Genomic DNA, 54,041 nt, shown 5'->3' with positions numbered 1-54,041 from the left:
TCGGTAAAAGGCACCATCGCCGAACGGCCGCCGTCGGTTTTCACCTCCAGCATGTCGCCGGCGCCGTAGTTGTGAACCGCAGTCACGCGCCCCAGAACCCGGCCCGACATCATCGCCGTCAGACCAACCAGATCGGCGAAGTAGAACTCGCCTTCACCGGCCTTCGGCAGGGCGGAGCGCTGAATGTAGAGCTCCGTCCCCTTCATCGCCTCGGCACCGTTACGGTCCTCGACGCCCTTGATACGCGCAATCACCACGTCACCTTTCGACAGGCGCAGCACCTTCAGCGGATACACCTTCGTCGCGCCGGCGTCCTGCAGGGGACCGTAGTCTCCCAGCGATTCCGGGTCGGCGGTGAAGGTCTTCACCTTCACCTCGCCGCGGACGCCCTGCGCGCCGATCACGACGCCCAGCAGAAGGGTGCCGCTCATGCCTTAGGAAGCGGCGGCTTCTTCAGCCGGCTTCTCGGCAGCGGCCTTGGCGGCTTCCTCAGCAGCCTTGATGCGCTCCTGGGCCTTCGCCTTCGGCTTGCCCTTCTCCGGGTTGGTGCCGTGTTCCCACTTCACCAGACCAGCCTTCGAGAAGAAGCGGGCCACGCGGTCGGACGGGGTCGCGCCCTGGCTCAGCCAGTACTTGCAACGCTCGACGTCGAGCGTCACGCGCTCACGGTCCTTCGGCAGCATCGGATCATAGGAACCGATCTTCTCGATGAAGCGGCCATCGCGCGGCGAGCGCGAGTCAGCGACAACGATGCGATAGTAGGGGCGCTTCTTGGCGCCGCCACGGGTCATGCGAATCTTAACGGACATGGTTTTCCTTTCAGACTAAACGTTGAAACTCGAATTGCACAAAACTCTCACAGCTTGGGCATGCCGGGCATTCCGCCCATCATCCCGCCCATGCTGCGCATGAAACCCTTCTGCCCCAGCTTCGACATGCGCTTCATCATGTCGGCCATCTGGAGGTGCTGCTTCAGCAGCTTGTTCACATCCTGCACTGAGGTGCCCGAACCTGCCGCAATGCGCTTCTTGCGCGAGGCGTGGATCACCTTCGGATTGAGACGTTCGTCTTTGGTCATCGAGCCGATGATGGCTTCCTGACGCTTCAGCACGGTCTCGTCGACATTGGCGCCGGCCATCTGCTGCTTGATCTTACCCACGCCGGGCAGCAGGTTCATCACGCCCGACATGCCGCCCATCTTGCGCAGCTGCTTGAGCTGGCTGGCCATGTCGTTCAGGTCGAACTGGCCCTTCTGGACGCGGGCGGCGAGGCGCTCGGCGTCTTCCTTCTCGATCGTCTCGGCGGCCTTCTCGACCAGGCTGACGATGTCGCCCATGCCGAGGATGCGCTGCGCGATGCGCTGCGGATGGAACGGCTCGAGGGCATCGACCTTTTCGCCGACGCCAATCAGCTTGATCGGCTTGCCGGTGACGGCGCGCATGGAGAGCGCCGCGCCGCCGCGGCCATCGCCATCGACGCGGGTCAGCACGATGCCGGTGACGCCGACGCGTTCATTGAAGCTTTTCGCGACATTGACGGCGTCCTGGCCGGTCAGGCTGTCGGCGACCAGCAGCGTCTCGTGCGGCTGCACGGCGTCGCGCACGCTGGCGACTTCCAGCATCAGCGTCTCGTCGACATGCAGGCGGCCGGCAGTATCCAGCATCACCACGTCATAGCCGCCGAGCTTGGCGGCCTGCACGGCGCGCTTGGCGATATCGACCGGCATCTGGCCGGCGACGATGGGGAGGGTCGGGATGTTGTTCTGCTCGCCGAGGATCTTGAGCTGTTCCTGCGCGGCCGGGCGATAGACGTCGAGCGACGCCATCAGCACCTTCTTGCGCTCCTTGGTGATCAGGCGCAGCGCGATCTTGGCGGTGCTGGTGGTCTTGCCCGAACCCTGAAGGCCGACCATCAGCACGGGCACCGGCGGCACGGCATTCAGGCTGATGCCGGCATCGGCTTCGCCCGGCTCCTCATTGCCGCCCAGCATCTCGACGAGATGATCGTGGACGATCTTGATGACCATCTGGCCCGGGGTCACCGAGCGCAGCACATCCTGTCCGACGGCCTTCGCCTTCACGCCGTCGATGAAGGTCTTCACGACGGGAAGCGCGACATCGGCTTCCAGCAGGGCGACGCGAACCTCGCGCAGCGCTTCCGAGACATCAGACTCCGACAGCGCGCCGCGCTTGCGCAGCCGCTCGAAGACGTCTCCCAGTTTGCCGCTCAGAGATTCGAACATGTCGACCCTGAAATTCCTCAACAAAGGCCACAAGCAAAACGACGCCCGTGCGCGACACTCGCGGACGGACGGCGGTCCTCGGACCGGATTGCTTCCAAAGCTTCAGAAAGCGGGCGGAATAAAGCCCTTATGGGCCTCTAAGTCAACCCAAAGTCCCTGCCATGGGCCGTCACCCCCGGATTTATTCCGAGGGTCCGCGGCCTTATCGGGGCTGCGGAACTGTCAGATGGACCTTCGGGACAGGCCCGAGAGTGACGGGCGTTCTATAAATTATAGTATTTTCAAATACTTAGTGAACGAAGCGGCGCAGGGCCTCGACCAGGGCGCGCGGATCGATCGGCTTATGCAGCACCTCGTTCATGCCGCTGAGCAGGCATTCCTTGCGCACCTCCTCGCCATCGGCCGCCGTGATGCCGATGATCGGGATGCTCAGGCTGTTGGGCAGGCCGCAGAGCCGGATTTCCTGGGTCGCCTTGATGCCGTTCAGGCCGGGCATCCGCACGTCCATCAGGATGGCAGCCAGGTCGCGGTGTTCGATGAACAGGTTGACCGCATCGCGGCCATCCTTGGCAAAGACCGTCTGAAAGTTCAAGGCATTCAATAACTTGTCAAAAACAGCGCGCCCGGCCGTGGCGTCGTCGGCAATCAGGATCTTGCGGGTCATGGCGGCGGCATCGGCAAGGCGGGGTAAGGCATTACCCTAGTATATGTCGTTTAAGGAGCAGGATCGCGCGGGATTTCGGCCTGGATCACCCCCAGCGGCTTCAGCCATTCACGGCCGTTCAGCCTGGCGGCGCTGATCCAGACCCGGGCCATGCCGAGCCGGCCATTGGCTTCCATCTGCACCGGGATCCAGGCGGCATAGCCCGCCGGCTGCACCATCCAGATGAAGGCCGGCTGCTCGTCCTTCTCGCTCCACTCGGCCAGGTATTTGCGACTGTAGCCGGCCACCGGCTCCAGCTTGGTCTGGCATTTGAAGGCCGGGCCGCTATAGGCGGTGCGGTTATGCGGCTGCACGGTGTCGGGCCCCAGCGGCGTGTAATGCACGTTGTAGCGCCGGCGTCCGTCATAGATCGCGTCCATGCCCTCGCAGTGGGGCGTGACGCCGGGCTTCAGCAGGCGCGCCATGATCGCCGTGGTGGGGTCCAGCGTGTCGCGCTTCAGCAGGTCGGGCACATCCTCGCGGTCATCCTCGTCATTGGGCGGCTGCAGGGTGGCCACGGGCAGGCCATCGGCGCCCCAGCTCATGCTGGTGGCACGCTTGGACCAGCGCCCGTCGCTTTCGGTGACATAGCGGGTGGGGATGTAGCGGTCATCGGCGATGCGCGCCGCGGTGATGCCGGTCATGGTGAAGCGGGTGAGGAAATCCACCATGCCCGATGTGCGCATGGCGGTCTCGACCTGCAGGCTCTCGCTATCGCGGCGCATGGTCATGCCGATCTCCATGCCCTTCGCGCCGAGCGCGTAGAGGCTGAAGGACACCTCGGCCGACTGCAGCGACTCTTCCGGATCGGCGGCCGCGCGCGGCGAGGTCACGGCAATGGTGACGCCGGCCAGCAGGCCGGCGATCACGGCAAAGGGAAGTGCATGTGGCAGTGTCTTGCCCATGATCTGAATCTAGGTCTGAACCACGGCTTTTCCGAGACTGATTTTGTGATTTCTTACAGATTGCCGGCGGTGGTCACGGGAATCTGAAGGCTTCGAATTCGCCCGAAATCTGCTCCGCAGGCTGATTTCAGCCGATACGTCAGGCCGTGCCGGGCAATTCGCGGCTGGCGGCCAGTTTCAGGCCGCGCAGCAGGTCGGCGCCGGCCCGGCCCATGTCGGGGCGGGTCTCGGCGCGGCGCAGCGCATAGAGCGCGTCGATCAGCAGCGCCACCAGATCGAGATGGCGCGGCTCGGACGGCAGTGCCCGGCGCAGCACGTCGCTCAGGAGCGTCACGCCGCCGGCCATCATGGTCCAGCCATTCTCGGCGCAGGCTTCCGACAAGGCATCGCAGTCGCGCTGCGCATCGCCCAGGAACAGCAGCGCCGACACCACATCGCTGCGCGCCTTACCGAAGCGGCCGCGCATCAGGTCGATGCGCGCGGCGACGGCGGCGGGATCGTAGGGCAGATGCTGGCCGCTGGGCAGCGGCGCTGGCGCGGCCTGCGGTTCGACGGCTGTCGCTCTGGCCGTGCGCGACAGATCGGCGCGCGCCTGCTCCAGCCGGCGCATCGGATCCGGGACGGGATCGCCGCGCAGGGCATCAGGCAGGGAAAAAGGCTCGGTCCGATTCGCCATGTCTCCCTAAGGGAATACGAATCCCGGAGACTCCCTGTCAATCACGCAATGGGGGCGACTCCGCGCAAAGGTCGGGCAAAAGCCCGTGATCATGCCGGCGTATGACAGTTGGAGGGAGCGGGGGCCTTCGCTAAGGTCGCAGGCATGTCCGCATCCACCCCCTCGCGCCGGGCCGCCGATCCCGCCGATCTCGCCGAACGCCTGCTCAAGGGCGACCGGCGCGCGCTGGCCCGCGCCATCACGCTGGTGGAGTCGAGCCATGCGGCCGACCAGGCGGCGGCCGAAGCATTGCTTCAGGCCATACTGCCGCGCAGCGGCAGGGCCATACGCGTCGGTATCTCGGGCACGCCCGGCGTGGGCAAATCCAGTTTCATCGAACGCTTCGGGCTGTATCTGACCGGCCAGAATCTCAAGGTCGCCGTGCTGGCGGTCGATCCCTCCTCGGCGCTCTCGGGCGGCTCGATCCTGGGCGACAAGACGCGCATGGAGCAGCTGGCGCGCGACGACAACGCCTTCATCCGGCCCTCGCCGTCGGGCGGTTCGCTCGGCGGCGTGGCGCGCCGCACGCGCGAGGCGATGCTGCTCTGCGAGGCGGCCGGCTTCGATGTGGTGCTGGTGGAAACCGTCGGCGTCGGCCAATCGGAAACCACGGTGGCCGGCATGGTCGACATGTTCGTGCTGCTGCTGGCGCCGGGCGGCGGCGATGACCTGCAGGGCATCAAGCGCGGCATCATGGAGCTGGCCGACCTGATCGTGGTCAACAAGGCCGATGGCGATCTGCTGGCGCCCGCCCGTCTCGCGGCGGCCGATTATCGCATGGCCCTGCACCTGATGCGGCCGCGCCATCCGGAATGGATTCCCGAAGTGATGCTGGTGTCGGCGCTCCTGGGCGAGGGCATCGATGCGGTCTGGGCGCAGATCGGCAAATTCCGCAGCACGCTGGAAAAGAGCGGCGGCCTCGCGGCGCAGCGCCGCCACCAGGCGGAAGGCTGGCTGCTGCGCGAGCTGCAGGATGGCCTGCTCGACTGGCTCAAGACCGATCCAGCGATTGCCAGCGAGATGCCACGCCAGCAGAAGGCGGTGGCGGCGGGCAAGATCACGCCCTCTGCCGCGGCGCGCAAGCTGCTGGCGATGCTGGGGAAGTAAGTCTTCCATAAAAATACTTCAAAAGTACTTGCGTACGGAAGTATATCGGTTATAGTCCGCCGCCATGAGCAACGACGACACATCCTACGCGGCCGTGCTGCGGCTGCTGCGTGCGCAGTCCTTCCTGGAGGCCCGGCTCGGGCCGCCGCTGGGCTCGGTGCACGGGCTTGGCCTGAATGAACTGATGCTGCTGATGCATCTGTACCGCGCCCCGCTGCATCGCCTGCGCCGCGTCGATCTGGCCGCCATGCTGAACAGCAGCCAGTCGACCATTACGCGTATGGCGCTGCCGCTGGAGAAATCCGGCTTCGTCAAGCGCGAGTCCGATCCGCGTGATGCGCGCGTGGCCTATGTCGCGCTGACCAAGGCCGGCCGCACCCGCGTCGAGGAGGCCGAGCAGACCCTGCAGCGTCTGGCCGCCGATCTGTTCCGCGACCGCTGGACCGACAAGGAAATCGCCACGCTCGGCAGCCTGCTGGGCCGTTTCACCGCCGCCTTGCCGGGCGACATTCCCTAAGAGGACAGACTCATGAAATTCGCACCGAAACAGGTGGCCGTCATCACCGGCGGCGCCAGCGGGATCGGCTTGTCTCTCGCCCGGGCGCTCGGCGCACGCGGCCTGTCGCTCGCGCTGATTGATGTGGAGGCGGCTGCGCTCGCTGTGGCACAGGCCGAACTGCGCGGCGCCGGCTGTGCCGTCGAGGCCTATATCTGTGATGTGTCGGATGCCGATGCGATGCAGCAGACGGCGGATATCATCCAGCAGCGCTTCATGACGGTCGACCTGCTGGTCAACAATGCCGGCGTCGGCGGCCTGCTCGGGCCTTTGTGGGACAGCCATCCGCATGACTGGAGCTGGGTGCTCGGCGTCAATGTGCAGGGCGTGGTGAATGGCCTGCGCGCCTTCCTGCCGCGCATGCTGCGGCATGGGCGCGGTCATGTGGTCAACATGGCGTCGCTCGCCGGCCTCACATCGCCGCCCTTCATGTCGGCTTACGGCGCCTCGAAATATGCCGTGGTCGGCCTGTCGGAAAGCCTGGGGCATGAGCTGGCCATTATCCAGTCGGGCCTGCGCGTCTCGGTGGTCTGCCCCGGTGTGGTGGACTCGCGCATCGCGCAGTCGGCGCGCAACCGGCCGGCCGCGCTGCAGGCGGAAAGCCGCACGCCGCCCGAGCAGCTTGCCCGCATCCACGCAGGGTTCGAGCAGATGATGCAGGTGAAGATGACGGGCGAGGATTTCGCCGCGAAGGTGCTGGCTGGCATCGAGGCGGATGCCTTCTACATCCTCACGCATCCCGACAGTCATGCGCAGATCGCGGCGCGATCCGCGATGCTGGATCAGGCGATGAAAGCGCAGGCGGCTTAATCAGCCCTCGCTGAGCCACTTCTTCGCGATCTGGTGCGCCAGGCTGAGCGGCGGCGGCATCCATGGCGGATCGTCGGGCGAGGTCTCGCTGGTGGGCAGGCGGTTTTTGCCGCGCTCCAGCATCTCGGCCATCTCGCTACGGCGGAACCAGCGCGCGTCTTCCAGCTCGTTGATGTCCACCGTGATCTCGGCGCTGGTGGCCTCGGCCACGCAACCGATCATCAGCGACGAGGGGAAAGGCCATGGCTGCGACATCAGGTAGCGCACCGGGCCGGTCTTGATGCCGGCCTCTTCCATGATCTCGCGGCGCACGGCTTCCTCCAGGCTTTCGCCCGGTTCCATGAAGCCGGCGAGCGCCGAGTACATGCCCGGCGCCATGCGCGACTGCCGGCCCATCAGCACCATACCCTCGCCGGTTGTCTCATCGCGACGCACCGCCAGCATGATCACCACGGGATCGGTGCGCGGGAAATGCTGCGCGCCGCAGGTATCACTCGTGCATTTGCGCATATAACCGGCGTCGCCAGCGTCGGTCTTGGCGCCGCATTGCGCGCAGAAGCCGTGGCGCTGATGCCAGTCGATCAGGCTGCGCGCCTGCGCCAGGATCGCGGCCTCTTCCGGCACGAGCTGGGCGGCAATGCTGCGCACGTCGATATACTTGGTGGTCTCGGCATGAAGCGCGGCGGTGTCGTCGGCCCGGTCGCCGTCGACAGCAAAATGCGCGATGCCCTCGGGATCGAGTCCGAGGAACACATGGGGTAGCGACTCGTGGCCCTTCGCCCAGTCGCGGTCGAGCCAGGCGATTCGGGCCGGTTTGCCAGAAGCTTTATCCGGGATGTCGATCAGTGCCTTCAGCTCGCGCAGCACCAGGAAGCGGCTGTCGGGGCGGCAGCGCTGGGCGATCAGCCAGTCCGGATCGCGGCGCGGGTTGCCGGCGCGGTCCAGATGCGAACCGGTGAAACCTACCGGGCGTTCCTGGGGTCGGGGTGTCTTTTGGGATTTCTCGGGGCTAACCATGCTGAAACGCTGACATATTGCCGGCGCTCCGTCCATTGCCGGTCCAGTGAGAATCGGGCCGGAATCGCCATTGGGACGGCTTGAATTGCGCCGGCCGATGCTTGATATAAGGCCCCGGGAGGTTGGCGGTGGACGAGCGTCTCGCCAACCCGGTCAGGTCCGGAAGGAAGCAGCCGTAACGAGTTTCCGTTCGGGTCGTTGTCAGCCTCCCACCTCTTTCATCTTTCAGCATTTTTTCCTGCGGGCCTGCCCTTTAAAAACAGGCCCCGGCGCGGCATGGTACGGCTATGAGTCAACCGGCGCCCTATCGCGTTCTCGCGCGCAAATACCGCCCCAGCAATTTTGCCGAGATGATCGGTCAGGATGCGCTGGTCCGCACCCTCACCAATGCCATCGCCACCGGGCGCATCGCCCAGGCCTTCATCCTCACCGGCGTCCGCGGCGTGGGCAAGACCACCACTGCCCGCATCATCGCGCGTGCGCTGAACTGCACCGGCGCCGACGGCAAGGGCGGCCCGACGATTTCGCCCTGCGGCGTCTGCGATAACTGCAAAGCCATCGCCGAGGACCGGCATCCGGATGTCTTCGAGATGGACGCCGCCTCGCGCACCGGCATCGGCGATATCCGCGAGATCATCGAAGCTGTGCGCTATGCGCCCTCGATGGCGCGCTACAAGATCTACATCATCGACGAAGTGCACATGCTCTCCACGGCCGCCTTCAATGGCCTGCTGAAGACGCTGGAAGAGCCGCCGCCGCATGTGAAGTTCGTTTTCGCCACCACCGAAATCCGCAAAGTCCCGGTCACGGTGCTGTCGCGCTGCCAGCGCTTCGATCTGAAGCGCGTCGAGATCGCCGTGCTGAACGCGCATTTCAAGCGCATCGTGGCTGAGGAAAAGGCCGAGATCGACGAGGACGCGCTGACGCTGATTTCCCGCGCCGCAGAGGGTTCAGTGCGCGACGGCCTCTCCTTGCTCGACCAGGCGATCGCCCATGGCGCCGGTCAGGTGACGGCCGAACTGGTGCGCGACATGCTGGGCCTGGCCGATCGCGGCCAGATCTTCGCGCTGCTCGACCTGCTGCTGCATGGCAAGCTGCCCGAGGCGCTGGAAAGCCTGCAGGCGCAATACAGCCTCGGCGCCGATCCGGCCGTGGTGCTGCAGGACATGCTCGATCTGGTGCATTGGCTGACGCGCGTGAAGGTCATCGGCGGTTCACCCGACGACATCACGCTGCCCGAGAGCCAGCGCAACCGCGGCAAGGAACTGGCGTCCAAGCTTGGCATGCCCGTGTTGGCGCGTAGCTGGCAGATGCTCTTGAAGGGCCTGCAGGAGGTGCGCTCGGCGCCCGTGCCGCTGGCCGCCGCCGAAATGGTGCTGGTGCGCTTTGCCTATGCGGCTGATCTGCCGTCGCCGGGCGATCTGGCCAAGGAATGGCGCGACAAGGGCGGGCCGGGTGTCTCTGCGCCGCCGTCGCGGCCGACCGGTGGCGGGGCAGGCGGAGGCGGTGCCTCTGCAGCGATGGCAACGCAGCCGCGCGCCATGGCATCTGTGCAGCCGCAGCCGGGCGAGACAGTCGCGCTCGCCGCGATGCCCGCGACCTTTGCCGGCGTTGTCGCGCTGTGCAAGGAGATGCGCGAGGGCATGCTGGCCGGCGAGCTGGTCAACGACGTGCATCTGGTCAGTTTCGAGCCCGGCCGCATCGAGCTGCGGCTCGACAGCGGCGCGCATCATGATCTGCCGGGCCGCCTGATCGAAAAACTGAAGGCCTGGACCGGCCAGCGCTGGGTGGTGAGTTTAAGCAAGCTGCCGGGCGAGCCGACGCTGGCCGAGCAGGAGCAGGCCGAGGACTCTAAGCGCCGCGCCCATGTGCAGGCGCACCCGCTGGTGCAGGCCGTGCTGCTGGCTTTCCCCGGTGCGGTGCTGGAAGACGTGCGCGAGGTGGTGCCGCCGCAGGCTGATGTGCCGGCCGAAGAGGCCGCCGAGACCTATGTCACCGACGACATCGATCCGCTCGACGAGCTGGATTAAGGAGTTCCGCCATGAAGAATCTGGGCAACATGCTGAAGCAGGCGCAGCAGATGCAGCAGCGCATGCAGGAGATGCAGGCCGAGCTGGAGTTGCGCGAAGTGCAGGGCGCGGCCGGCGGCGGCATGGTGACGGTGACCTTGAACGGCAAGAGCGAACTCAAGGCGATCAAGATCGATCCCTCCCTGATGAAGGAAGACGAGCGCGAGGTGCTGGAGGACCTGATCAAGGCCGCCCATGCCGATGCCAAGGCACGCGCTGACCGCGAGATGGCCGAGCAGATGCAGAAGGTCACGGCAGGGCTTCCTTTGCCGCCCGGCATGAAACTGCCGTTCTGAGGATCTGAGGCGTGGCCGGTCCGGAGATCGAGCGGCTGATCCAGCTGCTGGCGCGCTTGCCGGGTCTCGGCCCGCGCTCGGCGCGTCGCGCCGTGCTGCATCTCTTGAAGAAAAAAGACGCGCTGATGCTGCCGCTGGCCGCGACCCTGAAAGAGGTCGGCGACAGCGTGCATGCCTGTTCCACCTGCGGCAATCTCGACAGCCGGGACCCTTGCGGCATCTGCACGGACCAGCGCCGCGACGAGGCGCTGCTTTGCGTGGTGGAGAGCGTGGCCGACCTCTGGGCGCTGGAACGCGCCAGCGTGTTCCGCGGTCGTTATCATGTGCTGGGCGGCACGCTCTCGGCGCTCGATGGCGTCGGGCCGTCCGATCTCAATGTCGACGGTCTGGTGGCGCGCGTGCAGAACGGTCGTGTCAAAGAAGTGATCATCGCCACCAATGCCACGGTCGAGGGCCAGACCACGGCTCATTACATCACCGACCGCCTGACGCCGCTGAACGTGCAGGTCAGCCGGCTCGCCCATGGCGTGCCGGTCGGCGGCGAGCTGGACTATCTGGACGACGGTACGCTGGGCGCGGCGCTGAAGGCGCGGCGCCTGCTCTAGGCCCGGCTTTACAAGATCACTGTTGTATGCGCGCCGGCCTTGCTAGGCTGGGCCGCATGACTCGGGCGGCCCTCTCTCCCATTCTCTGCGGTCTGATCCTGCTGGCCTCGCCGGCCCGGGCGGCCGATCTGCGGCTGGTCTATACCGACCAGGAAGTGCGGCCCTATCTGATGGGCAGCAGCATCGAGAAGGCGGTTCGCCCCGGCATGACGGTCGAGCTGGTGCAGCGCTGCGCCAGCCGGCTCGGCGCGACCGTGGTGTTCAGCCGCATCACCGGCCGCCGCCTGGTCGAGGAGATCAAGGCCGGCAACCAGGATGGCGGGCTGGGCCTGCGCCATACCGATGACCGCGAAGCCGATCTGGTCTTCCCCATGCGCAACGGCGCGCCCGACACCACCCGGCAGGTGGCGCGCCTGGCCTATTCGATCTATCGCCGCGCCGGCGATTCCGTGCAGTGGGATGGCCAGAATCTTTTGGGCCTGCGCGGCCCGGTCGGGGCCAGCCTGATGCTGACCGAACGGCTGCGCGAGATGGGCGTCGAAACCATCAGCGTGCTCAGCGCAAGCCAGCTGTTCGCCATGCTCGATTCACGGCGCGTCGGCGCCGCGGTCACGCTCGATCCACTGGGCGACCGCGAAATGATGTTGGCGCCCAGCCGCAAGTTCGAGAAGCTGGCGCCGCCGCTGCAGCAGGTCGATTTCTACATGCCGGTGTCGCGCCGCTTCTATGCGGCCAATCGCGACTTCACCGAACGCCTGTGGCGCCTGATCGGTGAATTGCGCGACGCGACCTACGCCGAGCTGTCGCCGACCTACCTGTTCTAGCCTCTGAAGCTGTCCTTGCGCTTGCGCGTCTCGGCAAAGACCGCGACGTCGTCGGCAGTCGTCATGCCGAGTTCGGTTCGGATGCCGTCGCTCATCGGGCGCAGGAAGGGATTGGTCGCCTTTTCCTCGCCCAGCGTGGACGGCACCGTCGGCTTGCCGGCGGCGCGCAGGCTCTTGATCTGCGCATAGCGCTGCTGCAGCGCCGCGTTGTTCGGCTCGACCGTCACGGCGAAGCGCGCATTCGATTCAGTGTATTCATGGGCGCAGTAGATGCGCGTGGCGTCGGGCAGCTGTCGCAGCTTGCTCAAGGAGGCCCACATCTGCGCCGGTGTGCCCTCGAACAGCCGGCCACAGCCGAGCGCGAACAGCGTGTCGCCGCAGAACAGCGCCTGCGAGTCGGCGAACCAATAGGCGATATGGCCGCGCGTATGGCCGGGCACGTCGAAGACCTTGGCCATCTCGGCGCCCAGGTTGACGCCCTCGTTATCGCCCACCGCGATGTCGATGCCGGGGATGCGGTCGGCATCGGCTTCCGGCCCGATGATGGTGCAGCCGGTGGCATCCTTCAGGGCCATGTTGCCGCCGACATGGTCGGGGTGATGGTGGGTGTTGAGGATATGGGTGAGCGTCCAGCCGCGCTTTTTCAGCTCCGCCTGCACCGGCTCATGCACGGCGGGATCGACCACGCCGACGGCGCCGGACTGCGGCTCGCGCAGCAGGTAGACGTAATTGTCGTTGAGGACGGGGATCTGGACGATCTCGAGGGGCATAACCATCTCTATCAACAGGGGCCGGAACATGGATAATATAGCGCGATGCTGCGTCCTGATGTGATCGATCTGCGCGAATTTTACGGCGGCCCGCTGGGGCGCGCGGTGCGCCGCCTGCTGCGCCAGCGCCTGCGCGATTTCTGGCCCAATGTTCATGGCATGACGGTGCTGGGCCTCGGCTTTGCCACGCCGTATTTGCGCATTTTCGAGGGCGAAGCCGAGCGTGTCATTGCCGCCATGCCCGGTCCCCAGGGCGTGGTGCGCTGGCCGCGCGGCCTGCCCGGCCGCGTCATGCTGGTGGACGAGGACGACCTGCCGCTGCCGGATGCGAGCGTGGACCGCCTCTTGCTCATGCATGCGGTGGAGAATTCGGAAAACATCCGTGCGCTGCTGCGCGAGGTCTGGCGCGTGCTGACGCCGCAGGGCCGGCTGCTCGCCGTGGTGCCCAACCGCCGCGGCCTCTGGGCCCATATCGAGGCGACGCCGTTCGGCCAGGGCCATCCCTATACGCCGCCGCAGCTGACCCGCCTGATGCGCGATGCGCTGTTCTCGCCCACGCAGTCGAAAGCCGCGCTCTGGGTGCCGCCGTCCGACCGCGCCTTCGTGATCAAGGCGGTGAATGCCTGGGAAAAGACCGGCGAGATCCTGTGGAGCCGGTTTTCCGGCGTGCTGCTGGTCGAGGCCGAGAAGCAGGTCTATGCCGGCATGCCGGTGAAGGCGATGAAAAGCAAGAAGCAGTTCCTGCTCAAGCCGAATACGCAGCCGGCCCAGCTTGGCGGCGCGCATCGCCAGGCTGACGACAACGAATGATCCGCCTATCGGCGCCGCAATAAGTACACAGCCTGCGCGCCGAACCAGTTGGCCGGGGCGTTCTGCAGCCGCTTGCCCGTGCCATCCACCGCGATGCGCTGTTCGACGATGATGCCGTCTTTCGCGCAGAGCTCGTCGAAATCGGCGATGGTGCACAGGTGGATGTTCTGTGTCTGGTACCAGGGGTCGTCCAGCGCCGCCGTCATCGGCATGCGGCCACCGAACAGCAGCTGGGCGCGCACACGCCAGTAGGCAAAATTGGGGAAGGACACGATGGCGCGATGGCCGATGCGCAGCATCTCGTGCAGGACTTTTCTCGGATTATGGGTGGCCTGCAAGGTGAGGCTCAGGACCACGTAATCGAAGGCCGCATCGGGGTAGTCGGGGAGATCGTTGTCGGCATCGCCCTGGATCACCGAAAGCCCGCGCGCCACGCAGGCATTCACGCCGGCCTGGCGGATTTCGATGCCGCGGCCATCCACTTGCTTTTCGCCGGCCAGGTATTCCAGCAGCGCGCCGTCGCCGCAGCCGACATCGAGTAGGCGCGTCTTCGGCGCCACCATCTCGGCGATCAGTAGCAGGTCGCGGCGGATGTCGCGGTGGCGGGCGATGGTCAGGTTGCGCTGCTCGGTCATACGCGCGCTCCATTCAGGCCGCGCTGTTCGGCGCAGCCATCGACAAAGCCCTTCAGCGTGCTGAACATCTCCGGCTCGTCCAGCAGGAAGGCGTCATGGCCCTTGTCGGTCTGGACCTCGACGAAGCTGACATTGGCCGCCGCCGCATTCAGCGCGCGCACGATGTCCTTGTTCTCCGCCGTCGGGAACAGCCAGTCGGATGTGAAGGACACGCCGCAGAAGCGTGTCCTGGTGCCCTGGAACACATTGGCCAGGCTGCCGCTGGCCTGCGCTGCCAGGTCGAAATAATCCATGGCGCGGGTGATGTAGAGATAGGAGTTGGCGTCGAAGCGCTCCACGAAGCTCGAACCCTGGTGCAGCAGGTAGCTCTCGACCTGAAACTCGGTCTCGAAACCGTAGGTGATGCGTTCGCGGTTCTGCAGGTTGCGGCCGAACTTGCGGTGCAGGGCTGCTTCCGACAGGTAGGTGATATGGGCGGCCATGCGCGCGACCGCGAGGCCGGCGCGTGGGATCACGTTGGCGTCGTGGTAGTCGCCCTTGCGCCAGTCCGGATCGGCATAGATCGCCTGGCGGCCCACTTCATGGAAGGCGATGTTCTGCGCCGAATGCTTGGCGGCGCAGGCGATCGGGATCGCGGCGAACACGCGCTCAGGGTAGCTGGCGGCCCATTGCAGCACCTGCATGCCGCCCATCGAGCCGCCGATGGCGATGAACAGCTGATGAATGCCGAGATGGTCCAGCAGCATGGCCTGCGCGTTCACCATGTCGCGGATGGTGATGACCGGGAATTTCAGGCCATAGGGCTGCCCGGTGGCGGCATCGATATCGCTGGGGCCCGACGAGCCCATGCAGCCGCCGAGCACGTTCGAGCAGATCACGAAAAAGCGATCCGTATCGATCACCTTGCCGGGGCCGACCATGGTGTTCCACCAGCCGGGCTTGCCGGTCACCGGATTGGTGTTGGCCACATGCTGGTCGCCGGTCAGCGCATGGCAGACCAGCACCGCATTCGACTTGTCGGCATTCAGCCGGCCATAGGTCGTATAGGCGATGCGGAAGGGGCCGAGATCCAGCCCGCAATCCAGCTTCAGCGGCAGGGTTTCGCCCAGTGTGACCCGGTGTCCGGGCCCGATCAGGTCGAGGCTATGGAGAGGAGGGAGTGCGGCACTCATAGGCAGCCGTTAATATCCTACAGGGCTTGGAGCGACGCTGTCGGGTTCAGTCTATATTCTGAACCTGACCCTCGGCCGGGACCCTGTCCGGCGCGGGACCCCGTGCTTACGGACCCCGGCTCCCCCTGTCAATGCCTGTTTTGACGCCAGCCGCCCCCCGGGAACGGGGGTTGGCGGCCTTGCGGCCCGGACCGGCTGACCCTATGACTATGCAGCCTTTTTCAGCCCCCGATACCCTTGATTATGAGCGATCACATTCCGAGCCTTGCCGACCTGCGGCGCGATATCGACGTGCTGGACGACCAGATCCAGGATCTGCTGCGCCGTCGCGCCGAGGCCGTGCAGCGTGTCGCCGGCGCCAAGGCGCGCGAGGGCGAGCCGGGCAGTGTGCTGCGCCCGGGCCGCGAGGCGCAGATCCTGCGCCGGCTGCTGGGCCGCCATCGCGGCGACCTGCCGGCGGCAGCGCTCAGCCGCATCTGGCGCGAGATGATCAGTTCGCTCTATCCGCTGCAGGCACCGGTGAAGGCCGCCGTGCATGCGCCCAACAAGTCGGCGGCGCGCTGGGACCTGGCGCGTGACTATTACGGCTCGACCACCCCGCTGACGCTCTGCGTCACCGCCAGCGCCGTGCTGCGCGCCATGTCGGGCCAGCCCACTATGCTGGGCATCATGGCGATGCCGGAAGAGGGCGAGAAGGAAAGCTGGTGGCCGCTGCTCGCCGGCCGGTCGCCGGAAACCCCGCGTATCATTGCCCGGCTGCCCTTCGTGCCCAATCCGAAGGGCCAGTTCGCCGATCTGGGCGCTTATGTGATCGCCAATATCGCGCCGGAGGAATCCGGCGACGACCGCACGCTGGCCGTGCTGCACATGACCGAGGCCTCGCCCAGTCTGGCCCGGATTTCGACCCTGCTGGGCCGCGCAAGGCTGGAGGGCCGCGTTCTGGCCCAGTATCGTCAGGGCGACTATGGCGCCCGGGTGCTGCTGGAGATCGTCGGCTTCCTGGCCGATGGCGACCCGCGCCTGGCCCCGATGGTCGATGCTGATGCCGGCATCGCCGATATCGTTGTGATCGGCGCCCATGCCGCGCCGGTAGTCGCGTAAGCTTTTTCGATGTGCCTGAGCTTTTTCGACGTTAAGGAGTGCGTGCTGTGACTGCACCGAAACCGCAACCCGGAATTCTCGATATCGCGCCCTACAAGGGCGGCGAGGCTGCCGTGCCGGGCGTCACCAAGGTGCATAAACTCTCCTCCAACGAAACGCCGATGGGCCCCAGCCCCAAGGGCATGGAAGCCTTCCGCCAGATGGCGGGCGAGCTGCATCGCTATCCCGATGGCGGCGTGGAAATCCTGCGCAAGGCGCTGGCCAGCCATTACGGCCTGCCCGCCGAGAATATCGTCTGCTCGAATGGCTCGGACGAGATGATCTCGCTGATCTGCGCCGCCTATGTCGGCCCGGGCGACGAGGTGGTCTATTCGCAATACGGCTTCATGATGTATCCGATCGCCACCATGGCGCGCGGCGCGAAGCCGGTCGTGGCCAAGGAAAAGGACTTCACCTCCGACGTCGACGCGCTGCTCGCCGCTGTCACGCCGAAGACCCGCGTGGTGTTCCTCACCAACCCGAACAATCCGACCGGCACCTACATCACGGCATCGGAACTGCGCCGCCTGCGCGACGGCCTGCCGGCCGGCGTGCTGCTGGTGGTGGATGCGGCCTATGCCGAATATGTCAGCCGCAACGACTATTCCGACGGCATGGAGCTGGTGCGCTCGCGCGACGACACCATGATGCTGCGCACCTTCTCCAAGATTTACGGCCTCGCGGCCCTGCGTCTGGGCTGGGCCTATGCGCCGGCCGAGGTGGTCTCGGTGCTGCATCGCGTGCGTGGGCCGTTCAACGTCAATGCCGCGGCCCAGGCCGCCGGCGCGGCCGCGATCAGCGACACTGCCTGGCTCGACCAGAGCCGCGCGCATAACGATGCCGAACTGGCTCGTGTGACCGCAGCCCTGCAGAAGATCGGCCTCAAGGTGGTGCCGTCTGTGGCCAACTTCCTGCTGATGATCTTCCCCAAGGGTGCCGAACAGGCCAAGGCCGCCGATGCGGCGCTGCGCCAGCGCGGCTTGATCCTGCGCGGCATGACCGGCTACGGCCTGCCCGAGGCGCTGCGTCTGTCCATCGGCACGGTGGAAGAGGACGACATGGTGATCGCCGCGTTGACTGACTTCATGAAGGCCTGAGAATGTTTGACCGTATCGCCATCATCGGCATCGGCTTGATCGGCTCCTCGATCGCCCGTGCCGTGCGCGAACATGGTCTGGCGCGCCATATCGCGATTGCCGATGCATCCGAGCCGCATCGCAAGGACGCAGCCGATCTGAAGCTGGGCGACTCTGTGCATGGTGATGCGGCCGAAGCCGTGAAGGACGCCGATCTGGTGATCTTCTGCGTGCCGCTGGGCGCCAATGCCGCCGTCGCCCGCCATATCGGCCCGGCGCTGAAAAAAGGCGCCATCGTTTCCGATGTCGGCTCGTGCAAGCAGGCGGTGATCCGCGATATCGCCCCGCATCTGCCCGCCGGTGTGCATCTGGTGCCGGGGCATCCGGTTGCCGGTACCGAGCATTCGGGTCCGAAGGCCGGTTTCTCCACGTTGTTCGTCAACCGCTGGTGCATTCTGACGCCGGAGGCCGGCACCGACGCGGAGGCTGTCGAGAAGGTGAAGGCGCTCTGGATGGCCTTCGGCAGCAAGGTCGATCTGATGGAGGCGGGTCACCATGACCGGGTGCTGGCCATCACCAGCCACGTGCCGCATCTGATCGCCTACAACATCGTCGGTACCGCCGATGATCTCGAGGCCGTGACGGAATCGGAAGTGATCAAGTATTCCGCCGGCGGCTTCCGCGATTTCACCCGCATCGCCGCCTCCGATCCCACCATGTGGCGTGACCTCTGCCTCAATAACAAAGATGCCGTGCTGGAAATGCTCGGCCGCTTTACCGAGGACCTGATCGCCCTGCAGCGCGCCATCCGCTGGGGTGAGGGTGAGACGCTGTTCAACCTGTTCACCCGCACCCGCGCCATCCGCCGCGCCATCATTGACGCGGGCCAGGAAACCGCCGCCCAGGATTTCGGCCGCCCTACGGCTGCTGAGCCGCCTGCGGCAGGATCGAAGACAAAGTAAGCAGGGCCACCGGACCAAGGAACAGCTTGCCCTCCTGCGCGCTCAGTTGCGCCGGCAAGAAAGGCTGCCCCTTGTCGTCGCGCTTGGCCAGGCCCAGCACGGCGGCCTTGGCAAAGGCCGCATCCTGCGGCCGCATCTTGCCGGCCGTCGCCAGCGCATCCAGCGCCGCATCGGCGCCGCGCAACTCGCCGCTCATCGCGCCGATCGGGCGGAATTGCTTGTCCAGCGCCACCGTGCCGTTGCCGTCCAGTTTCAGCGCGCCCCACTGGATGTTGATGCTCTGCAGGTCGACCACGCCACCATTGTCGCGCCATGAGCCGAGCAGTTCCTCGGGCGTCTTGCCATAGGCCGCGCCGCGCGCATTGCCGATCAGCTTGAATTGGCCGATCTGGCGCCCGAGCGCGCTGTCGGCATTCGGCGGCAGCATGACATTCTCGGCCTGCAGCGCCACATCGGTGGCCGGCGGCACATTGCCGGTGCGGCGCGCATGCAGCAGCAGCTTGTCGGCGCTGAGTTCGCCTGACGGCAGTAGGCTGCCCGAAAGGCGCGGCTTGGCGAGGTCGGCCGAAACCCGCAGCCAGTTGCCGGCGCCGTCCAGCACCAGGCTGGCGCGGCCGTTGCTGGTGTTGATGGCCATCGCCTGATCCGTGTTGTCGACACGCCAGCCAAGCTTCTGGTTCGGGCCGAGCTCGAAGATGGCGTGGTGCAGGTCCCAGAGCTGCAGATGTGCCGTGACCTCGTCGGCCTCCAGCTTCCAGCCGACCGCGCTCTGCGGATCGTGCCAGCGCGGCTTGGTCAGGGTCATCGAGAGGCGATAGGGGAAGCCCCAGAGCCGGCGGCTCTCATAGCCGGTCTCGCGGCCGAGCTTTTTCTGGCTGTCGATCCAGGCATCGGCCTGGACCGCCACTTGGTCGACCAGATGCGACCAGAGCACGTAGTAACCGAGCAGGGCACCGGCGATCAGGCCGGCCAGGATGAAATAGCGCATGGCACCGATATAGCAGGAGAGCGCCTGTTGTCACAGGGTGCGCTTGCCATAGATGATCAGGCGTAGAATAGTGTCAAAAAACGGCCCCCTGAACAGTCTTCGCCCCATACAGTCTTGGCCATGTCCGCTTCCGTCGCCACCCTATCGTCGCCCCAGCGCTGGGCCATCGCCGCCATGCCCGGCCTGTTCGTGCTGCTGTGGTCGACCGGCTTCATCGGCGCCAAGCTCGGCCTGCCTTATGCCGAGCCGATGACCTTCCTGGTCATGCGCTTCGCCATCGTCACGGTGCTGCTCTGCGTCTTCGCCGCCATCACCGGCGCGCCCTGGCCGACCAGCCTGGCCGAGGCCGGGCATATCGCGGTGGCGGGCCTTCTGCTGCAGGCTATCTATCTCGGCGGCGTGTTCGCCTCGATCTTCCATGGCGTGCCCGCCGGCATCTCGGCGCTGATCGTCGGCATCCAGCCGCTTTTGGTCGCCGCCGCCGCCGGGCCGGTTCTCGGCGAGACGGTGACGCGCCGGCAATGGCTCGGCCTGGTGCTGGGCCTGGGCGGCGTGGTGCTGGTGGTCTGGACCAAGCTCGATCTCGGCATCGGCACGGTCTGGGGTTATGCGCTCTCGGTGATCGCGCTGTTCGGCATCACCATCGGCACGCTCTACCAGAAGAAATTCTGCCCCAATATCGACCTGCGCTCCGGTACCGCGATCCAGTTCGCCGCCACCACCGTGGCGCTGGTGCCGTTCGCGCTGCTGTTCGAGACCCGTCAGGTGCAGTGGACCGGCGAGTTCATCTTCGCGCTCGGCTGGCTCTGCATCGTGCTGTCGCTCGGCGCCATCACGCTGCTGTTCATGCTGATCAAGCGCGGCGCCGCGTCCACCGTCTCCAGCCTGTTCTTCCTGGTGCCGCCCTGCACGGCGCTGGTCGCGTATTTCCTGTTCGGCGAGCAGCTCAGCCCGCTGGCGCTGCTTGGCATGGCCATCACCATGATCGGCGTCGCACTGGTCAACAGGAAATAGCCGTCATGGCAAGCCGCAAGCATATCCCCTTCGACCACGAGGAGCCGCTGCCCGGCGAGACGGCGCCGCCGTTTCCGCAGATCAGACCCGAACGCGGCCAGCCGCTCTGGGTGTTTGGCTATGGCTCGCTGATGTGGGATCCGGGCTTCCCCTTCACGAAGAAGATGACGGCGCGGCTCTGGGGCTATCATCGCGGTTTCTGCGTTTGGTCGCATCGCTATCGCGGCACGCCGGAAAAGCCTGGCCTGGTGCTGGGCCTGATGCCCGGCGGCTCCTGCACCGGCAAGGCCTTCCGGGTGAAGCGCGGCGAGGAAACCGCCGTGATCGACTATCTGTATCGCCGCGAGATGGTGACCGGCGTCTATCGCCCGGGCTTCCATATGGCGGCGATGGAAAACGGCGAGCGCGCGCTGGTGCTGGCCTTCGTCGCCGATCCGCATCACAAGCAGTATGCCGGCTATCTGAGCCAGAAGCAGGTGGTCGATACGATTGCCACCTGCTGCGGCGCGCGCGGGCCGAATGCCGTCTACCTGGCCAACACGGTGCAGCATCTGGATGATCTCGGCATCGCCGACGGGCCTTTGCATGGCCTGCTGAAAGCCGTGAAGAAACGCTGCCCCGACATCTGACGGGGCGGTTGCGCTCTATGCTTGCCAGGGATTGGGCTGCTGCATGCCGGCATCGTACTGCTGCAAGGCCTGCCGCGCGCCTGGGGACAGGGGAATGTTCAGCAGCCTGGGCACATAGCGCCAGCCGCCCGCGCGTTGCTCGACAAGGTTGGCGGCTTCGATCTCGAGCAGATGTAGGATGTCCTGCCGCTCAAGGGTCACCTGAATGTCCAGGTGGCGATCGGTGATGACAAAATCAGAGCGCTCCCAGTGCTCGATCAGGTCGCGCGGGCGATCCGTGACGCAAAACAGATAGGCCAGGGTTTCGGCGTCAGGCCCGATCAGGCTGCGGACCGGCTGCCGGTTTTCGAAGGGCAGCGTCGCATGCTGGAACTGCACGGTGCCGTAGATGCTGTGGAACAGCCCAGCCAGGCAGACGAAGTCCGGGTTTCCCCAGGCCTTCAGCAAATCATGCGTGCCGGCGAGATGCTCATACAGGCTGGACTTGCCATGCGGAATCCGGTCGGCCTGCAGCTCATCGACCAGCAGCGCTTTGTATCTGTCCCCGACCATCAGGCTTTATAGCTGTCCCGCAGCTCGCGCTTCAGCACCTTGCCGATCGCGCTGCGCGGCAGGCTCTCTTCAAATCGCACGGCCGAGATGCGCTGCATCTTGCCCAGCTTGGCATTGGCCCAGGCCAGCAGCGCCTCGGCGCCGATATCCTTGCCCGGCTGCTTCACCACGAAGGCGACGGGCGTCTCGCCCCAGGCCTCAGACGGCACGCCGACGATGGCGACATCGAACACCGCCTCATGCTGCTTCAGGATCGCTTCCAGGTCGCTGGGGTAGATGTTGAAGCCGCCCGAGATGATCATGTCCTTGCGGCGGTCCATCAGCTGCAGGAAGCCGTCCGCGTCGAAGCGGCCCATGTCGCCGGTGCGGATGAAGCGCTTGCCGGTCTCGTCATGCCATTCGGCTTCGGCCGTCTTGGCCGGCTGCTTGTGGTAGTTGGTCATGATCGCGCCGGAATGGCCGACGATCTCGCCGATCTCGCCGGGCGCCACCGGCTTGCCATCCTCGGTGATCAGGCGAATGTCATGGCCTTCGGCTGGCCGGCCGACCGTGTGCAGTTTGTCGGGGAAGTCATGGGCGGCCAGGATGCAGGTGCCGCCGCCCTCGGTCATGCCATAGAATTCCAGCAGCTTGCCGGGCCAGCGCTTCAGGATGTCGGCCTTGAGTTCGGCCGCAAACGGCGCGCTGGTGCAGAACTTGGCGCGGAAGGCCGAGAGGTCGTAGCTGTCGAAATCCGGCTGCGCCATGATGCGGCGGTATTGCACCGGCACCAGCATGGTGTGGGTGACGCGATGCTGCTGCGCCAGCGCCAGGTATTTCACCACGTCGAACTTGGCCATCAGCACCGCGGTGCCGCCGCCGGCCAAGGTCGGGAACAGGCTGACCAGGGTGGTGTTGGAATAGAGCGGTGTCGACAGCAGCGTCACGGCCTCGCGGTCATAACCATAGGCATTGGCGCGCTGCATATGGCCCCAGCGCATGCCGTGCGGCTGCACGATGCCTTTCGGCGTGCCGGTCGTGCCGGAGGAATAAATGATGTTGAAGGGTATCTCCGGCGTGATCGCCACCGGCGCCGGCCGCGCGCTCTCTGGCGCCAGCCATTGTTCGAAAGCTTCGGTATCCAGCCGCAGGCGCTGCTTCGGCAACTGGTCCAGCACGTCTTTCAATGCCGCTTCATTCTCGGCATCGAGGAAAAGGTGCGTGGCATCGGCGTCACGCGCCATGGCGACGATCTGCTCCGGCAGTGACGACGGCGCCAGCGGCGCCACCGCCAGCCCGGCGCGCAGCCCGCCCAGATAGGCGGTCACATAGTCGTTGCGCGAGTAGCTGACGATGCTGATGGCGTTCGTGGCCTTGTCGCGCTGCAGGGCGGCGGCGACGCGGTCGGCGCGGCGGTCGAGCTGCGCGTACGTGAGCATGCCCCCATTGCCGTCATTTGGCGCGTCGATCACGGCCGGATGGTTCGGGCGTTCCTCGGCATGGGCGCGCACCAGATCGGACAGCGTGGCAAAGGCGCTGTTCAGGATGTCATCGGCCTTACTCATTTCGCGAACTCCATACCAATGATGGCGCTCAGGTCGCGCAGCGCCTTGTCGGGGTCTTCCACCTTGATGGTCTGCATGCCCATGGCGGCGGCGGGTTTGAGGTTGATGCCGAGATCGTCGAGGAACACGGCTTCCGTGGGCTTGATGTCCAGCAGCTCGCAGGCGCGCATATAGAAGGCCGGCTCGGGCTTGCGCACGCCGACCTTGCTCGATTCGACAATGACGTCGAACAGCGCCATGACCTCGGCGACGGCTTTCGCCTTTTCCGGCGTCACGCTCATCCCGGCGCCATGGCCGATCGGCATGTTGTTGGTCAGGCAGGCGACCTTGAACTGCGTCTTCACGTGTTTCAGCGCCGCCACCATGCGCGGCCGCACCTCGCCCGACAGCAGCGCCAGGATATCGCGGCCATGCACGGCCTGACCCAGTGCGGTGCTTTCGGTCAGGAACATCTCGCCGAACCGCGCGGCATCGACTTCGCCGCGCTCGAAGCGGGCCCAGGCATTGCTGTGCGGATTGGTGCTGTTGACCCGGCGCAGGAAATCGCGCGGCAGCCCGCGTTCATCCTCGAAGCGGCGGAAGGCCTCGAAGGGCGAGGTGAGAATCACCCCGCCGAAGTCCCATAAAACGGCTTTGATCGACGACGGCATCGGCCCTGCTACGCGGCGAAACGTTTCCCCTGCGGCAGGGTCTTACGCGCGCGTAAAGCCGTGCCTTATCCGCACTTACTATAGCCGCAGGAGGTGCAGGTGTCGCAACCCTCGGACTTGATCAGGCCGGGCTGGCCGCATTTCGGGCACTGGCGCAGGCCTGACAGCGGCTTGGGCGTCTCGGCATTCACCGCCAGCGCCAGCACGGCGCTTTCCTCGCGCTTGCTGTTGGGATCGGCCATGAAGCCGATGGCGATCAGATGCTGCTCGATCACCTCGCCGATGGCGGCCAAGAGCGACGGCACATAGCGGCCGTTCATCCAGTGGCCGCCGCGCGGGTCGAACACCGCCTTCAGCTCGTCCACCACGAAGGAGACGTCGCCGCCGCGGCGGAACACGGCCGAGATCATGCGGGTGAGCGCCACCGTCCAGGCGTAATGCTCGGTGTTCTTCGAGTTCACGAACACCTCGAAGGGCCGCAGGCGGCCATCCTGCAGGATGTCGTTCAGCGTGATGTACATCGCGTGTTCGGAATCCGGCCAGGTGATCTTGTAGGTGCGGCCGGGCAGGGCTTCGGGGCGGTCCAGCGGCTTGGTCATGTAGATCACGCCGCCGGCAGCCAGCGGATCACGCGGCTTGATGGTCTGCACCGGCTTGGCACTGGAAACCAGCGGCAGCTCGGCCTGCTGCTGCGGCGCTTCAGCCTTCTTCTCGTCCTTCTTGATGGTCAGCACCGAACCGGTGATGTCGTTCGGGCGATAGGTGGTGCAGCCCTTGCAGCCCTGGTCATAGGCCATCTGGTAGATGTCCTTGAAGCTCTCGAAATCGATTTCTTCAGGCACGTTGATGGTCTTGGAGATCGAGCTGTCGATGTATTTCTGCACGGCGGCCTGCACGCGCACATGGTCGGCGGGCGCCAGGCTCTGCGCATCGACAAAGGCTTCGGTCAGCGGCGCATTGTCACCCTTCATCTGGCGATACAGGCGATAGGCGTAATCGCTGACGTCCTCCTGCCGGCGGCTGCCGTCCGGCATCAGCACGGTGCGCGTATACGTGAAGCTGAACACCGGCTCCAGGCCCGACGACACATTGTCGGCGAACAGCGAAATCGTGCCGGTCGGCGCGATCGAGGTCAGCAGCGCGTTGCGGATGCCGTGTTCGGCAATCGCGGCGCGCACGTCCGCGTCCAGTTCGGTGATGCTCTCGCCGGCCAGATAGGCCTCGCGGTCGAACAGCGGGAAGGCGCCTTTTTCGCGAGCCAGGTCGACCGACGCCAGATAGGCCGCGCGCTGCAGGCGCTTCATCCAGGTCTCGATCAGCGCGACCGACTTGGCCGAACCATAGCGCGCGCCGACCATGATCAGCGCATCGGCCAGGCCGGTGACGCCGAGCCCGATGCGGCGCTTGTTGCGCGCCTCGGCGGCCTGCTGCTCCAGCGGGAAGTTGGAGACGTCGATGGTGTTGTCCATCATGCGCACGGCGCGCCGGGTCAGGTCGTCCAGCGCCTCGAGATCGAGCGCGGCGTCGGCCTCGAAGGGCTTTTTCACCAGGCGGGCGAGGTTGATCGACCCCAGCAGGCAGGCGCCATAGGGCGGCAGCGGCTGTTCGCCGCAGGGGTTGGTGGCGCTGATGGTCTCGCAGTAATGCAGGTTGTTGCGATTGTTGATGCGGTCGATGAAGATCACGCCGGGTTCGGCATAGGCGTAGGTCGCCCGCATGATCTTGTCCCACAGCTCGCGCGCCTGCACGGTGCGATAGGCCGTGCCCTTGAAGGTCAGCTCCCAGGGCAGGTTCTGCTTCACGGCATTCATGAAGGCATCGGTGACCAGCACCGACAGATTGAACATGCGCAGGCGGTTGGCCTCGCGCTTGGCCTCGATGAAGGCCTCGATATCGGGATGGTCGCAGCGCAGCGTCGCCATCATGGCGCCGCGGCGGCTACCGGCCGACATGATGGTGCGGCACATGGCGTCCCACACATCCATGAAGCTGAGCGGCCCGGAGGCATCGGCGCCCACGCCCTTCACCGGCGCGCCGCGCGGGCGCAGCGTCGAGAAGTCATAGCCGATGCCGCCGCCCTGCTGCATGGTCAGGGCTGCTTCCTTCAGATGCTCGAAGATGCCGCCCATGTCGTCGGGCACGGTGCCCATGACAAAGCAGTTGAACAGCGTGACCTTGCGCGCGGTGCCGGCGCCAGCGACGATGCGGCCCGCCGGTAGGAAGCGGAAATCCTCCAGCGCGCCGTAGAAGCTTTCAGTATGCGCGGCCGGGTCGGTCTCGGCCTGCGCCAGCGCGGTGGCGATACGCTTCCAGGTGTCGGGGATCGACTGGTCGACCGGATTCCCGTCCATGCCCTTCAGGCGGTATTTCATGTCCCAGATCTGCTGGGAAATCGGCGCGATAGGCGACATGGACGCAATCCTGTGAAAGGCGGTCTGCAAAGACGGAAAGCGGCGCAAGTCTGCTTGCGCCGCCGGAAAATTCTCAGGCTGACTCTATCGCCCGAGGGGTGAGAGTCCAGCGTAATGTTCTCAATCTGTTTCTACAGATTGAGTCACAAAGGCCTTGGCCACAATATATTGTTATAGCTTGTAAATTGGGCTTATCCCCGCGATCCGCAAGGAGGTCGGGATAAGTTATCCCGGGATATCCACAGGGACTTTCCTGTCCTTACCATTCCTGTGCAGAGGATCGCCATGGACGCATGGATCGCTAAAGTGAGCCGATGATCAAATGCCCCTGTACTTCCGGTCTCTCATTCGATGTGTGCTGCGGTCCTTTGCTGGCCGGAGCGCCGGCCCCGACGGCCCTGGCGCTGATGCGTGCGCGTTTTACCGCCTATACTCAGGCCAATATCGACTATCTGGGACGGACGCTGTCGGCTGAAGCCCGCGCGGAGTTCGATCCTGTTGAAACCAAGAGTGTTGCATCCTCGGCTGAATGGCTGGGCATGGACATCCTTTCGGTTACAGCGGGCGGCGCCGACGATCAGGACGGTGTTGTCGAGTATGCCGCCAAGTTCCGCCTCAATGGTCAGCAGCGCGTTCACCATGAGCGTGCGACGTTCAAGCGTGAAGGCGGTGCCTGGCTTTGTACCGGTGGCGAAGTCGATCCCAAGTCGCCGCCGCGCCGTGTCGAGAAAATGGGGCGGAACGATCCCTGCAGTTGCGGGTCCGGCAAGAAATTCAAGAAATGCTGCGGCGTGTAGGCCGCGTCCATAATCCGCATTCATGATCGGGCGCCTGCATGCAGCACCACTTCAAATGCACGGCCTGCGGAAAATGCTGCAGTGGTTCGCTGCCCCTGACGCTTGAGGAGGCCCTGTTTCATGCCGGTCGCTTCCCGCTGGCCATGGTCTGGACGGTGGTGCGGCAGGGCAACAAATCCTTCGGCCTGACAACCCGCCTCGGGACAGTGGTGCAGGTTGCGCGCAAGACGCAGGTCGCCGTCCAGGTCGGTGCCATGGCCTATCTGCCGCCCTCGGTGGCTTGCCCGGAACTGACCGGGGACGGCCTGTGCGGCATTCACGCCGAGAAGCCCATTCGCTGCCGCGCCATGCCGTTCTTCGCCTACAAGGAAGAAAGCGATCAGGCCGATATGCTGCTGCCGCGCGCCGGATGGGCCTGCGACATATCAAAGGCCGCACCACTGGTTTATCAGGACGGCCGCATCGTGGATTGCACTGATTTCGACGCGGAGCGTCAGCACCTGGAAGCCCAGGCCCCGATCGTCAAGGCCTATGCCGATCGCATGATCGCGTCCGTTTCCGGAATCGTCGGGAAACTGGAAATGTTGAGCAAGCAGCCCGGCGGCGGGCGCATGGCCCTGCCATTCACGGGCATACTTCCGAGGCTGCCCGAGGCGGACCTGCCTGTCTTTGCCGCAGCGCAGTTACCTGTTCTGCACCGCTATGCCGACCTGACGGCATCCGACAAGGCGATGGCGCAGTTCCACCAGTATTATCGCGACGCCATTCAGCGTCTGGAGTTGGCGGTCTAGCGAAGGTCGGCTTTCACGGAAAAGGGGCCCGCTGTCAGCCGCGCAGGGCCTTTGCTTCTAGTTCCTTGGTCGTCGTCTCGATGCTGCCTTCCAGCCGCGCGGTGAACTCATCGCGCTCCAGGCCGGCCGGAATCACCGGCAGGAAGCGCAGGATCAGGGTGCCCGGCGGACGCAGCAGGCCGACTTTCGGCCAGAAGACGCCGGAGTTTAGCGCAATGGGTAGCACCGGCAGTTTCAGGTCGCGGTAGAGCGCCACCACGCCCGACTGATACTCCGCCACTTCGCCGGGCTTGGTGCGCGTGCCTTGCGGAAAAATCACGATCTTGCGGCCGGCATCGCGCACGGCGCGCGCATCTTTCAGCATTTGCTTGAGCGCCGCGCCGCCGCCGTCGCGATCGACCGCGATCATGCCCTGGATGCGGGTGAGCCAGCCGTAGATCGGAATCTTCAGCAGCTCCTTCTTCATCACCACGGCGGGCGTGCCGAACAGATCGAAGATGATCGCGGTGTCCCACAGCGACTGGTGCTTGGCCGCCACCAAAGCGGGGCCGGCCGGGATATGCTCGCGGCCCTCGATGCGCACCTCGATATTGCAGATCACCCGCAGCAGCACATTCAGGCTGCGCGCCCAGAAGGCGTTCATGGCGAAGATATGCGCGCGGCGGTTCAGCGCCATCGGCACCAGGCTGTAGACCGCCACGATGGTGGTCCAGGCATAGAAGACGCCCTGGAAGACCAGCGAGCGGATCCAGATCACGGCTTGCTCTCGGATGAGGGCGTCGTCGTCTCGGGCTTTGTCTCTTCGGCCGGCGCTGCCGGTGCCACGGGGACAACAACAGGCGGCACGGCTTCCACCGGCTTCTTCTCATCGGCCTTCTTCTCATCGGCCTTCTTCTCATCGGCCTTCTTCTCGTCCACGGTGGCGACGAGCTGGCGGTCGAGATGCACGCGCATCAGCGCGACGACATACTTGCTGTATTCGCCCAGCAGGAACAATGTGGCCTGGCGGCGCTGCCACCAGTCTTCCACCCGCATGGCATCCGAGCGCACCGGATGCGGCACCACGGTAATGCCGGGCATGCGGTAGCCGAACTCCACCAGCGCGCGCGGCATGTGATAGTTCGCCGTCACCAGCCGCACCGACTTGTAGCCACGGGCGGCGGCCCAGCTCGCCGTTTCGGTGGCGTTGCCGGCCGTGTCGCCGGCCTCGAAGCCGAGATCGGTGCAGCATTCGAACAGCAACTGCAGGTCGATGCCCTGCCAGCCGGTGCCGAGCTGCGCCGCATCGGGCATCGCCTTCTGCACGGCTTCCTGCAGGGTCGCCTTGGTGGCGGTCTGGCTGACGCCGGAGACCAGCAGCCGCTCGGCCTTGTTGTCGTTGAGCAGGCGCAGCGCCGTGCTCATGCGCGCCGCGCCACCGGTCAGCACCACGATGGCGTCGGTGCGCTCGTCGCTCGGCGTGATCATCTGCTCGACGCGCTCGACATAGGCAACTGCGCCGCCGAGCCAGATCAGGCCGATGGCGATCAGGGCCAGCAGCCAGCGCCGCAGGCGGGAGAACAGGGATTGGGGTTCGGAACGACGCGCCATGTCAGTCAGTACTCGTGCTTAGTCCGCATGCTTGATCAGCCTGCCATCTCGGCCAGCAGGCGGTCGACGGCCTCGGTCAGATTCTCCACCACCGTGACCGGCAAAACGTCCTCGGGCAAGCCTTTTGCCAGCATGGACGCGCCCTTGCCGGTGCGCACCAGCATGCGGCGGCAGCCTGCGGCCTTGCCGGCCTGCAGATCGATCACGTTGTCGCCGATGAACACGGTATCCGTGGGCGCCGTGCGGAAGCGCGCCATCGCCTCGCGCAGCATGCCCGGCCCGGGCTTGCGCCGCTCGGTCGGCGCGTGCGACGGGTCCGGCGCGAAGAAGATCGCATCGACACGGCCGCCGTCGCGGGCCAGATGGTCGCGCAGGGTGTTGTGGATGCGCTCCAGCATCGCTTCGTCGATCAGGCCCTTGCCGACGCAGCTTTGATTGGTGCAGATCGCCACATGCCAGCCGCGCGCATTCAGCCGGGCCACGGCCTTGCCCACATCGGGCAGCATGCGCAGCTCAGCCGGCGACAGCACATAGCCGTTCGGGATGTCCTCGTTCAGCACGCCGTCGCGATCCAGCAGCACCAGCATGCTCACACCATCGCTCGCAAGGCGCCGAGCACGGTGAGGCGCGCGGTGAAGATCGCCAGCAGCGTCGCGGCGATGGGCAGCAGCAGCAGCATGAGCCAGTGCCACCAGAGCAGCGCCAGGCCGGGCAGCAGCCCGGTGCCGACGCCGCCGGCCAGAAGCTGGATCGCCACAATGATCAGCACCGCCATGCCGGCGCCGATCAGGCCGCCGCGCACGGCCTGTGACGCCACGTGGCGTTGGAACTGCCGTGCGATATAGCCGTCCTCGGCGCCGATCAGATGCAGCAGCTCGATGGTGTCGCGCCGGGCCGCCAATCCTGCGCGCGTGGCGAAGATCACCATGGCGGCGGTGGCAAGGCCGACCAGCAGCACGATGCCGCCGCCCAGCGACTGCAGCAGGCGGCCGATCTGCACCAGGCGATCCAGCCAGGGCTTGGGGTCGTCGATGCGCGCGCCGGGCACCGCTGCGCTGAGGCGCGCCGACAGCGCATCGACTGAAAGGGCCGCGGAGTCGCTCAAGGTCACGTCGATCATGCCGGGCAGCGGCAGGTCGGATTCCAGCGCTTCGGCGCCAAGCCAGGGTTTCAGCAGGGCTTCCACCGCGCGGCGGTCCATGGCTTCGGCCTTCTCGATGCCGGGCACGCCGCGCAGCACGCCGAGCGCCGCATCCAGCCGCGGCCCCATCGGCTGGCCGGGGCGATCGGCGATCTGCACGGTCAGCTTGGCCGCGACGCCGCGACGCCAGCCGGCGATGCTGCCGTCCAGGGCCAGCGCGCCGGCGAGCGCCAGCGCCGCGAGAAACACCATGACGGCGAGCGCCCAAGGCAGGAAGCGCGCGCCGGTATCGGCGTCGAGCTGCAGGTCGGAGGGGCGAGGGGCCTTGCGCGCGCTCATGCGGCATTCCTCTCGATAACGAGCTGCCCGGCGCGCAGGCGCATCACCGGGAAGCGGAAGGTCTGCAGCAGATGCGTGTCATGGGTCGCCAGCACGACCGCCGTGCCGAGCTTGTTCAGCTCGACGAACAGATACATCAGCCGCTCGGCCATCTCGGGGTCGACGTTGCCGGTCGGTTCGTCGGCCAGCAGGAGGCTCGGTCTTGCAATGACGGCGCGCGCGATCGCCACGCGCTGCTTCTCGCCGCCCGAGAGCGTGGCGGGCCGCGCCTCGAGCCGGTCGCCGAGGCCGACCCAGCTCAAAAGCTCGCTGACATGCTCGCGCGTGCGCTTCTCGTCGGCGCCGGCGATGCGCAAGGGCAGCGCCACATTGTCGAGCGCGCTCAGGTGATCGAGCAGGCGGAAATCCTGGAACACCACGCCGATGCGCCGGCGCAGCATGGGCAGCGCGGCGCGGCTGGCGGTGGAGACATCCTGGCCAAACATGGTGATCAGGCCGCGGCTCGGGCGTTGCGCCAGATAGAGCAGCTTGAGCAGCGAGGTCTTGCCCGCGCCGCTGGGGCCCGCCAGGAAATGGAAGGATCCGGCGCCCAGCTCGAAATTGACGTCGCGCAGGACCTCCGGCCCGGGGCCGTAGCGCATGCCGACGTTCTGGAAACGCACCAAGTCCCAACTCCTTGCTGCCCGCTGGGCTGCCCATGGGGCGAATCGTGCCGAATCGACCAAAGCCTTGCAGCACAATATCTTGCAAGGCTGTAGCCTTGCTTCAACCGCCCTGTCCGTCCTATAAGGGAAAGCATCCGGAAACGCAAAAGGGCTGGCTTCAGGCTGACTTAAGGCATGATTCTTACCTGCCCAAGCTGCGAGACCCGGTTCCACGTTGAACCCGACCTCTTCGGCCCTGCGCCGCGGAAGGTGCGGTGTTCGCGCTGCCGCGCCGTCTGGGACCAGGAACCGCTCCCCGAACCCGAGCCGCCGCCCGTGCCCTCCGTGGTGCAGGCCGCCGGCATGGCCAGTCATGGCACTGGCCCCGAACCCCTCGCCGATGACGACTGGGTGCCGCCGCCGCCGCCCGGCGGCAAGGCCCCGGAGCCCGAGACCGTGGCCGCGCCGGTCATGGACCTGGAGCCGCCGCCACCGCCGCGCATCACCGGCTTTGACGACGAGATCGAGATCGACCCCCGGCAGATGGACCGCCCGCCGCTGCATCCGCCGCTGGACGAGCCCTTCAGCCCGGCCATGGCCGAGGAAGACCCCGACGAGGCGCTCAACCGCCGCCGCGCCCGCCTGGCCGAGGCCGGCGTCACCCGCGAACCGCCCAAGCCGCGCAAGCCGCGCTCCTGGGCCTGGATCGGCTGGCTGCTGCTGCTGGCGGTGATCGGCGGCGTGGTCGGCGGCGGCTACGAAAAGCGCGTCCAGCTGGTGGCGTTCTATCCGCCGCTGGCCAAGCTCTATGAATACCTGCATATCCCGGTCGATCCGGCCCAGTGGCTGGGCCTGGAGCTGCATAACCTGAAATCCGCCACCGTGCTCGATAATGGCGAGACCCGGATCGCCGTCTCTGGCGACGTGGTCAATGTCAGCGAGACCGAGCGCGCCCTGCCGCCGATCCGCATCGCCATGCGCGGCGCCGGCGGCGCCGATCTGGGCGCGGTGATGATCAAGCTGGAGCAGTCCAGCGTGCCGGCCGGCGAGACGCTGAGCTTCGACGTGCGGCTGCCGGCGCCCCGGGGCGAGGTCGTCGACCTGGAAGTCGCCTTCTCCAGCCAGCCGGCGCAGTGATCCGTCTGCAGTTTTTCGCTGCACCCTCGCCGACACCCCTGCCGATTTACTGCGCAATTATAATGCGTGATTGCTTTTGCAGGCCTCCGGCGTAATCTTTTCGCCAGGGGCGCGGCATTGCGGTCGGTCGCCCGAGCTGATTCCAGAACGAGGTGGTGTGTCGCCGGCAAGAATCTGCCGCACAGGCGACCGCCGTCGGCGAGGGGATGATGGCGCGTATTCTGGTCGCAGATGACGAGGCGCCGATGCGGGAATATATCCGCCGCATCCTGGAGTCGCGCGGCCATGAGGTGGTGACGGTGCACGACGGCGCCGATGCGCTGGCCCGGCTGGCGCGGCGGCCCTTCGACCTGCTGCTCACCGATATCAGCATGCCCAACATGGACGGCATCGAACTCTGGCTGCATGTGGCGCGCGACTGGCCGACGATGCCGGTGCTGATGATGACGGGCTATGCGGCGCAGCATCCCCGCGTGCATGACGCTGGCGGCGCCGCGCCGCCGGTGCTGATGAAGCCCTTCTCGATGGTCGCCCTGAATGACGCGGTGGAAACCGCGCTGGCCGGCGCGCAGAAGGCGTAACAGCCAGTCAAAACCCTACCGTCATGGCCGGCCGGTCTTCAGACTCAAGAACTGGCTTCAGATTCAAGAACTGGGCCCGACCATGACGGGTGTGTTTGAGAGCGCGTGAAGCCCGCCGCCTCAGTTCTTCTTGTCGGCGCTGGCGGTCGCGGGCGCCGTGGCGGGGGCGGTCTGCACCGTGGCCTTGGCATCCTTGTTCTGCAGGCTGTCATTGGCCGAGGCGGTAGTGCCCTGGATGATGGCCTGCGTGCTCTGCGTGATGATCACGGCGGCCTGGGCGAAGGCGGCGCCCGGCAGCAGCAGGCCGGCAAGAATGGCTGCCAGTCGAAGATATGCGGTCATGACCAGACTCCTTCTTCAGCGATGACGGGTCTTCAGTGATAACGAGGCGCCGCGCTTCAGAACCGGCGCAGCAGGCGGTCGAGGTAATCCAGTTCCTGCGGCGTGCGCTCGCGGTTGCCGGCGCGGCGCTGCAGCTCTTCCAGGATGCGGCGCGCGCGTTCCACCGGCGCCAGATCGGGCACCTGCGTGGCTTCGCCGGCATTCTCGTAGCCGGTCATGTTGCGCCCCAGCGGATCGCGGATCGGATTGCGCTGGTTCTGCCGTGAATCGGCGGCATTGGCCTGGCCGTCGGGATTGCCGCGCTGGGCCTGCTGCATCTGGTTCAGGCCCTGCCGCATCTGATCCAGCGCATCGGTCTGGCCCTGCATGGCTTCGCTCGGCTCGCCGCGCCGCAAGGATTCGCGCGCCTCGCGCATCGAGCGTTCGGCCTTGCCCAGCTGGTCGGGCAACTGGCCGCCGTTGCGCTCGGCCAGCCGGCCCATCATGTCGCCAAGCTTGCGGCGCAGCTCTTCCTGCGCGCGTGCATCGGCCTCGTTCTCGGCGCGCTGCTGCGGCGTGCCTTCGCCGCGGCCGGACTGCTGGCTGCGGCGGAAGCTGCGGTCGAGCAACTGCTGCTGCTGGCGCAGCATCTCGCCGAATTCCTGCATCATCTGGCCCTGCTGGCCCTGGCCGCGCTGGCCCCGCTGCCCGCGCTGGGCCTGGCGCTGCTGCTGCCGGCCCTCGGGCATGCGCACGATGCGGCCGTTCTTCATCGCCTCCAGCATGCGCTGCATCTGCTGCAGCATGTCTTTCGCGGATTCACGATCACCCATCTGCGCCATGTCCTGCGCCTGGTCCATCATGTCCTGCAGGTCCTCGTCGCTCAGCGCCTCTTCGTCTTCGCCCAGCTCTTCGGGTTCCTCGCCGCGCGCCATGCGCTCCAGCGCCTCGCGCATCATCTGCTCCAGCATGCGGTCCATCGCCTGCCGCATCTCCTGCATCAGCTTCTGGATCTCCTCATCGTCCGCATTGCGGTCGATGGCATCCTGCAGCTTGTCCATCAGGGCCTGAAGATCCTTCTCGCCCTGGTTGGCGCGGCCATCCTCGATATGCAGCGCGGTCTGCCACAGCAGGTCCTGCACGCTGGCGATCGACTCCGTGCTGCGGTTCAGGCGCAGGCGGCTGGCGCTGGTGCGCAGGCCCAGATGCGCGGTGTAGTCCTCGCGATAGCGTTCCGGCGCCAGCGACAGCGCCTGCAAGGCCGTCACCACGCGCTGCCACTGGGCCGGCTTCAGTGCCAGCTCGCGGCGCTGCTCGACGATGGCTTTCGCCACCGGATGATTGAAGCGCCGCGCCGGCAGGGTGACGGTGGCGGCCTCGCTGCGGCCGGTCTGGCCCAGCGCGTCCTTGGCCACCAGCGTCATGCTGACCTGCAGCCCGGCCCAGGGATGGGCGGTGAAGTCGAAGCTCTGCTTGTCGCTGGTCTGGCTGCCGCCGCCCAGCGGCACCGGCCAGTCGACCAGGACCGGCGCCTCGGCGCCCTCGCGGGTCAGCTCGAGCTGCACCTGTTGCACGGCGTAATCGTCTTCGGCCGTGAAGGCGACTTCCAGTTCAACCCGGCGCGCCGTCTTGGGCTCTTCGCTGTAGCGGATTTTCGGCGCGAGATCCGGCACCACGCGCAACGGCCATTCGGCAAAGACCTTGTCGCGGCGCATCAGCGAAAGCATGGGATGTTCGCCCTGGGTCAAGTCGAGGGCCAGGTCAAGCTCACCATTGCGCTCGTCGATGGCATGCAGCGCCTGCTCGCTCTTGCCGAACCGCAGCGTGAAACCGGACGGCGGCGCGGCCAGCCGTAATTTGAGCAGGCTGCCGGTAGGAATCGAGAGCGGCGTGGCGGCGGCTTGCGGCGCCGTCGGCGTGCCGCCCTGCACGGGCTTGCCGTCGCGGGTCAGGAACATCGGCGCGCGGCCGGTATAGGCCGGCGGCGTGATCCAGGCTTCCAGCGCAAGCTGCGTGCCTGCAGGGAGCGCCGTGCCGGGATTGAGCGTGTCGGCGAGCCGCTGGCCGCGATCCTCGCCCGGGCTGGCCCAGGCCACCACCAGCAGCAGGCCGAGCGCTGCACGGAAACCCCAGACGTCGCGGCGCCACCAGCCGGCTTCCGGCGTGCCGACGCGCACCTCGGCCAGCTGCGCCAGCGCGCGCTGGCGATGCAGGTCCCAGATGGCCAGCGCGATCGGATCGTGCTGTTCGGCCGAGAGCCTGTCGGCCACGGCTTCCAGCGGACGGTGCTGCAGCAGGTTGATGCGTTCCAGCCGGCGCATCGCATCGGCGCGGCTGGGCCAGCGGAGATTGCGCAGGTCGCGCCACAGCAGCGCGCCGAAGGCGGCGGCAAAGCCGGCCAGCATCAGCCAGTGCAGCCAGATCGGGGTGAAGCGCCAGATGTCGAAACCGGCGAGGATGAGCAGCACCGCCAGCACGGCGGCGGCCGGCATCAGGGCGGGCCAGAAGCGTTCCCAGAAGAGGGCGGCGCGGGCGGCAGACAGGCGATGTTCGAGAACAGGCGCCAGAGCCGCCACCAGACCGGTGGCGGGCACCGGTTGGGACGGATCGCTGTACTCTACGCCTTCGCCTCGCTGAGCCATGCCGGCAGGGTCTCCAGGGCGGTCATCTCGTCAATGGTGGCGCGCCGGCGCGTAATGGCAAACCGGTCGCCACTGACCAGCACTTCAGGCGCCAGCGGACGGGCGTTGTAAGTGGAGGCCATGGCGGAACTATACGCACCCGCCGACAGGATGGCCAACAAATCTCCGGCATCGGCCGGCGGCATCGGGCGGTCCTCGGCGAAGGTGTCGCCGGTCTCGCAGACCGGGCCGACGATATCGACCGGCGCCTGATTTGCGCCGGGATTCGGGGACTTAACCGGCACGATGCGGTGATAGGCCTCGTACATGGCGGGCCGGATCAGGTCGTTCATGCCGGAATCGAGAATCAGGAATGTCTTCTGCTCGGCCTGTTTCACATAGGTAACCTGCGTGAGCAGCAGTCCGGCGTTGCCGACCAGGTAGCGGCCCGGCTCCAGCGCCAGTTCACAGTCAAGCTTGCCGATATGCTTGCGCACCAGATCGGCATAGGCGCGCGGATCCGGCGGCGTCTCCTCGTCGTAGCGGATGCCGATGCCGCCGCCCAGATCGAAGCGCTGCAGGTTGTGGCCGGCGGCGCGCAAGGACGTGATCAGCTCGGCCAGCTTGGCGAAGGTGGCATCATAGGGCGCCAGATCGGTCAGCTGGCTGCCGATATGCACATGCACGCCGACGATCGCGATGCCGGGCAGCTTTGCCGCCTCGGCATAGACCTCGAGCGCGCGATGATAGGCGATGCCGAACTTGTTGGTGGCCTTGCCGGTGGTGATCTTCTTATGCGTCTTGGCATCGACATCGGGATTGATGCGGATGGCGATCGGCGCCTTGAGGCCGAGGCCGCTCGCCACCGCGGACAGCGCATGCAGCTCAGGCTCGGATTCCACGTTGAACTGCAGGATGCCGCTCTTCAGTGCCAGCGCCATCTCGTCGCGGGTCTTGCCCACGCCGGCGAAGATGATCTTCTTCGGATCGATGCCGGCCTTCATGGCCAGCTGCAGCTCGCCGCCCGACACCACATCGGCGCCGGCGCCCAGGTCACGGAAATGCCGCAGCACGGCCAGGCTGGCATTGGCCTTCATCGCATAGGCGATCAGGTGGTTCATGCCGGCGAAGGCATCCGACAGGCTCTTGTAGCGGTCGGTCAGCGCGGCGCTGCTGTAGACATAGGCCGGCGTGCCGACCTCTGCCGCGATCTTGGACAGCGGAACATTCTCGGCGTAGAGCGCGCCGTCGCGATAGGCGAACCAGGGAAAACCGGTCATGACAGTCTCAATTCGAACGGAAGATCAGTAATAGCGAACGGGATCGCGGCGCGGCTGCAGCACGCCGGGGCGCTCGATCGCATCGGGCGGATAATCGGGCACATCCTTGCGGCCGCAGGCGGCTAACCCGGTCGCAGCGAGGATGAGCAGCAGCAGGGCGGACAGGATGCGTCGCATGATCAGCCTTTCTTCGCCAGCAGCTTGCGCCAGCGCGCCACCTGCTTTTTCACATTGGCCGGCGCGGTGCCGCCATAGGATACGCGGCTCTTCACGGAATTCTGCACGCCCAGCACGGCAAAGATGTCCTTGCTGATGCGCGGCTCGACGCTCTGCATCTCGGCGAGCGTCAGCGCCTCCAGCGGCTTGTTCTGCAGTTCGGCCTTGCGCACCAGGCTGCCGGCCACGTGATGGGCCTGGCGGAAGGGCATGTCGATCTTGCGCACGCACCAGTCGGCCAGGTCGGTGGCGGTGGTGTAGCCTTCGCCGGCGGCTTCCTGCATGCGTGGCGCATTGGCCTTCAGGTCGCCGATCATGCCCGCGGTGGCGGCGATGCAGAGCTCCAGGCTGTCGACGGCGTCAAACGTCGGCTCCTTGTCTTCCTGCATGTCCTTGCCATAGGTCATCGGCAGGCCCTTCATGGTGATCAGCAGGGCATTCAGGCTGCCGACGATGCGCCCCACCTTGCCGCGCACCAGTTCGGCGGCGTCGGGGTTGCGCTTTTGCGGCATGATCGACGAGCCGGTGGTGAAGGCATCGCTCAACGTGATGAAGCGGAATTGCGCGGATGTCCAGAGGACGATCTCTTCCGCGAGACGCGACAGATGCACGGCGCAGATCGAGGCGGCGCTCAGGAATTCCAGCGCATAGTCGCGGTCGGCCACGGCATCGAGCGAGTTCGCCATCGGCTCGCGGAAGCCCAGCTCCTTGGCCGTGCTGGCGCGGTCGATGGGCAGGGACGAGCCGGCGAGCGCTGCCGCGCCGAGCGGGCTTTCGTTCAGGCGGTGCCGGGCATCCTTCAGGCGCGAGCGGTCGCGGCCGATCATCTCGACATAGGCCATCAGGTGGTGGCCGAAGGTGACGGGCTGCGCGGCCTGTAAATGCGTGAAGCCCGGCATCACCGTTGCGGCATAGTCATCGGCGCGGCGCAGCAGGGTGAGCTGCAGGTCTTTCAGGCCGGCATCCACCCGGTCGATGGCGTCGCGCACCCACAGCCGGAAGTCGGTCGCCACCTGGTCGTTGCGCGAGCGCGCCGTGTGCAGGCGTCCGGCCGGCTTGCCGATCAGCTCCGACAGCCGCGCCTCCACATGCATGTGGATGTCTTCCAGTGCGGGGTCGATCTTCAGCTTGCCGGCCTCGATCTCACGCAGGATTGTTTCCAGCCCGGCCTGAATCTTCTTGCCCTCGGCAGCCGAAATCAGGCCCTGTCGCACCAGCATGCGGCAATGCGCCAGCGAGCCGCGGATGTCCTGGCGGTAGAGCTTCTGGTCGAAGCGGATCGAGGCGTTGATCTCGGTCATGATCGCCGCCGGGCCTGCGGCAAAGCGCCCGCCCCACATGCTGTTGGCTTGCTTCGGTGTAGGCTTCGACTTATTTGATTTCTTGCGTGCGGACATGATCGGGATACAGGCTGCGATGAAACGGTTTCTGACGATTTTGGCCCTGGCCGTCGCGGTCATTCAGCCCGCTTTCGCCGCCGAACTCCCGCGCGACGGCGAGATGCGTAAACTTATCCCCTCGCACGAGCGGAAGCCAGTCGCCTTGGCTGAATTCCAGACCCCCGACGACCGGACCGTCACGCTGGAGGCCTTCCGGGGCAAGGTGGTGCTGCTCAATCTCTGGGCCACCTGGTGCATCCCCTGCCGGGAGGAGATGCCGGCGCTCGACAATCTGCAGGGCCTGCGCGGGTCTAAGGATTTCGAGGTGGTCGCCGTGGCGCAGGACCGCGCCGGCCGCGCCAAGGTCGAACGCTTCCTGGGCGAGGTGGGGTCGCGCCGGCTCGGCAGCTATCTCGATGCCAGCATGAAGTCGGGCCGTGCCTGGGGCGTCTATGGCCTGCCGACCACCATCCTGATCGACCGCCAGGGCCGCGAGATCGGCCGCCTGCCCGGCGCTGCCGCCTGGGACGGCCCCGATGCGCTCAAGCTGATCGACGCGGCCATCGCTGAACAGTGACGGCGCGGAGACATGAAAAAAGCCCGGCGATGAACCGGGCTTTTTGTTTCAGCGGTGCGTCCCCGCTTTAGCGCGTCGGCGTCGGATGTTCGCCGCGATAGTCGTAGAAGCCGCGGTTGGTCTTGCGCCCCAACCAGCCGGCCTCGACATACTTCACCAGCAACGGACACGGGCGATACTTGGAGTCGGCCAGGCCCTCGTAGAGCACCTGCATGATGGAGAGGCAGGTGTCGAGGCCAATAAAGTCCGCAAGCTGCAAGGGCCCCATCGGATGGTTGGCGCCCAACTTCATCGCGGTGTCGATGGCTTCGACCGAGCCGACGCCCTCATACAGCGTGTAGATCGCCTCGTTGATCATCGGCAGCAGGATGCGGTTGACGATGAAGGCGGGGAAATCTTCCGAATTGGCCGGGGTCTTGCCCAGCTTGATGGTGAGCTCGCGCACCATGCGGAAGGTGTTTTCGTCGGTGGCGATGCCGCGGATCAGCTCGACCAGCGCCATCACCGGCACCGGGTTCATGAAATGCATGCCCATGAACTTTTCCGGCCGGTCGGTCGAGGAAGCGAGCCGGGTGACCGAGATCGACGAGGTGTTGGTGGCCAGCACCGCGGTCGGCTTCAAAACGGGGCAGAGGTCGGCGAAGATCTTCTTCTTCAGGCCCTCGTTCTCGGTGGCGGCCTCGACCACGAAGTCGGTCTCGGCGAAGACGCGGATGTCGTTCGAGGTGCGGATATGCGTGAGCGCCTTGGCCTTCTCGGCCTCGGTGATCTTGCCGCGCGCCACCTGGCGGGCCATGTTGCCGCCGATGGTTTCCAGCGCCTTGTCGAGCTGGGCGGCGTTGATGTCCTGCAGCACGACATCGTAGCCGGCCAGCGCGCAGACATGGGCGATACCATTGCCCATCTGGCCGGCGCCGATCACCCCAATGGTCTTGATCATGCGGTTCCCCGGTTCCGTTCGCTTACTTGGCCAGCTCGGCTTCGAGCTCGGGCAGAATCTTGAACAGGTCGCCGACCAGGCCGTAATCGGCAACCTGGAAGATCGGCGCCTCTTCGTCCTTGTTGATGGCGACGATCACCTTCGAGTCCTTCATGCCGGCGAGATGCTGGATCGCGCCCGAGATGCCGACGGCCACGTAAAGCTGCGGCGCCACGATCTTGCCAGTCTGGCCGACCTGATAGTCGTTCGGCACGAAGCCGGCGTCCACCGCGGCGCGGCTGGCGCCGACGGCGGCGCCGAGCTTGTCGGCGACGGCCTCGATCAGCTTGAAATTCTCGCCCGAGCCCATGCCGCGGCCGCCAGACACGATGATCTTGGCCGAGGTCAGCTCCGGACGATCCGACTTCTGCAGCTCCTGGCCGATGAACTTGGATAGGCCGGCATCAGCGGCGCCGCCCGCCTTCTCGACGGCGGCGGAACCGCCCTCGGCGGCGGCGGCCGCGAAGCCGGTCGCGCGCACGGTGATGACCTTGATGGCATCCGACGACTGCACGGTCGCCATGGCGTTGCCGGCATAGATCGGACGCACGAAGGTGTCGGCCGACTTCACTTCGACGATGCCTGAGATCTGGGCGACATCGAGCAGGGCGGCGACGCGCGGCAGCACGTTCTTGCCGCTGGTGGTCTCCGGCGCGAGAATCGCGGCGTAGCCCTTGCCGATAGCGGCGACCAGCGCGCCGAGCGGCTCGGCCAGGCCATGGGCATACTGCTCGCCCTCGACCTGGATGACCTTCTTCACGCCGGCGACCTTGGCAGCCGCGGCGGCGGCGGCATCGGCGCCCTTGCCGGCGACCAGCACATGCACATCGGCATCGATCTTGGCGGCGGCGGTGACGGCGTTGAGCGTCGGGGCCTTGAGCGAGGCGTTGTCGTGTTCAGCGATTACGAGGACGCTCATCTCAGATCACTCCCGCTTCGGTCTTCAGCTTCTGCACCAGGGTCGCCACATCGGGCACCTTGATGCCGGCCTGGCGCTTCGGCGGCTCGTCCACCGACAGCGTCTTCAGGCGCGGCGCGATATCGACGCCCAGGTCTTCCGGGGTCTTTTCATCAATCGGCTTCTTCTTCGCCTTCATGATGTTGGGCAGCGAGGCGTAGCGCGGCTCGTTCAGGCGCAGGTCGGTGGTGACCACGGCGGGCAGCTTGAGCTCGACGGTCTCCAGACCGCCGTCCACTTCGCGCACCACGGTGGCCTTGCCGTCGGCGAAGCTCGCCTTGTTGGCGAAGGTGCCCTGGGCCCAGTTCAGCAGCGCCGCCAGCATCTGGCCGGTCTGGTTGCTGTCGTCATCGATGGCCTGCTTGCCGACGATGACGAGCTGCGGCTGCTCGGCCTCGACGATCTTGGCCAGAATCTTGGCAACCGCCAGCGGCTGCACGTCGGCGTCGGTCTTGATCAGGATGCCGCGGTCGGCGCCCATGGCCAAAGCGGTGCGCAGCGTTTCCTGCGCCTGGGCCGGGCCGATGGAGACGGCGATCACCTCGGTGGCGGTGTTGGCTTCCTTGAGACGGACCGCCTCTTCGACGGCGATTTCGTCGAAGGGATTCATCGACATCTTGACGTTGGCGAGATCGACACCCGTCTTGTCCGCCTTGACGCGGATCTTGACGTTGTAGTCCACCACGCGCTTGACCGCGACCAGAACCTTCATGGACGTCAAACCTTGGTTGTTGCGAGCGAGTAAATGACAAAAGAGACGGTGTGCAGCCCCATAAATCACGGGGCGCCTACGTTTTTCGCGCTGCACACTATAACCCGCCATGGGGGCTGTCAACGAACCGCCATACGGCCGGAGAGTTCCCGCCGGCTACCGCAAGTCACCGTGCCGTTGGGGAAATTCCCGCTTTCAGGTGTCGTGCTGCGGGTGCGTTCTTCAGGCCGGGGATCAGCCCAGTGAAACGCCGGGCCAGCGCTGCCGCCAGGCCTGGAACATCAGCACCGTCCACAGGCTGTGCTGCCAGTTGCGGCGGCCGCTTAAGTGCTCGCGCCAGCGCTGCTGCACCGGGCCCGGATCGATCAGGCCATCGGCGCTCAGCCGCTGCTCGGAGAGCAGATCCGCGGCCCAGTCCTTCAGCGGCCCGCGCAGCCAGTCGCCGACCGGAATGCCGAAGCCGGTCTTGGGTCGCTCCACCATCTGCTGCGGCACATACTTGTAGAGCACCTGGCGCAACAGCCGCTTGCCCTGGCCGTCTTTCAGCAGGCGGTCGGGCGCCAGGCGCCAGGCATATTCCACCACGCGGTGATCGAGCAGCGGCACGCGCGCCTCCAGCGACACCGCCATGCTGGCGCGGTCCACCTTGGTCAGGATGTCGTCGGGCAGGTAGGTCACCATGTCGCGATAGCGCAGCCGGGCCACGGTTTCCGGCAGCTCGCCGGCCAGCCGCGTATCAAGCGCGCCACGCGAGGCGGCGCCACGGACCATGCTTTCGCCATCCCATTGCGTGACCAGGGCGGCATACATCGCATCGGCATCGGCTTCGGCCATGATGCCGGCGGCCTTGTGGATCTTGTCGCCGATGAACTTTGGCTTGTAGCGCTGCGGGATGGGCGAAAACACCGCGTCCCAGGCATCGGGCGACAGCAGCTTCAGCAGGCCGCCACCGCCATGCCGCAACGCGGCCGGCACAACGCCAACGGCGTTCCACAGCCGGTCGATGCCCTGGTAGCGCACATAGCCGGCAAAGATCTCGTCGCCGCCATCGCCCGACAGCGACACGGTGACGGATTTGCGCGCCAGTTCCGACACCAGATAGGTGGGGATTTGGGAGCTGTCCGAAAACGGCTCGTCATACATCTCGGCCAGTTTCGGGATCACGCTGCGCGCATGATCGGAATCGATCACCAGCTCGGTATGGTCGGTGCCCAGATGCCTGGCCACCGTGCGGGCATGGTCGGCCTCGTTGAAGGCCTCGTCGGTGAAGCCGATGGAAAAGGTCTGCACCGGCTGGCTCGACTGCGTCTGCATCAGCGCGACGACGGTGGACGAGTCTATGCCCCCGGACAAAAACGCGCCCAGCGGCACATCGGCCATCATGCGGCGTTTGACCGCGTCTTTCAGCAGCACATGCAGGTCTTCCAGCTGCTCGGCCTCGGGCCGCATGTCGCGGTTGCGCATGCCGGTGGCGGCGATGCGGCGCAGGTCCCAGAAGCAGCTCAAGGTCGTGTCGCCATTCTGGTCGATGCGCAGGATATGGCCCGGCGGCAGCTTCTGCACGCCGGCATAGATCGCGCGCGGCGCCGGCACATAGCCAAAGCGCAGGTAGCCGGCCAGCGCATCGCGATCCAGTTTCGGCGTCCAGCCCGGATAGGCGGTCAGCGCCTTCAGCTCCGATCCGAACAGCAGCGCCGGGCCTTCATCGGTGTTCTGTTGCGTCCAGTAGACCGGCTTGATGCCCAGGCGGTCGCGCACCAGCCACAGCACGCGCTCTTTGCGGTCCCACAGGGCGAAGGCGAACATGCCGATGAAGCGCGGGATGGCCTTCTCCACGCCCCAGGCGGCGCAGGCTTCCAGCAGCACTTCGGTATCGGATGTGCCACGGAAGGTCACATGCGGCAGATCGTGCGCGACCTCGGCGGCGTTGAAGATCTCGCCGTTGTAGCAGATGACGAACCGCTCATCGGCGCTCAGCATCGGCTGCGCGCCGGTCTCGGTCAGGTCGACGATGGCGAGGCGGCGATGCCCGAAGGCCAGGCCGGCGGCGGGATCCAGCCAGGACGTGGCGGCATCAGGCCCGCGATAGGCGATGGCATCGGTCATCGCGGTGACGCGGCGGCCCAGCGTATCGGCCGGGAGACTGCGTCCGGTCAGGATGCCTGCGATGCCGCACATATGAATCGGGTCCGTTTTCGAACGCTGGGGTGCCTCAGTGTTTAGGGGAGCGCCGCGCTGCCGTAAACGGCGGGCTTCCCGGAATGCGCGATGTTTGACATTTATTCCTATATACTCTATATGTTCTCATCGGGAGAGTCAATCTGATCAGGAGAGCGCCATGGCCGTGCAATATGATCCGTTTAAGGACGAAACCCTGGGCACCCCCGACGAGCCGCCGCTGCCTGTAAAGCCAAAACGCAAGCCCCCGGTCATGATCGACTGGAAAACTGTCGCCCGCCGGATCGCCGAGGGCGAGAAGCCGGTCGAAATCGCAGCCGCGCTCACAATCAAGGAAGACCGCATCTGGGATCATCTGAAGCGCAGCCTGCGCTTCCGCTTCCTGCTGGGGCAGGCATTGGAGCGCCAGCGGCAGCTTGCCGCCCTGCGTCTGGCGGCCGGCGGTCGCGCCACCCTGCTCAGTCAGGCCCTGCAGGCCGATGCCCTGGATGCCGACATGCTGCGCTGCCTGCTGGATCAGGAGGCCATGGAAGGCACGGCCGGCGATGTGCAAAAGCGCATCGAGACGCTGGGCGAAACCGGCCGCCGTGCGCCCAATGCCAGCCTGCGCAAGCGGATTACCGCCGAACGACAGGGGATGGACGCCTTTGTCGAGGCGACGGCGGCGCTACTGGCCGCGCGTGCGCCAGAGCCTGAAATCACAGAGCCTGAAGCGCCAGAGCCTGAGGTGCCGGCGACCGAAGCCAGGCGAACCGAAACGAACGCAAACGAAGCCAAACGAACTGAAACGAACCAAAACGAACAGGAACGAAGCCAAACGAACGCAGACGAAGCGAAACGAACGGAAACGAAGCCACGCGAACTCTGGCGGAAAGTGGACCTCCCCCCTGTCGGGACGCGCCCGCCCACCATTGTCGATCTGGATGGCCCCGATCTCGCCCGGCTGCGCGCCGCCGGCCTGATCGGGCCGCCGCCTGGTGACGCCGGGCCGGATGGGCCTGATCCGTCCTGACCTGGATCAAGGCGAACGAACGCGTCCCTGCGGCATTCTTTCCGGCAGCATTCTTTAACGGCCCCTCTTGCAGGCTGCGGCGGGCTTCCCACATTTCCGGTGCGGGGTCCGCCCCGGAGCCAGCCGCTGTCGGGGGTTCCGATATCAGGACTGCCGGACAAGGAGTTCGACATGGATTTCGAGAAATACACCGAGCGCAGCCGCGGTTTCCTCCAGGCTGCCCAGACCATGGCGCTGGCCCGCGGGCATCAGCGCTTCTCGCCCGAACATCTGCTCAAAGTCCTGAACGACGACCCGGAAGGCATGGCGGCGGGCCTGATCCGCGCCGCCGGCGGCCAGCCCGAGGTGGTGAAGGCCAAGACCGAAGAGGCGCTGGCCAAGATCCCCAAGGTGGAAGGCGGCGGTGCCGGCAGCCTGTACATGGCGCCCGAGATGGCGCGCCTGTTCGAAACGGCCGAGAAGCTGCGTGAAAAGGCCGGCGACAGTTTCGTCGCCGCCGAGCGGCTGCTGCAGGCGCTGGCGCTCTCCACCGGCACCCCGGCGGGCGACGCGCTGAAGGCCGGCAATGTCACGCCACAGAATCTGGAAAAGGCGATTCAGGATATGCGTAAAGGTCGCAAGGCCGATTCCGCGTCGGCCGAACAGGCTTATGACGCGCTCAAGAAATATGCCCGCGACCTCACCGAGGCCGCCGAACAGGGCAAGCTCGATCCGGTGATCGGCCGCGACGAAGAGATTCGCCGGACGATTCAGGTTCTGTCGCGCCGCACCAAGAACAATCCCGTGCTGATCGGCGAACCCGGCGTCGGCAAGACCGCGATTGTTGAAGGCCTCGCCCTTCGCATCGTCAAAGGCGACGTGCCCGAAAGCCTGAAGAACAAGAAGCTGATGGCGCTCGATCTCGGCGCCATGATCGCCGGCGCGAAATTCCGCGGCGAGTTCGAGGAGCGGCTCAAGGCCGTGCTGGCCGAGGTGACGGCCGCTGAAGGCCAGATCGTGCTGTTCATCGACGAGCTGCACACGCTGGTCGGCGCGGGCAAGGCCGATGGCGCGATGGATGCGTCCAACCTGCTGAAACCGGCGCTGGCGCGCGGCGAGCTGCATTGCGTCGGCGCCACCACGCTGGATGAATACCGCAAGTATATCGAGAAGGACGCGGCGCTGGCCCGTCGCTTCCAGTCCGTCTTCGTCGGCGAGCCGACGGTGGAGGACACCATCTCGATCCTGCGCGGCCTGAAGGAGAAGTATGAAGTGCACCATGGCGTGCGCATCACCGACAGCGCCATCGTGGCGGCTGCGACGCTCTCCAACCGCTACATCACGGATCGTTTCCTGCCTGACAAGGCGATCGACCTGATCGACGAGGCTTCGGCGCGGCTGCGCATGGAAGTCGATTCCAAGCCGGAAGCGGTGGACGAACTCGACCGCCGCATCATGCAGCTCAAGATCGAGCGCGAAGCGCTGAAGAAGGAGACCGATGCCGCCTCCAAGGACCGGCTGACCAAGCTGGAGGCGGAACTCGTCGATCTGGAAACCCAGTCGCACACGCTGACCTCGGCCTGGCAGGCCGAAAAGGACAAGCTGGGCGATGCGCAGAAGCTGAAGGAACAGCTCGATCAGGCCCGTCTCGATCTCGACCAGGCGAAAGCCAAGGCCGACTGGAACCGCGCGTCTGAACTCTCCTACGGCGTGATCCCCGATCTGGAGCGCAAGCTGCAGGATGCCGAGAAAGGTGGCGGCAAAGACAATAAAGCCATCGTTCGCGAGGCGGTCACCGAGAGCGACATCGCCGGCGTGGTGTCACGCTGGACCGGCATTCCGGTCGACAAGATGCTGTCGGGCGAGCGCGAGAAGCTGCTGAAGATGGAGCAGCGTCTGGGCACGCGCGTGGTCGGCCAGGACGAGGCGCTGGTGGCGGTGGCCAATGCGGTGCGCCGGGCGCGCGCCGGCCTGCAGGACCCCAACCGGCCGATCGGCAGCTTCCTGTTCCTCGGCCCCACCGGCGTGGGCAAGACCGAGCTGACCAAGGCTCTGGCCGAATTCCTGTTCGACGACGACAGCGCCATGGTGCGCATGGACATGTCGGAATACATGGAGAAGCATTCGGTCAGCCGCCTGATCGGCGCGCCGCCGGGCTATGTCGGCTATGACGAGGGCGGTGCGCTCACCGAAGCGGTGCGCCGCCGGCCCTATCAGGTGATCCTGTTCGACGAGGTCGAGAAGGCGCATCCGGATGTGTTCAACGTCCTGCTTCAGGTGCTGGATGACGGCCGGCTGACCGACGGCCAGGGCCGCACGGTGGACTTCAAGAACACCGTGATCATCCTGACCTCGAATCTGGGCAGCGAATATCTGGCCAAAGCCAGCGGCGACCAGATCGACGAGGCGCTGCGCCATCAGGTGATGGAAGTGGTGCGCGCCAGCTTCCGGCCGGAATTCCTCAACCGTCTGGATGAGGTGATCCTGTTCCGTCGCCTGAGCCGCGAGAACATGACCGGCATCGTCGACATCCAGCTGCTGCGGCTGCGCAAGCTGCTGGCCGATCGCAAGATCGAGATCAAGCTGGATGACGCGGCGAAGAAGTGGCTCGCCGATGCCGGCTACGATCCGGTCTACGGCGCGCGGCCCTTGAAGCGGGTGATCCAGCGGTCGCTGCAGAACCCGCTGGCCAGCATGATCCTGGAAGGCGAGATCGCCGATGGCGTGACGGTGAATGTGAGCGCCGGCCCCAAGGGCCTGACGATCCAGGACCGTATCGTCGACGTGGCGGCGGAGTGATCGGAAACGGGGCAGCGAAAGCTGCCCCGTTGCGGTTTTGTCAGACGTAAATGGGGCCCGGCTCGCGCTGCGCTTGGCCGGGGTGACGACTTTACTTTTTACCTGTCACCCCGGGCTTGACCCGGGGTCCCATTTTTAAGGACGCGTCGCCTCCCGGAAGGCCGCCTCCAGGTCGTCGATCAGGTCGTCGGGATGCTCCAGCCCGATCGAGACGCGGATCAGGCCTTCTGTCACGCCAAGCGTGTCGAGGATCTTGGTGCCGACGCCCGAATGCGTGGTGGACGCCGGATGGCAGACCAGCGATTCCGTGCCCCCTAAGCTGACGGCGGATTTGAACAGCCGCAGCGCGTTGATGAGCTTGAAGCTCTGCTGCCGCGTGGCGCCTTCCAGCGTGAAGGAGAAGGTCGAGCCGGGGCCTGAGCACTGGCGCTGGTAGACGGTCTGATAGGTGTTGTCGGTGATCAGGTCGGGATGCCGCACCGTCACCTTCATGTGCGGGTTGGTGTTCAGCCACTGCGCCACCTTGCGGCCGGTTTCGGCGGCACGCGTCATGCGGATCACCAGCGTCTCCAGCGAGCGGGCGATCATCCAGGAGGAATGCGGGTCGAGCTGGCTGCCAAAGGTGTTGCGGTAGCTGCGGATGCGGTCGAGCTGGGCTTTGGCGCCGACCGCGCTGCCGGCCACCAGGTCGCTATGGCCGCCGACATATTTGGTGAGAGAATACACCGCGATGTCGACGCCGTGGGCCAGCGGCTTCTGGAAGATCGGCCCCAGCATGGTGTTGTCGCAGACGATCAGCGGCCGCGTGCCGCCCTGTTTCTTGGCAATGGCGTCGGCGGCCTTGGCCACCATGGCGAAATCGACCATGGCGTTGTTCGGGTTGGCCGGCGTCTCGATGAAGATCATGGCGATGCGGCCTTTGGCGCTCTCTGCCGCCGCCGTGATGTCGCGGTCATGCAGGCCGTCATGGAATTCGGCGGTCGCGATGCCGAACTCGGGCAGCACCTTGCGGATCATCGTCTCGGTGCCGCCATAGAGCGGCGAGGAATGCAGCAGGGTGTCGCCGGGCCGCAAAAATGTGAGGAAGGCGCTGGCGATCGCCGCCATGCCGCTGGAAAAGACGGCGGCGGCTTCGGCGCCTTCGAGCAGCGCCAGGCGGTCCTCGACGATCTCGAGGTTGGGGTGGTTGAAGCGGCTGTAGATCAGGCCGGCTTTTTCGCCCTCGGGCAGCTTGGTGCGGCCCGCCATCAGGTCGAAGAAGGCGGCACCGTCCTCGGCGGTCTTGTAGGCGAAGGTGGAGGTGAGGAAGACGGGCGGTTTGACGGCGCCTTCCGAGAGGAAGGGGTCGTAGCCGTAGGTCATCATCTGGGTTTCGGGATGCAGGTCCCGGTCGCCGGCCCTGGTCCGCGTGTGGCGGGTCTTCGTCTCGGTCGGTTTTGCCATCTGGGCACCTCCTGATGAGGTCAGGATAGCGCCCAAGATGGCAAAAGCGTGATTTATCAGTCGCCCGGCAGCATCTTCACATGGCCGGGCTGCGCCGCGATGCGGCTCATCCAGGCGCGGATGGCGGGAAAGGGCTTGAGGTCGAGGTCGGATTCATCGGCGCGGTGGGTATAGGCGTAGAGCGCGATATCGGCGATCGAGTAGCTGCCGCCGACGAAGTAGTCGTTTTTCTGCAGGTGCTGCTCCATCACGCCCAGCGCGGCGCGGCCTTTTTCCAGGCGCTCAGGCATTTCAGCCATGCGCGGATGCTCGCGCCCGAGATGGCGCAGGATCCAGCGCGGCGTGGCGACGTAAGGCTCGTGGCTGTACTGCTCGAAGAACAGCCACTGCATCACCTGCGCGCGGGCCAGCCGGCTTTCCGGCAGGTATTTCGACCCATCGGCGATGTAATAGAGGATGGCGTTCGATTCCGGCAGCACGAAGCCGTCTTCCAGTTCCAGCGCCGGGATGCGGCCATTCGGATTCTTGGCCAGAAACGCATGGGTGCGGGTCTCGCCCTTGTCGAGATCGAGTTCGACGCGGCGATAGGGCACGTTCAGCAGGGCCATCAGCAGGCGGCATTTATAGCCGTTGCCGGAATCGAGGTAGTCATACAGCGTCATCATCACTTGCTCTCCAGCACTTGGCCGGGCTCGCGGCCCTGGGCGTAGGAAAATCCTTCATCGGCCCAGCCGGTCATGCCGCCGATCATGATCTTCACGGCATAGCCTAGGCTGGCGAGCTTCAGGGCAGCGCGGTCGGCGCCGTTGCAATGTGGCCCGGCGCAGTAGACGACGAACAGCGTGTCGTCGGCCCATTTGTCGACCATGCGCTCGGCCGTGATGTCGGCATGCGGCAGGCTGATCGCGCCGGGCACATGGTTCTCGGCATAGGCCTTGCGGCCGCGCACATCGAGCAGCACGAAGTCGGTGTGGCCGTGGCTTAAGGCGTGATGCACGTCCCAGCAGTCGGCCTCGAAGCTGAACTTGCGGGCGAAATGCAGCCGGGCCTCGGCGGCGGCGGCGGCGGGGGTTTCGGCGACATAACTGGGCATGGGCGGCTCCTGACTGGGTGGCCAGAGCGTCACCTAAGCCTGCCTAAGGCGCAAACGAGTGTTTCTAGGGTATTGGCTTAGGAAAGCTAAGGCATGATACTGAGGACATGCGCCGCCGCCTGCCACCCCTCAATGCCCTGCGTGCCTTCGAGGCCGCCGCCCGTCATGGCAGCTTTGCCTTGGCCGCCGCCGAACTGGGCGTCACGGCGGCCGCGATCAGCCAGCAGGTGAAGGGCCTGGAATCGCTGCTGCAGGTGCCGCTGTTCCGGCGCCAACCGCGTGGGCTCGCGCTCACCGATGCCGGCCGCGCCTATATGCCGGGCTTGAGCGATGCGCTCGACCGCATGGCGGCAGCGACAGCGCGGCTGCGTGAAGGCGGTGCGACCGGCCTGGTCACGGTGACCACGCTGGCGTCCTTTGCGGCGGGCTGGCTGGTGCCGCGCCTGTCGCGCTTCCGCATCGCCTATCCCGGCATCGAGCTGCGCATCGATACCTCGCGGCGGCTGGTTGATTTCGCGCGCGAGGATGTCGATCTCGCCATCCGTTTCGGTGCAGGCCCCTTTAAGGGCCTCCAAGCCGTGCCGCTGCTGGGTGAGGACGTGTTCCCGGTCGCCAGCCCGGCGCTGCTGCATGGCGGACCGCCGCTGCAGCGCTTCGAGGATCTGGCGCATCACCAGCTGCTGCATGATGTCGATGCGCAGCCGGCGCAGCCCTGGCTGAGCTGGCCAGCCTGGTTCGAGCGCGCCGGTCTGTCTCCTGCGCTGAGCGAGCGCGGGCTGCAGTTCACCGATTCCAATGTTCTGGTCGCCGCGGCCGTCGCGGGCCAGGGCGTGGCGCTGGGGCGTGCGCCGCATCTGGGCGAGCATCTGGCCAAGGGCCGCCTGGTGCGGCTGCTGGATGTGAGTTGGACGGCAGAGTGGCGCTACTGGGTGGTCGCGCCGGCGGCGCAGTTCCGCCGCCCGCTGGTGCAGGCCTTCGTCGACTGGCTGCAGTCGGAAGCCAGCAGCTGACCTACTGCGCCAGCCGTTCGGCCAGCTGCTGCACCAGCGCGACGGTTTTGCTGTCAGCCGCCGCGCAGGCCAGCCCCATGCGGCGCTCCAGCCCGACGGCTTCCTTCAGCGGCCGCACGATCACATGCGGCAGGCCGGTTGCGTGGGATTCCGGCACCAGCGACAGGCCGAGCCCGATCTCGACCATTTTCAGCAGCGCTTCCTCGCGCTCGGCGACGGCGCGCACGTCCAGCACGATGCCCTTCTCGGCCAACGCGCGGGTGAAGACCAGATTGAGCGCGCAATACGGCCGCTCGATGAAGGGCGCGCCATGCAGGTCGGCCAGCGCGAAGCCGTTGCGGAACCGCAAGGGATGGCTTTCGGGGATGATCACCACATAGCGGTCGGTCCATAGCGGTGCGAACCAGTCGGACTCAGTCTTGCAATGCTCGGCGACCATGCGCAGCGCGGCGGTCTCGCGGTCGGGCGTCAGCTTCAGTACCGCGTCGGGCATCAGCTCGCCCAGTGCGGCCATGAAAGGCCCGATGCGGCTGGTCAGCACATCGGGCTGCACGAACAGACGGACCTCTTCCTTGGGCGTGGTGCGGAAATCCTGCGCGATGGCGCTGGCCTCGGCCAGCAGGCTGCGGGCGCGCGGATAGAGCCGTTCGGCCGCCAGCGTCGCCACCAGGCCGCCCTTGCCACGCTCGAACAGCTGGGTCTCCAGCGCGGTTTCAAGATTGCGGATCGCCAAGCTGATCGAGGGCTGGGCGACGAAGCACCGCCTGGCCGCCGCGGTGATCGACGCTTCTTCGTAGGCGGCCACGAAGTAGGTCAGGGCCCGCAGGTCGAACATCATGGCGGTGCTTCTTTCATGCTCAGGAGGTGGCGGGCTGCATGCTCGCCACGGTCTCGCGGAAGTAGTCCATGCGGCCGTTGCGTGAATGGCTGATGATCCAGGTATGGCCATCCACCACCTGCTGCTGCAGGCCATAGAAGAAGCGCTGGTGGAATTCCGTCAGCACCCAGTCATCGCCCAGCGCCGTGCTGCGTGCCGACAGGATGTGTGTGCCCTGCGGGAAGATGTCGGTGCCCAGGCGCTGCAGCACCTGCAGCAGGCCGGCCTTGCCGGTGCATTGCTGCCAGCTCACATCGGCGGAATCGCGATAGTGATCGATGCGGAGATCAATCTCGTCGTCGATATGATCGAGCAGGGTGGGCACGTCGCCGGCAGCAAAGGCTTTGAGCACGATATCGATGGGGAAGCGGGTATCGGTGGTCATGGTGACAGTCCTTCTGTTGGAAAGGCCGTCACCCTAGGAACGAGCTATTCATAGGTAAAATATCATTTAAATCGTATCAGTCGATAAATTACCTATGGACTTCATAGCAAAACACCGCCCGTGACGAGGGCGGTGTTGGCTATACAGGCTTTAACGAAGGTTCAGTCGACGGTGGATCCGTCGACGCGCCGATCAATCACCACGATTGAGCAGCGCGAGCAGCGGCGTCTTGCGCAATTCGCCGTCGATCTCGCCCGCATGCTTGCGGAAGCGGTCGTATTCCTTGCCATCCAGCTTGCGGCCGGAGGGGAAGCGCACGCCGGTCGGATTGATCTGCTTGCCGTTCTGCATGACTTCGTAATGCAGATGCGGGCCGGTCGAACGCCCGGTGGTGCCGACCGCACCGATGATCTGGCCCTGGCGCACGCGCTGGCCGGTCTTCACGCCAAGGCGGCTCATATGCGCGTAGGCGGTCATATAGCCGTTGCCATGCTTGATGCGCACATACTGTCCGTAGCCGCCGTTCCAGCCGGCCATATCCACGACGCCTTCGCCGGCAGCCTGGATCGGCGTGCCGGTCATGGCGCCGAAGTCGACGCCCTTGTGCATCAGGCTGAAGCCGAGGATCGGGTGATGGCGCATGCCGAAGCCTGAGGTCAGTCGCGCGCCGTCGATCGGCGTGCGCAGCAGCGCCTTGCGCACACTGGAGCCGGCCGGCGTGAAATAGTCGGCATCGCCGCCATCGGACGGCTGATAGAAGTAGTAGCGCAGTTCGCGGCCCGACAGCGTCATCGCGGCAGCGGCAATGCGCCCGGTCTTCACGGTCTTGCCGTTGTCGTCGAAGTGACGATCAAAGAAGAGTTCGAAGCGATCGCCTGGCTGCACTTCGCGCTGGAAGTCGACATCGTATGAGAAGATGCGGATGAACTCGCTGAGCAGTGCGTTGTTCAGGCCCGCAGCAATGCCGGCGTTATAAAGGCTGTCGTCGATCTGGCCGGCG

Annotated in this window: 55 protein-coding genes, 1 other RNA gene and 2 pseudogenes (2 of these 58 running past the window's edge); 23 read left to right on the top strand and 35 right to left on the bottom strand. The window is 65.9% G+C overall.

Translation table 11 applies throughout. The features are described from left to right. The 6 genes from rimM to AC1RRT_RS06200 all read right to left on the bottom strand — a co-directional run. On the bottom strand, positions 1–431 hold the 5' portion of the coding sequence (gene rimM / locus AC1RRT_RS06225) for a ribosome maturation factor RimM (RefSeq protein ID WP_493012905.1). Its footprint begins 148 nt before the window's first position; only the first 431 of its 579 coding nucleotides appear in the window; it begins with the start codon at positions 429–431; the stop codon falls past the left edge of the window. 3 nt (positions 432–434) lie between these two features. Next, positions 435–809: a 30S ribosomal protein S16 gene (gene rpsP, locus AC1RRT_RS06220; RefSeq protein ID WP_493012904.1), complete on the bottom strand. Its 375-nt coding sequence runs from the start codon at positions 807–809 to the stop codon at positions 435–437. Positions 810–856: 47 nt separating this feature from the next. Then, positions 857–2,242: a signal recognition particle protein gene (ffh, locus tag AC1RRT_RS06215; RefSeq protein ID WP_493012903.1), complete on the bottom strand. Its 1,386-nt coding sequence runs from the start codon at positions 2,240–2,242 to the stop codon at positions 857–859. A 289-nt stretch (positions 2,243–2,531) separates the two neighbouring features. After that, positions 2,532–2,906 (bottom strand): response regulator, encoded by a 375-nt coding sequence (locus AC1RRT_RS06210; protein WP_493012902.1) that lies wholly within the window; start codon positions 2,904–2,906, stop codon positions 2,532–2,534. Positions 2,907–2,956: 50 nt separating this feature from the next. Continuing rightward, positions 2,957–3,850: a DUF3108 domain-containing protein gene (locus tag AC1RRT_RS06205; RefSeq protein WP_493012901.1), complete on the bottom strand. Its 894-nt coding sequence runs from the start codon at positions 3,848–3,850 to the stop codon at positions 2,957–2,959. Positions 3,851–3,989: 139 nt separating this feature from the next. Continuing rightward, a complete protein-coding gene (locus AC1RRT_RS06200) occupies positions 3,990–4,526 on the bottom strand; it encodes a hypothetical protein (RefSeq protein ID WP_493012900.1) in 537 nt (178 codons plus the stop codon). Between the two features lie 144 nt (positions 4,527–4,670). On the opposite strand from AC1RRT_RS06200, the gene meaB reads away from it, so the two are divergent. The 3 genes from meaB to AC1RRT_RS06185 all read left to right on the top strand — a co-directional run bounded on the left by meaB (position 4,671) and on the right by AC1RRT_RS06185 (position 7,038). Then, a complete protein-coding gene (gene meaB / locus AC1RRT_RS06195; protein WP_493012899.1) occupies positions 4,671–5,672 on the top strand; it encodes a methylmalonyl Co-A mutase-associated GTPase MeaB in 1,002 nt (333 codons plus the stop codon). Between the two features lie 64 nt (positions 5,673–5,736). Next, complete coding sequence (locus AC1RRT_RS06190; RefSeq protein ID WP_493012898.1) at positions 5,737–6,189, top strand: MarR family winged helix-turn-helix transcriptional regulator; 453 nt, start codon at positions 5,737–5,739, stop codon at positions 6,187–6,189. Positions 6,190–6,201: 12 nt separating this feature from the next. After that, positions 6,202–7,038, top strand: coding sequence for an SDR family NAD(P)-dependent oxidoreductase (locus AC1RRT_RS06185; protein ID WP_493012897.1), 837 nt, complete (start codon positions 6,202–6,204; stop codon positions 7,036–7,038). Here the strand turns inward: AC1RRT_RS06185 and nudC are convergent, their stop codons facing one another. Next, positions 7,039–8,055 (bottom strand): NAD(+) diphosphatase, encoded by a 1,017-nt coding sequence (nudC, locus tag AC1RRT_RS06180; RefSeq protein WP_493012896.1) that lies wholly within the window; start codon positions 8,053–8,055, stop codon positions 7,039–7,041. A 117-nt stretch (positions 8,056–8,172) separates the two neighbouring features. Here nudC and ffs point away from each other — a divergent pair. From ffs to AC1RRT_RS06155, 5 genes and pseudogenes are all read left to right on the top strand, one after another. Then, positions 8,173–8,268, top strand: an RNA gene (ffs, locus tag AC1RRT_RS06175) — signal recognition particle sRNA small type. A 68-nt stretch (positions 8,269–8,336) separates the two neighbouring features. Continuing rightward, positions 8,337–10,085 (top strand): annotated as a pseudogene (locus AC1RRT_RS06170) (DNA polymerase III subunit gamma/tau); the annotation flags it as partial. An 11-nt stretch (positions 10,086–10,096) separates the two neighbouring features. Then, positions 10,097–10,420 carry a YbaB/EbfC family nucleoid-associated protein gene (locus AC1RRT_RS06165; RefSeq protein WP_493012895.1) on the top strand — a complete coding sequence of 108 codons (324 nt, stop codon included), beginning with the start codon at positions 10,097–10,099 and terminating at the stop codon, positions 10,418–10,420. Positions 10,421–10,431: 11 nt separating this feature from the next. Beyond that, positions 10,432–11,025: a recombination mediator RecR gene (gene recR, locus AC1RRT_RS06160; protein ID WP_493012894.1), complete on the top strand. Its 594-nt coding sequence runs from the start codon at positions 10,432–10,434 to the stop codon at positions 11,023–11,025. Between the two features lie 56 nt (positions 11,026–11,081). Next, positions 11,082–11,849, top strand: a complete 768-nt coding sequence (locus tag AC1RRT_RS06155; RefSeq protein ID WP_493012893.1) for a substrate-binding periplasmic protein — start codon at positions 11,082–11,084, stop codon at positions 11,847–11,849. On the opposite strand, the gene gloB is transcribed toward AC1RRT_RS06155, so the two are convergent. Continuing rightward, the gene (gene gloB / locus AC1RRT_RS06150; protein WP_493012892.1) at positions 11,846–12,619 is read right to left on the bottom strand and encodes a hydroxyacylglutathione hydrolase; all 774 of its coding nucleotides are present in this window, start codon (positions 12,617–12,619) and stop codon (positions 11,846–11,848) included. The two genes, AC1RRT_RS06155 and gloB, sit on opposite strands and share 4 nt — an antisense overlap. A gap of 45 nt (positions 12,620–12,664) precedes the next feature. Between gloB and AC1RRT_RS06145 the strand changes: the two genes are divergently transcribed. Continuing rightward, positions 12,665–13,429, top strand: a complete 765-nt coding sequence (locus AC1RRT_RS06145) for a class I SAM-dependent methyltransferase (protein ID WP_493012891.1) — start codon at positions 12,665–12,667, stop codon at positions 13,427–13,429. A 5-nt stretch (positions 13,430–13,434) separates the two neighbouring features. On the opposite strand, the gene metW is transcribed toward AC1RRT_RS06145, so the two are convergent. Together metW and metX are read right to left on the bottom strand one after the other, a co-directional pair. Continuing rightward, a complete protein-coding gene (gene metW, locus AC1RRT_RS06140; RefSeq protein WP_493012890.1) occupies positions 13,435–14,064 on the bottom strand; it encodes a methionine biosynthesis protein MetW in 630 nt (209 codons plus the stop codon). After that, on the bottom strand, positions 14,061–15,236 hold the full coding sequence (gene metX, locus AC1RRT_RS06135) for a homoserine O-acetyltransferase MetX (protein WP_493012889.1): 1,176 nt from the start codon (positions 15,234–15,236) through the stop codon (positions 14,061–14,063). Before metX ends, metW begins: the two co-directional genes overlap by 4 nt. A gap of 243 nt (positions 15,237–15,479) precedes the next feature. On the opposite strand from metX, the gene pheA reads away from it, so the two are divergent. From pheA to AC1RRT_RS06120, 3 genes are read left to right on the top strand one after another with little or no spacing between them, the layout of a single operon-like run. Then, on the top strand, positions 15,480–16,337 hold the full coding sequence (gene pheA / locus AC1RRT_RS06130; RefSeq protein WP_493012888.1) for a chorismate mutase: 858 nt from the start codon (positions 15,480–15,482) through the stop codon (positions 16,335–16,337). A gap of 47 nt (positions 16,338–16,384) precedes the next feature. Next, on the top strand, positions 16,385–17,473 hold the full coding sequence (hisC, locus tag AC1RRT_RS06125) for a histidinol-phosphate transaminase (protein WP_493012887.1): 1,089 nt from the start codon (positions 16,385–16,387) through the stop codon (positions 17,471–17,473). A gap of 2 nt (positions 17,474–17,475) precedes the next feature. Beyond that, a complete protein-coding gene (locus tag AC1RRT_RS06120) occupies positions 17,476–18,414 on the top strand; it encodes a prephenate/arogenate dehydrogenase family protein (protein ID WP_493012886.1) in 939 nt (312 codons plus the stop codon). Here AC1RRT_RS06120 and AC1RRT_RS06115 read toward each other — a convergent pair. Next, positions 18,371–19,402 carry a DUF2125 domain-containing protein gene (locus tag AC1RRT_RS06115; protein WP_493012885.1) on the bottom strand — a complete coding sequence of 344 codons (1,032 nt, stop codon included), beginning with the start codon at positions 19,400–19,402 and terminating at the stop codon, positions 18,371–18,373. The two genes, AC1RRT_RS06120 and AC1RRT_RS06115, sit on opposite strands and share 44 nt — an antisense overlap. A 120-nt stretch (positions 19,403–19,522) precedes the next feature. Between AC1RRT_RS06115 and AC1RRT_RS06110 the strand changes: the two genes are divergently transcribed. Both AC1RRT_RS06110 and AC1RRT_RS06105 read left to right on the top strand, forming a co-directional pair. After that, the gene (locus AC1RRT_RS06110) at positions 19,523–20,416 is read left to right on the top strand and encodes a DMT family transporter (RefSeq protein WP_493012884.1); all 894 of its coding nucleotides are present in this window, start codon (positions 19,523–19,525) and stop codon (positions 20,414–20,416) included. Positions 20,417–20,421: 5 nt separating this feature from the next. Beyond that, positions 20,422–21,045: a gamma-glutamylcyclotransferase gene (locus AC1RRT_RS06105; RefSeq protein ID WP_493012883.1), complete on the top strand. Its 624-nt coding sequence runs from the start codon at positions 20,422–20,424 to the stop codon at positions 21,043–21,045. Positions 21,046–21,060: 15 nt separating this feature from the next. Here the strand turns inward: AC1RRT_RS06105 and AC1RRT_RS06100 are convergent, their stop codons facing one another. The 4 genes from AC1RRT_RS06100 to AC1RRT_RS06085 form a co-directional block, all read right to left on the bottom strand. Then, entirely contained in the window at positions 21,061–21,597 is a 537-nt protein-coding gene (locus tag AC1RRT_RS06100) for a DUF6817 domain-containing protein (protein ID WP_493012882.1), read from the bottom strand. Beyond that, positions 21,597–23,141 (bottom strand): class I adenylate-forming enzyme family protein, encoded by a 1,545-nt coding sequence (locus tag AC1RRT_RS06095; RefSeq protein ID WP_493012881.1) that lies wholly within the window; start codon positions 23,139–23,141, stop codon positions 21,597–21,599. Before AC1RRT_RS06095 ends, AC1RRT_RS06100 begins: the two co-directional genes overlap by 1 nt. Beyond that, the gene (locus AC1RRT_RS06090; RefSeq protein WP_493012880.1) at positions 23,138–23,791 is read right to left on the bottom strand and encodes an HAD-IA family hydrolase; all 654 of its coding nucleotides are present in this window, start codon (positions 23,789–23,791) and stop codon (positions 23,138–23,140) included. The genes AC1RRT_RS06095 and AC1RRT_RS06090 overlap by 4 nt, the downstream gene beginning before the upstream one ends. A gap of 65 nt (positions 23,792–23,856) precedes the next feature. After that, positions 23,857–26,202, bottom strand: coding sequence for an adenosylcobalamin-dependent ribonucleoside-diphosphate reductase (locus AC1RRT_RS06085; RefSeq protein ID WP_493012879.1), 2,346 nt, complete (start codon positions 26,200–26,202; stop codon positions 23,857–23,859). 314 nt (positions 26,203–26,516) lie between these two features. Here AC1RRT_RS06085 and AC1RRT_RS06080 point away from each other — a divergent pair, with 314 nt between their 5' ends. Further along, complete coding sequence (locus AC1RRT_RS06080; protein ID WP_493012878.1) at positions 26,517–26,999, top strand: YchJ family protein; 483 nt, start codon at positions 26,517–26,519, stop codon at positions 26,997–26,999. Between the two features lie 38 nt (positions 27,000–27,037). Continuing rightward, the gene (locus AC1RRT_RS06075) at positions 27,038–27,790 is read left to right on the top strand and encodes a YkgJ family cysteine cluster protein (protein WP_493012877.1); all 753 of its coding nucleotides are present in this window, start codon (positions 27,038–27,040) and stop codon (positions 27,788–27,790) included. Positions 27,791–27,824: 34 nt separating this feature from the next. On the opposite strand, the gene AC1RRT_RS06070 is transcribed toward AC1RRT_RS06075, so the two are convergent. Genes AC1RRT_RS06070 through ftsE form a run of 5 tightly spaced genes read right to left on the bottom strand, consistent with a single transcriptional unit; the run spans position 27,825 to position 31,522 of the window. Beyond that, positions 27,825–28,547, bottom strand: coding sequence for a lysophospholipid acyltransferase family protein (locus AC1RRT_RS06070; RefSeq protein ID WP_493012876.1), 723 nt, complete (start codon positions 28,545–28,547; stop codon positions 27,825–27,827). Further along, positions 28,544–29,380 carry a YdcF family protein gene (locus AC1RRT_RS06065; protein WP_493012875.1) on the bottom strand — a complete coding sequence of 279 codons (837 nt, stop codon included), beginning with the start codon at positions 29,378–29,380 and terminating at the stop codon, positions 28,544–28,546. The genes AC1RRT_RS06070 and AC1RRT_RS06065 overlap by 4 nt, the downstream gene beginning before the upstream one ends. Before the next feature lie 35 nt (positions 29,381–29,415). Then, on the bottom strand, positions 29,416–29,967 hold the full coding sequence (locus AC1RRT_RS06060) for a D-glycero-alpha-D-manno-heptose-1,7-bisphosphate 7-phosphatase (RefSeq protein WP_493015150.1): 552 nt from the start codon (positions 29,965–29,967) through the stop codon (positions 29,416–29,418). A 2-nt stretch (positions 29,968–29,969) separates the two neighbouring features. After that, on the bottom strand, positions 29,970–30,860 hold the full coding sequence (locus tag AC1RRT_RS06055; RefSeq protein WP_493012874.1) for a cell division protein FtsX: 891 nt from the start codon (positions 30,858–30,860) through the stop codon (positions 29,970–29,972). After that, entirely contained in the window at positions 30,857–31,522 is a 666-nt protein-coding gene (gene ftsE, locus AC1RRT_RS06050) for a cell division ATP-binding protein FtsE (protein ID WP_493012873.1), read from the bottom strand. The genes AC1RRT_RS06055 and ftsE overlap by 4 nt, the downstream gene beginning before the upstream one ends. A gap of 177 nt (positions 31,523–31,699) precedes the next feature. Here ftsE and AC1RRT_RS06045 point away from each other — a divergent pair. The 3 genes and pseudogenes from AC1RRT_RS06045 to AC1RRT_RS06035 all read left to right on the top strand — a co-directional run. After that, positions 31,700–31,798 (top strand): annotated as a pseudogene (locus AC1RRT_RS06045) (zinc-ribbon domain-containing protein); the annotation flags it as partial. A gap of 42 nt (positions 31,799–31,840) precedes the next feature. Next, positions 31,841–32,641: a hypothetical protein gene (locus AC1RRT_RS06040; protein WP_493015192.1), complete on the top strand. Its 801-nt coding sequence runs from the start codon at positions 31,841–31,843 to the stop codon at positions 32,639–32,641. Positions 32,642–32,850: 209 nt separating this feature from the next. Continuing rightward, complete coding sequence (locus AC1RRT_RS06035; protein WP_493012872.1) at positions 32,851–33,222, top strand: response regulator; 372 nt, start codon at positions 32,851–32,853, stop codon at positions 33,220–33,222. Between the two features lie 120 nt (positions 33,223–33,342). Here AC1RRT_RS06035 and AC1RRT_RS06030 read toward each other — a convergent pair whose 3' ends face one another. Genes AC1RRT_RS06030 through argH form a run of 5 tightly spaced genes read right to left on the bottom strand, consistent with a single transcriptional unit; the run spans position 33,343 to position 39,057 of the window. Further along, positions 33,343–33,564 carry a hypothetical protein gene (locus AC1RRT_RS06030; RefSeq protein WP_493012871.1) on the bottom strand — a complete coding sequence of 74 codons (222 nt, stop codon included), beginning with the start codon at positions 33,562–33,564 and terminating at the stop codon, positions 33,343–33,345. Positions 33,565–33,620: 56 nt separating this feature from the next. Then, positions 33,621–36,185, bottom strand: coding sequence for a TIGR02302 family protein (locus AC1RRT_RS06025; RefSeq protein ID WP_493012870.1), 2,565 nt, complete (start codon positions 36,183–36,185; stop codon positions 33,621–33,623). Then, positions 36,161–37,444 (bottom strand): diaminopimelate decarboxylase, encoded by a 1,284-nt coding sequence (gene lysA / locus AC1RRT_RS06020; protein WP_493012869.1) that lies wholly within the window; start codon positions 37,442–37,444, stop codon positions 36,161–36,163. Before lysA ends, AC1RRT_RS06025 begins: the two co-directional genes overlap by 25 nt. A gap of 24 nt (positions 37,445–37,468) precedes the next feature. Beyond that, a complete protein-coding gene (locus AC1RRT_RS06015; RefSeq protein ID WP_493012868.1) occupies positions 37,469–37,621 on the bottom strand; it encodes a hypothetical protein in 153 nt (50 codons plus the stop codon). A 2-nt stretch (positions 37,622–37,623) separates the two neighbouring features. Then, the gene (argH, locus tag AC1RRT_RS06010) at positions 37,624–39,057 is read right to left on the bottom strand and encodes an argininosuccinate lyase (RefSeq protein ID WP_493012867.1); all 1,434 of its coding nucleotides are present in this window, start codon (positions 39,055–39,057) and stop codon (positions 37,624–37,626) included. Positions 39,058–39,076: 19 nt separating this feature from the next. Between argH and AC1RRT_RS06005 the strand changes: the two genes are divergently transcribed. Further along, positions 39,077–39,616, top strand: a complete 540-nt coding sequence (locus tag AC1RRT_RS06005) for a TlpA disulfide reductase family protein (RefSeq protein WP_493012866.1) — start codon at positions 39,077–39,079, stop codon at positions 39,614–39,616. Positions 39,617–39,683: 67 nt separating this feature from the next. Here the strand turns inward: AC1RRT_RS06005 and AC1RRT_RS06000 are convergent, their stop codons facing one another. The 4 genes from AC1RRT_RS06000 to asnB all read right to left on the bottom strand — a co-directional run bounded on the left by AC1RRT_RS06000 (position 39,684) and on the right by asnB (position 44,443). Further along, positions 39,684–40,556 carry a 3-hydroxybutyryl-CoA dehydrogenase gene (locus AC1RRT_RS06000; RefSeq protein WP_493012865.1) on the bottom strand — a complete coding sequence of 291 codons (873 nt, stop codon included), beginning with the start codon at positions 40,554–40,556 and terminating at the stop codon, positions 39,684–39,686. A gap of 22 nt (positions 40,557–40,578) precedes the next feature. Beyond that, complete coding sequence (locus tag AC1RRT_RS05995) at positions 40,579–41,514, bottom strand: electron transfer flavoprotein subunit alpha/FixB family protein (RefSeq protein ID WP_493012864.1); 936 nt, start codon at positions 41,512–41,514, stop codon at positions 40,579–40,581. 1 nt (position 41,515) lies between these two features. Then, a complete protein-coding gene (locus AC1RRT_RS05990; protein WP_493012863.1) occupies positions 41,516–42,265 on the bottom strand; it encodes an electron transfer flavoprotein subunit beta/FixA family protein in 750 nt (249 codons plus the stop codon). 234 nt (positions 42,266–42,499) lie between these two features. Continuing rightward, the gene (asnB, locus tag AC1RRT_RS05985; RefSeq protein ID WP_493012862.1) at positions 42,500–44,443 is read right to left on the bottom strand and encodes an asparagine synthase (glutamine-hydrolyzing); all 1,944 of its coding nucleotides are present in this window, start codon (positions 44,441–44,443) and stop codon (positions 42,500–42,502) included. Between the two features lie 94 nt (positions 44,444–44,537). Here asnB and AC1RRT_RS05980 point away from each other — a divergent pair, with 94 nt between their 5' ends. Beyond that, complete coding sequence (locus AC1RRT_RS05980) at positions 44,538–45,455, top strand: hypothetical protein (RefSeq protein WP_493012861.1); 918 nt, start codon at positions 44,538–44,540, stop codon at positions 45,453–45,455. Positions 45,456–45,626: 171 nt separating this feature from the next. Next, positions 45,627–48,233 carry an ATP-dependent chaperone ClpB gene (gene clpB, locus AC1RRT_RS05975; RefSeq protein WP_493012860.1) on the top strand — a complete coding sequence of 869 codons (2,607 nt, stop codon included), beginning with the start codon at positions 45,627–45,629 and terminating at the stop codon, positions 48,231–48,233. A 135-nt stretch (positions 48,234–48,368) separates the two neighbouring features. Here clpB and AC1RRT_RS05970 read toward each other — a convergent pair whose 3' ends face one another. From AC1RRT_RS05970 to AC1RRT_RS05960, 3 genes are read right to left on the bottom strand one after another with little or no spacing between them, the layout of a single operon-like run. Further along, a complete protein-coding gene (locus tag AC1RRT_RS05970) occupies positions 48,369–49,676 on the bottom strand; it encodes a cystathionine gamma-synthase family protein (protein ID WP_493012859.1) in 1,308 nt (435 codons plus the stop codon). A gap of 56 nt (positions 49,677–49,732) precedes the next feature. Then, the gene (locus AC1RRT_RS05965) at positions 49,733–50,341 is read right to left on the bottom strand and encodes a glutathione S-transferase family protein (RefSeq protein ID WP_493012858.1); all 609 of its coding nucleotides are present in this window, start codon (positions 50,339–50,341) and stop codon (positions 49,733–49,735) included. Continuing rightward, a complete protein-coding gene (locus AC1RRT_RS05960) occupies positions 50,341–50,769 on the bottom strand; it encodes a rhodanese-like domain-containing protein (protein WP_493012857.1) in 429 nt (142 codons plus the stop codon). The genes AC1RRT_RS05965 and AC1RRT_RS05960 overlap by 1 nt, the downstream gene beginning before the upstream one ends. A gap of 107 nt (positions 50,770–50,876) precedes the next feature. Between AC1RRT_RS05960 and gcvA the strand changes: the two genes are divergently transcribed. Then, positions 50,877–51,779 carry a transcriptional regulator GcvA gene (gene gcvA / locus AC1RRT_RS05955; RefSeq protein WP_493012856.1) on the top strand — a complete coding sequence of 301 codons (903 nt, stop codon included), beginning with the start codon at positions 50,877–50,879 and terminating at the stop codon, positions 51,777–51,779. 1 nt (position 51,780) lies between these two features. Here gcvA and AC1RRT_RS05950 read toward each other — a convergent pair whose 3' ends face one another. The 3 genes from AC1RRT_RS05950 to AC1RRT_RS05940 form a co-directional block, all read right to left on the bottom strand. Next, positions 51,781–52,617 carry a LysR family transcriptional regulator gene (locus AC1RRT_RS05950; protein ID WP_493012855.1) on the bottom strand — a complete coding sequence of 279 codons (837 nt, stop codon included), beginning with the start codon at positions 52,615–52,617 and terminating at the stop codon, positions 51,781–51,783. Positions 52,618–52,636: 19 nt separating this feature from the next. Next, positions 52,637–53,041: a hypothetical protein gene (locus AC1RRT_RS05945; protein ID WP_493012854.1), complete on the bottom strand. Its 405-nt coding sequence runs from the start codon at positions 53,039–53,041 to the stop codon at positions 52,637–52,639. Between the two features lie 192 nt (positions 53,042–53,233). Continuing rightward, a protein-coding gene (locus AC1RRT_RS05940) for a M23 family metallopeptidase (protein ID WP_493012853.1) crosses the window boundary here: on the bottom strand, positions 53,234–54,041 show its 3' portion. Its footprint extends 500 nt past the window's final position; only the last 808 of its 1,308 coding nucleotides appear in the window; its start codon lies off the right edge, out of view — the gene reads right to left on this strand; the stop codon is at positions 53,234–53,236.

Source organism: Ferrovibrio sp. GW821-FHT12B10 (genome assembly GCF_058807515.1).
The sequence above is the reverse complement of the archived record's forward strand: the minus strand, read 5'-3'. Positions and strand labels throughout refer to the sequence as shown.

Excerpts from the sequence above, each read along its gene's own strand:
- rpsP (WP_493012904.1), bottom strand. The coding sequence starts at position 809 with ATGTCCGTTAAGATTCGCATGACCCGTGGCGGCGCCAAGAAGCGCCCC.
- ffh (WP_493012903.1), bottom strand. The coding sequence starts at position 2,242 with ATGTTCGAATCTCTGAGCGGCAAACTGGGAGACGTCTTCGAGCGGCTG.
- AC1RRT_RS06210 (WP_493012902.1), bottom strand. The coding sequence starts at position 2,906 with ATGACCCGCAAGATCCTGATTGCCGACGACGCCACGGCCGGGCGCGCT.
- AC1RRT_RS06205 (WP_493012901.1), bottom strand. The coding sequence starts at position 3,850 with ATGGGCAAGACACTGCCACATGCACTTCCCTTTGCCGTGATCGCCGGC.
- AC1RRT_RS06200 (WP_493012900.1), bottom strand. The coding sequence starts at position 4,526 with ATGGCGAATCGGACCGAGCCTTTTTCCCTGCCTGATGCCCTGCGCGGC.
- meaB (WP_493012899.1), top strand. The coding sequence starts at position 4,671 with ATGTCCGCATCCACCCCCTCGCGCCGGGCCGCCGATCCCGCCGATCTC.
- AC1RRT_RS06190 (WP_493012898.1), top strand. The coding sequence starts at position 5,737 with ATGAGCAACGACGACACATCCTACGCGGCCGTGCTGCGGCTGCTGCGT.
- AC1RRT_RS06185 (WP_493012897.1), top strand. The coding sequence starts at position 6,202 with ATGAAATTCGCACCGAAACAGGTGGCCGTCATCACCGGCGGCGCCAGC.
- nudC (WP_493012896.1), bottom strand. The coding sequence starts at position 8,055 with ATGGTTAGCCCCGAGAAATCCCAAAAGACACCCCGACCCCAGGAACGC.
- AC1RRT_RS06165 (WP_493012895.1), top strand. The coding sequence starts at position 10,097 with ATGAAGAATCTGGGCAACATGCTGAAGCAGGCGCAGCAGATGCAGCAG.
- AC1RRT_RS06155 (WP_493012893.1), top strand. The coding sequence starts at position 11,082 with ATGACTCGGGCGGCCCTCTCTCCCATTCTCTGCGGTCTGATCCTGCTG.
- gloB (WP_493012892.1), bottom strand. The coding sequence starts at position 12,619 with ATGCCCCTCGAGATCGTCCAGATCCCCGTCCTCAACGACAATTACGTC.
- AC1RRT_RS06145 (WP_493012891.1), top strand. The coding sequence starts at position 12,665 with ATGCTGCGTCCTGATGTGATCGATCTGCGCGAATTTTACGGCGGCCCG.
- metW (WP_493012890.1), bottom strand. The coding sequence starts at position 14,064 with ATGACCGAGCAGCGCAACCTGACCATCGCCCGCCACCGCGACATCCGC.
- metX (WP_493012889.1), bottom strand. The coding sequence starts at position 15,236 with ATGAGTGCCGCACTCCCTCCTCTCCATAGCCTCGACCTGATCGGGCCC.
- pheA (WP_493012888.1), top strand. The coding sequence starts at position 15,480 with ATGAGCGATCACATTCCGAGCCTTGCCGACCTGCGGCGCGATATCGAC.
- AC1RRT_RS06120 (WP_493012886.1), top strand. The coding sequence starts at position 17,476 with ATGTTTGACCGTATCGCCATCATCGGCATCGGCTTGATCGGCTCCTCG.
- AC1RRT_RS06115 (WP_493012885.1), bottom strand. The coding sequence starts at position 19,402 with ATGCGCTATTTCATCCTGGCCGGCCTGATCGCCGGTGCCCTGCTCGGT.
- AC1RRT_RS06110 (WP_493012884.1), top strand. The coding sequence starts at position 19,523 with ATGTCCGCTTCCGTCGCCACCCTATCGTCGCCCCAGCGCTGGGCCATC.
- AC1RRT_RS06105 (WP_493012883.1), top strand. The coding sequence starts at position 20,422 with ATGGCAAGCCGCAAGCATATCCCCTTCGACCACGAGGAGCCGCTGCCC.
- AC1RRT_RS06100 (WP_493012882.1), bottom strand. The coding sequence starts at position 21,597 with ATGGTCGGGGACAGATACAAAGCGCTGCTGGTCGATGAGCTGCAGGCC.
- AC1RRT_RS06095 (WP_493012881.1), bottom strand. The coding sequence starts at position 23,141 with ATGAGTAAGGCCGATGACATCCTGAACAGCGCCTTTGCCACGCTGTCC.
- AC1RRT_RS06090 (WP_493012880.1), bottom strand. The coding sequence starts at position 23,791 with ATGCCGTCGTCGATCAAAGCCGTTTTATGGGACTTCGGCGGGGTGATT.
- AC1RRT_RS06085 (WP_493012879.1), bottom strand. The coding sequence starts at position 26,202 with ATGTCGCCTATCGCGCCGATTTCCCAGCAGATCTGGGACATGAAATAC.
- AC1RRT_RS06080 (WP_493012878.1), top strand. The coding sequence starts at position 26,517 with ATGATCAAATGCCCCTGTACTTCCGGTCTCTCATTCGATGTGTGCTGC.
- AC1RRT_RS06075 (WP_493012877.1), top strand. The coding sequence starts at position 27,038 with ATGCAGCACCACTTCAAATGCACGGCCTGCGGAAAATGCTGCAGTGGT.
- AC1RRT_RS06065 (WP_493012875.1), bottom strand. The coding sequence starts at position 29,380 with ATGGCGCGTCGTTCCGAACCCCAATCCCTGTTCTCCCGCCTGCGGCGC.
- AC1RRT_RS06060 (WP_493015150.1), bottom strand. The coding sequence starts at position 29,967 with ATGCTGGTGCTGCTGGATCGCGACGGCGTGCTGAACGAGGACATCCCG.
- AC1RRT_RS06055 (WP_493012874.1), bottom strand. The coding sequence starts at position 30,860 with ATGAGCGCGCGCAAGGCCCCTCGCCCCTCCGACCTGCAGCTCGACGCC.
- AC1RRT_RS06035 (WP_493012872.1), top strand. The coding sequence starts at position 32,851 with ATGGCGCGTATTCTGGTCGCAGATGACGAGGCGCCGATGCGGGAATAT.
- AC1RRT_RS06030 (WP_493012871.1), bottom strand. The coding sequence starts at position 33,564 with ATGACCGCATATCTTCGACTGGCAGCCATTCTTGCCGGCCTGCTGCTG.
- AC1RRT_RS06025 (WP_493012870.1), bottom strand. The coding sequence starts at position 36,185 with ATGGCTCAGCGAGGCGAAGGCGTAGAGTACAGCGATCCGTCCCAACCG.
- lysA (WP_493012869.1), bottom strand. The coding sequence starts at position 37,444 with ATGACCGGTTTTCCCTGGTTCGCCTATCGCGACGGCGCGCTCTACGCC.
- AC1RRT_RS06015 (WP_493012868.1), bottom strand. The coding sequence starts at position 37,621 with ATGCGACGCATCCTGTCCGCCCTGCTGCTGCTCATCCTCGCTGCGACC.
- argH (WP_493012867.1), bottom strand. The coding sequence starts at position 39,057 with ATGTCCGCACGCAAGAAATCAAATAAGTCGAAGCCTACACCGAAGCAA.
- AC1RRT_RS06005 (WP_493012866.1), top strand. The coding sequence starts at position 39,077 with ATGAAACGGTTTCTGACGATTTTGGCCCTGGCCGTCGCGGTCATTCAG.
- AC1RRT_RS06000 (WP_493012865.1), bottom strand. The coding sequence starts at position 40,556 with ATGATCAAGACCATTGGGGTGATCGGCGCCGGCCAGATGGGCAATGGT.
- AC1RRT_RS05995 (WP_493012864.1), bottom strand. The coding sequence starts at position 41,514 with ATGAGCGTCCTCGTAATCGCTGAACACGACAACGCCTCGCTCAAGGCC.
- AC1RRT_RS05990 (WP_493012863.1), bottom strand. The coding sequence starts at position 42,265 with ATGAAGGTTCTGGTCGCGGTCAAGCGCGTGGTGGACTACAACGTCAAG.
- asnB (WP_493012862.1), bottom strand. The coding sequence starts at position 44,443 with ATGTGCGGCATCGCAGGCATCCTGACCGGACGCAGTCTCCCGGCCGAT.
- clpB (WP_493012860.1), top strand. The coding sequence starts at position 45,627 with ATGGATTTCGAGAAATACACCGAGCGCAGCCGCGGTTTCCTCCAGGCT.
- AC1RRT_RS05970 (WP_493012859.1), bottom strand. The coding sequence starts at position 49,676 with ATGGCAAAACCGACCGAGACGAAGACCCGCCACACGCGGACCAGGGCC.
- AC1RRT_RS05965 (WP_493012858.1), bottom strand. The coding sequence starts at position 50,341 with ATGATGACGCTGTATGACTACCTCGATTCCGGCAACGGCTATAAATGC.
- AC1RRT_RS05960 (WP_493012857.1), bottom strand. The coding sequence starts at position 50,769 with ATGCCCAGTTATGTCGCCGAAACCCCCGCCGCCGCCGCCGCCGAGGCC.
- gcvA (WP_493012856.1), top strand. The coding sequence starts at position 50,877 with ATGCGCCGCCGCCTGCCACCCCTCAATGCCCTGCGTGCCTTCGAGGCC.
- AC1RRT_RS05950 (WP_493012855.1), bottom strand. The coding sequence starts at position 52,617 with ATGATGTTCGACCTGCGGGCCCTGACCTACTTCGTGGCCGCCTACGAA.
- AC1RRT_RS05945 (WP_493012854.1), bottom strand. The coding sequence starts at position 53,041 with ATGACCACCGATACCCGCTTCCCCATCGATATCGTGCTCAAAGCCTTT.